The sequence below is a fragment of the Stutzerimonas stutzeri genome (assembly GCF_013522825.1).
Classification (GTDB): Bacteria; Pseudomonadota; Gammaproteobacteria; order Pseudomonadales; family Pseudomonadaceae; genus Stutzerimonas; species Stutzerimonas stutzeri_AK.
Window position 1 is genome coordinate 1 of the sequence record NZ_JAAMQZ010000026.1, and the last position, 57671, is coordinate 57671.

55 protein-coding genes (1 of these 55 running past the window's edge) are annotated in these 57671 nt (G+C 55.0%); 6 read left to right on the forward strand and 49 right to left on the reverse strand.

From position 1 onward, the window contains the following. From G7020_RS15850 to G7020_RS15875, 6 genes are all read right to left on the reverse strand, one after another. On the reverse strand, positions 1 to 1034 hold a 1034-nt coding region (locus G7020_RS15850), incomplete at its 3' end, for a conjugal transfer protein TraG N-terminal domain-containing protein (protein WP_181086186.1). An 11-nt stretch (positions 1035 to 1045) separates the two neighbouring features. Further along, positions 1046 to 2446: a conjugal transfer protein TraH gene (locus tag G7020_RS15855; protein ID WP_047297003.1), complete on the reverse strand. Its 1401-nt coding sequence runs from the start codon at positions 2444 to 2446 to the stop codon at positions 1046 to 1048. Further along, complete coding sequence (locus G7020_RS15860; RefSeq protein ID WP_102685523.1) at positions 2443 to 3468, reverse strand: thioredoxin family protein; 1026 nt, start codon at positions 3466 to 3468, stop codon at positions 2443 to 2445. Before G7020_RS15860 ends, G7020_RS15855 begins: the two co-directional genes overlap by 4 nt. Before the next feature lie 118 nt (positions 3469 to 3586). Then, complete coding sequence (locus tag G7020_RS15865) at positions 3587 to 4702, reverse strand: DUF7146 domain-containing protein (RefSeq protein WP_102685522.1); 1116 nt, start codon at positions 4700 to 4702, stop codon at positions 3587 to 3589. A gap of 51 nt (positions 4703 to 4753) precedes the next feature. Further along, positions 4754 to 5371: a DNA primase gene (locus G7020_RS15870; protein ID WP_102685521.1), complete on the reverse strand. Its 618-nt coding sequence runs from the start codon at positions 5369 to 5371 to the stop codon at positions 4754 to 4756. Further along, entirely contained in the window at positions 5368 to 5685 is a 318-nt protein-coding gene (locus G7020_RS15875; protein ID WP_181086188.1) for a hypothetical protein, read from the reverse strand. Before G7020_RS15875 ends, G7020_RS15870 begins: the two co-directional genes overlap by 4 nt. A 409-nt stretch (positions 5686 to 6094) precedes the next feature. Between G7020_RS15875 and G7020_RS15880 the strand changes: the two genes are divergently transcribed. Beyond that, positions 6095 to 6781, forward strand: a complete 687-nt coding sequence (locus G7020_RS15880; protein WP_181086190.1) for a hypothetical protein — start codon at positions 6095 to 6097, stop codon at positions 6779 to 6781. Positions 6782 to 7013: 232 nt separating this feature from the next. Here G7020_RS15880 and G7020_RS15885 read toward each other — a convergent pair whose 3' ends face one another. From G7020_RS15885 to G7020_RS16010, 26 genes are all read right to left on the reverse strand, one after another. Further along, positions 7014 to 7733, reverse strand: coding sequence for a nuclease-related domain-containing protein (locus G7020_RS15885; RefSeq protein WP_234451858.1), 720 nt, complete (start codon positions 7731 to 7733; stop codon positions 7014 to 7016). A gap of 52 nt (positions 7734 to 7785) precedes the next feature. After that, positions 7786 to 9126: an RNA-guided endonuclease IscB gene (gene iscB / locus G7020_RS15890; protein ID WP_181086194.1), complete on the reverse strand. Its 1341-nt coding sequence runs from the start codon at positions 9124 to 9126 to the stop codon at positions 7786 to 7788. A gap of 322 nt (positions 9127 to 9448) precedes the next feature. Then, positions 9449 to 10453 (reverse strand): TraU family protein, encoded by a 1005-nt coding sequence (locus tag G7020_RS15895; RefSeq protein WP_033050424.1) that lies wholly within the window; start codon positions 10451 to 10453, stop codon positions 9449 to 9451. Between the two features lie 34 nt (positions 10454 to 10487). Next, positions 10488 to 11729, reverse strand: a complete 1242-nt coding sequence (locus tag G7020_RS15900; RefSeq protein ID WP_181086196.1) for a TrbC family F-type conjugative pilus assembly protein — start codon at positions 11727 to 11729, stop codon at positions 10488 to 10490. After that, positions 11723 to 12295 carry a S26 family signal peptidase gene (locus tag G7020_RS15905; RefSeq protein ID WP_102685515.1) on the reverse strand — a complete coding sequence of 191 codons (573 nt, stop codon included), beginning with the start codon at positions 12293 to 12295 and terminating at the stop codon, positions 11723 to 11725. The genes G7020_RS15900 and G7020_RS15905 overlap by 7 nt, the downstream gene beginning before the upstream one ends. Continuing rightward, positions 12295 to 14760, reverse strand: coding sequence for a type IV secretion system protein TraC (gene traC / locus G7020_RS15910; protein WP_013100910.1), 2466 nt, complete (start codon positions 14758 to 14760; stop codon positions 12295 to 12297). The genes G7020_RS15905 and traC overlap by 1 nt, the downstream gene beginning before the upstream one ends. An 11-nt stretch (positions 14761 to 14771) precedes the next feature. Next, entirely contained in the window at positions 14772 to 15485 is a 714-nt protein-coding gene (locus G7020_RS15915) for a DsbC family protein (protein ID WP_013100909.1), read from the reverse strand. Positions 15486 to 15603: 118 nt separating this feature from the next. Then, a complete protein-coding gene (gene traA / locus G7020_RS15920) occupies positions 15604 to 15948 on the reverse strand; it encodes a TraA family conjugative transfer protein (RefSeq protein ID WP_013100908.1) in 345 nt (114 codons plus the stop codon). Positions 15949 to 16088: 140 nt separating this feature from the next. Beyond that, positions 16089 to 23483 carry a DUF4165 domain-containing protein gene (locus G7020_RS15925; protein WP_181086199.1) on the reverse strand — a complete coding sequence of 2465 codons (7395 nt, stop codon included), beginning with the start codon at positions 23481 to 23483 and terminating at the stop codon, positions 16089 to 16091. Positions 23484 to 23613: 130 nt separating this feature from the next. Then, positions 23614 to 24114 (reverse strand): type IV conjugative transfer system lipoprotein TraV, encoded by a 501-nt coding sequence (traV, locus tag G7020_RS15930; RefSeq protein ID WP_181086201.1) that lies wholly within the window; start codon positions 24112 to 24114, stop codon positions 23614 to 23616. Between the two features lie 10 nt (positions 24115 to 24124). Beyond that, positions 24125 to 25441 (reverse strand): TraB/VirB10 family protein, encoded by a 1317-nt coding sequence (locus tag G7020_RS15935; protein ID WP_147811271.1) that lies wholly within the window; start codon positions 25439 to 25441, stop codon positions 24125 to 24127. Positions 25442 to 25453: 12 nt separating this feature from the next. Further along, positions 25454 to 26494, reverse strand: coding sequence for a type-F conjugative transfer system secretin TraK (locus G7020_RS15940; RefSeq protein WP_147811270.1), 1041 nt, complete (start codon positions 26492 to 26494; stop codon positions 25454 to 25456). A gap of 177 nt (positions 26495 to 26671) precedes the next feature. Further along, a complete protein-coding gene (locus G7020_RS15945) occupies positions 26672 to 27313 on the reverse strand; it encodes a TraE/TraK family type IV conjugative transfer system protein (RefSeq protein WP_013100902.1) in 642 nt (213 codons plus the stop codon). After that, positions 27313 to 27600 carry a type IV conjugative transfer system protein TraL gene (gene traL, locus G7020_RS15950; protein WP_013100901.1) on the reverse strand — a complete coding sequence of 96 codons (288 nt, stop codon included), beginning with the start codon at positions 27598 to 27600 and terminating at the stop codon, positions 27313 to 27315. The genes G7020_RS15945 and traL overlap by 1 nt, the downstream gene beginning before the upstream one ends. After that, positions 27597 to 28382: a DsbA family protein gene (locus G7020_RS15955; RefSeq protein ID WP_102685507.1), complete on the reverse strand. Its 786-nt coding sequence runs from the start codon at positions 28380 to 28382 to the stop codon at positions 27597 to 27599. Before G7020_RS15955 ends, traL begins: the two co-directional genes overlap by 4 nt. A gap of 87 nt (positions 28383 to 28469) precedes the next feature. Beyond that, positions 28470 to 29117 (reverse strand): DUF4400 domain-containing protein, encoded by a 648-nt coding sequence (locus G7020_RS15960; protein ID WP_102685506.1) that lies wholly within the window; start codon positions 29115 to 29117, stop codon positions 28470 to 28472. Further along, positions 29110 to 29466, reverse strand: a complete 357-nt coding sequence (locus G7020_RS15965) for a hypothetical protein (protein ID WP_013100898.1) — start codon at positions 29464 to 29466, stop codon at positions 29110 to 29112. The genes G7020_RS15960 and G7020_RS15965 overlap by 8 nt, the downstream gene beginning before the upstream one ends. A gap of 14 nt (positions 29467 to 29480) precedes the next feature. Next, positions 29481 to 31310: a conjugative transfer system coupling protein TraD gene (gene traD / locus G7020_RS15970; protein WP_147811269.1), complete on the reverse strand. Its 1830-nt coding sequence runs from the start codon at positions 31308 to 31310 to the stop codon at positions 29481 to 29483. Next, positions 31307 to 33859, reverse strand: a complete 2553-nt coding sequence (mobH, locus tag G7020_RS15975) for a MobH family relaxase (RefSeq protein ID WP_181086209.1) — start codon at positions 33857 to 33859, stop codon at positions 31307 to 31309. The genes traD and mobH overlap by 4 nt, the downstream gene beginning before the upstream one ends. Before the next feature lie 100 nt (positions 33860 to 33959). Then, positions 33960 to 35003 (reverse strand): YqaJ viral recombinase family protein, encoded by a 1044-nt coding sequence (locus G7020_RS15980; RefSeq protein ID WP_013100895.1) that lies wholly within the window; start codon positions 35001 to 35003, stop codon positions 33960 to 33962. Next, positions 34990 to 35598 carry a hypothetical protein gene (locus G7020_RS15985; protein ID WP_013100894.1) on the reverse strand — a complete coding sequence of 203 codons (609 nt, stop codon included), beginning with the start codon at positions 35596 to 35598 and terminating at the stop codon, positions 34990 to 34992. Before G7020_RS15985 ends, G7020_RS15980 begins: the two co-directional genes overlap by 14 nt. Positions 35599 to 35729: 131 nt before the next feature. Beyond that, positions 35730 to 36236: a hypothetical protein gene (locus tag G7020_RS15990; RefSeq protein WP_181086211.1), complete on the reverse strand. Its 507-nt coding sequence runs from the start codon at positions 36234 to 36236 to the stop codon at positions 35730 to 35732. Continuing rightward, positions 36217 to 36396 carry a hypothetical protein gene (locus G7020_RS15995; protein WP_033040792.1) on the reverse strand — a complete coding sequence of 60 codons (180 nt, stop codon included), beginning with the start codon at positions 36394 to 36396 and terminating at the stop codon, positions 36217 to 36219. The genes G7020_RS15990 and G7020_RS15995 overlap by 20 nt, the downstream gene beginning before the upstream one ends. An 82-nt stretch (positions 36397 to 36478) precedes the next feature. Beyond that, positions 36479 to 37105 (reverse strand): hypothetical protein, encoded by a 627-nt coding sequence (locus tag G7020_RS16000; protein ID WP_013100892.1) that lies wholly within the window; start codon positions 37103 to 37105, stop codon positions 36479 to 36481. Between the two features lie 241 nt (positions 37106 to 37346). After that, entirely contained in the window at positions 37347 to 38438 is a 1092-nt protein-coding gene (locus G7020_RS16005) for a RecT family recombinase (RefSeq protein WP_013100891.1), read from the reverse strand. Between the two features lie 67 nt (positions 38439 to 38505). Beyond that, entirely contained in the window at positions 38506 to 39021 is a 516-nt protein-coding gene (locus G7020_RS16010; protein WP_013100890.1) for a single-stranded DNA-binding protein, read from the reverse strand. Positions 39022 to 39444: 423 nt separating this feature from the next. Here G7020_RS16010 and G7020_RS16015 point away from each other — a divergent pair, with 423 nt between their 5' ends. The 5 genes from G7020_RS16015 to G7020_RS16035 all read left to right on the forward strand — a co-directional run bounded on the left by G7020_RS16015 (position 39445) and on the right by G7020_RS16035 (position 43276). Then, entirely contained in the window at positions 39445 to 40002 is a 558-nt protein-coding gene (locus G7020_RS16015; RefSeq protein ID WP_033041159.1) for a hypothetical protein, read from the forward strand. A 6-nt stretch (positions 40003 to 40008) separates the two neighbouring features. Beyond that, the gene (locus G7020_RS16020; protein WP_084342119.1) at positions 40009 to 40857 is read left to right on the forward strand and encodes a DsbA family protein; all 849 of its coding nucleotides are present in this window, start codon (positions 40009 to 40011) and stop codon (positions 40855 to 40857) included. A 408-nt stretch (positions 40858 to 41265) separates the two neighbouring features. Continuing rightward, entirely contained in the window at positions 41266 to 42174 is a 909-nt protein-coding gene (locus G7020_RS16025; protein WP_102685503.1) for a ParB/RepB/Spo0J family partition protein, read from the forward strand. 10 nt (positions 42175 to 42184) lie between these two features. After that, entirely contained in the window at positions 42185 to 42358 is a 174-nt protein-coding gene (gene csrA, locus G7020_RS16030) for a carbon storage regulator CsrA (RefSeq protein WP_102685502.1), read from the forward strand. Between the two features lie 81 nt (positions 42359 to 42439). After that, on the forward strand, positions 42440 to 43276 hold the full coding sequence (locus tag G7020_RS16035; protein ID WP_102685501.1) for a hypothetical protein: 837 nt from the start codon (positions 42440 to 42442) through the stop codon (positions 43274 to 43276). 49 nt (positions 43277 to 43325) lie between these two features. On the opposite strand, the gene traN is transcribed toward G7020_RS16035, so the two are convergent. The 17 genes from traN to G7020_RS16110 all read right to left on the reverse strand — a co-directional run. Beyond that, positions 43326 to 45944, reverse strand: coding sequence for a conjugal transfer mating pair stabilization protein TraN (gene traN / locus G7020_RS16040; protein WP_102685500.1), 2619 nt, complete (start codon positions 45942 to 45944; stop codon positions 43326 to 43328). A gap of 141 nt (positions 45945 to 46085) precedes the next feature. Further along, complete coding sequence (locus G7020_RS16045) at positions 46086 to 46283, reverse strand: hypothetical protein (protein ID WP_013100883.1); 198 nt, start codon at positions 46281 to 46283, stop codon at positions 46086 to 46088. Positions 46284 to 46425: 142 nt separating this feature from the next. Continuing rightward, positions 46426 to 46557, reverse strand: coding sequence for a hypothetical protein (locus tag G7020_RS24095; RefSeq protein WP_255311629.1), 132 nt, complete (start codon positions 46555 to 46557; stop codon positions 46426 to 46428). Between the two features lies 1 nt (position 46558). Further along, on the reverse strand, positions 46559 to 46765 hold the full coding sequence (locus G7020_RS16050; protein WP_011077965.1) for a hypothetical protein: 207 nt from the start codon (positions 46763 to 46765) through the stop codon (positions 46559 to 46561). Positions 46766 to 47036: 271 nt separating this feature from the next. Further along, positions 47037 to 47171, reverse strand: a complete 135-nt coding sequence (locus G7020_RS24100) for a hypothetical protein (protein ID WP_013100880.1) — start codon at positions 47169 to 47171, stop codon at positions 47037 to 47039. Positions 47172 to 47569: 398 nt separating this feature from the next. Continuing rightward, positions 47570 to 47815 carry a hypothetical protein gene (locus G7020_RS16055; RefSeq protein ID WP_013100879.1) on the reverse strand — a complete coding sequence of 82 codons (246 nt, stop codon included), beginning with the start codon at positions 47813 to 47815 and terminating at the stop codon, positions 47570 to 47572. A 67-nt stretch (positions 47816 to 47882) separates the two neighbouring features. Beyond that, positions 47883 to 48149 carry a hypothetical protein gene (locus G7020_RS16060; protein WP_181086213.1) on the reverse strand — a complete coding sequence of 89 codons (267 nt, stop codon included), beginning with the start codon at positions 48147 to 48149 and terminating at the stop codon, positions 47883 to 47885. Positions 48150 to 48179: 30 nt separating this feature from the next. Beyond that, the gene (locus G7020_RS16065) at positions 48180 to 48566 is read right to left on the reverse strand and encodes a hypothetical protein (protein WP_023049102.1); all 387 of its coding nucleotides are present in this window, start codon (positions 48564 to 48566) and stop codon (positions 48180 to 48182) included. A gap of 73 nt (positions 48567 to 48639) precedes the next feature. Next, on the reverse strand, positions 48640 to 49056 hold the full coding sequence (locus tag G7020_RS16070) for a hypothetical protein (RefSeq protein ID WP_013100876.1): 417 nt from the start codon (positions 49054 to 49056) through the stop codon (positions 48640 to 48642). A 69-nt stretch (positions 49057 to 49125) separates the two neighbouring features. Then, entirely contained in the window at positions 49126 to 50940 is a 1815-nt protein-coding gene (locus G7020_RS16075) for a nitric oxide reductase activation protein NorD (RefSeq protein WP_023049101.1), read from the reverse strand. A gap of 80 nt (positions 50941 to 51020) precedes the next feature. Beyond that, on the reverse strand, positions 51021 to 52220 hold the full coding sequence (locus G7020_RS16080; RefSeq protein WP_033962538.1) for a DUF3150 domain-containing protein: 1200 nt from the start codon (positions 52218 to 52220) through the stop codon (positions 51021 to 51023). A gap of 77 nt (positions 52221 to 52297) precedes the next feature. Continuing rightward, positions 52298 to 53266, reverse strand: coding sequence for an AAA family ATPase (locus G7020_RS16085; protein ID WP_060763787.1), 969 nt, complete (start codon positions 53264 to 53266; stop codon positions 52298 to 52300). Positions 53267 to 53360: 94 nt separating this feature from the next. Continuing rightward, entirely contained in the window at positions 53361 to 53720 is a 360-nt protein-coding gene (locus G7020_RS16090; RefSeq protein ID WP_060763788.1) for a hypothetical protein, read from the reverse strand. Between the two features lie 456 nt (positions 53721 to 54176). Continuing rightward, positions 54177 to 54905, reverse strand: coding sequence for a phospholipase D family protein (locus G7020_RS16095; protein WP_060763789.1), 729 nt, complete (start codon positions 54903 to 54905; stop codon positions 54177 to 54179). A gap of 66 nt (positions 54906 to 54971) precedes the next feature. After that, positions 54972 to 55775 (reverse strand): hypothetical protein, encoded by an 804-nt coding sequence (locus G7020_RS16100; RefSeq protein ID WP_060763790.1) that lies wholly within the window; start codon positions 55773 to 55775, stop codon positions 54972 to 54974. Beyond that, the gene (locus G7020_RS16105; protein WP_060763791.1) at positions 55772 to 57238 is read right to left on the reverse strand and encodes a 3'-5' exonuclease; all 1467 of its coding nucleotides are present in this window, start codon (positions 57236 to 57238) and stop codon (positions 55772 to 55774) included. The genes G7020_RS16100 and G7020_RS16105 overlap by 4 nt, the downstream gene beginning before the upstream one ends. Beyond that, a protein-coding gene (locus G7020_RS16110) for a hypothetical protein (RefSeq protein ID WP_124097838.1) crosses the window boundary here: on the reverse strand, positions 57235 to 57671 show its 3' portion. Its footprint extends 16 nt past the window's final position; 437 of the gene's 453 nt are visible here — the last part of the coding sequence; its start codon lies beyond the right edge, outside the window; its stop codon occupies positions 57235 to 57237. The genes G7020_RS16105 and G7020_RS16110 overlap by 4 nt, the downstream gene beginning before the upstream one ends.

Consider the following 57671-nt stretch of genomic DNA (forward strand, 5'->3'; position numbering starts at 1 on the left):
ATGCCACCCCTGCGTCGCTGCGCTCCGACTGCCCGGCCGGATGGCCGTGGAACAGGTGGCCAGATGGCCCTGGAATGCCTGGCCAGATGAGAGCGGACTGGGTGGCCGGATGGCGTGGAATCCGCAGCATCGACACGGGAATCGTTGAAAATCGGCGCAATTAGCGAAGTCAAAACGTAGTCCTGAGCCGACTTGCTACTCAGTGCGAGGCTCTGAATAGCTTGGTCAGTAGCGGCTTGAACCTGGATACCGCTGGTCATGCGGTTGGTCTTGGCCTCTTCGCTGAACCCTTTCTGGAGAATGTCCTCTAGCACGTCTGTATAGACGTTCTGCAAATGGGCGTTGAGAAACGACCGCGCCTCTGCACAGCTTTTCATGGTGCCGGCGGTACCGTCATAGACGTAGATGAACATCGATGAGTTCTGGTTTGACAGCACCTCCGCCCAGCCAGGCGATCGGTACAGGTCGGTCAAGGTCTTATCCGTTCTCAGCGCCACGGGGTTCAGTGAACAGAATGTCATGTACTCGTTCACCGATCGGGGCAGATCCCACCCGTCCGCTTTTCGGTAGTTTTGGAAGCCGTCCAGTGCCATCGGGTTCCGAAGAGCGTCGCGCACTTTCGACAATGTGCTCAGACTCGAGAACAGCCCGTAGTCGGTCATGCTTGGAGTAGAAAATGCCTGCTCCGCGGTTTTTGTAATGCCGTAGGCCACCGTTGAGATGACTGAGCCGACAAAGGCAGGGCCAAGAGGCACGTTGTCCACCACCCGCACCTGCGACGACACCGTATCCTCGATAACAGTGGTGGCTGTAGGGCCGTAGAACATCATGTAAAGGACGAGCACAAGGCCCGCCTTTCCGAAGGTAATGGCCTGGTTATTGAAAACAGCTTGGAACGCCAACAGAAATAAGCCTATCAGCGCGCCAATACGGGCAAGGTCTTCTGCGTCACCGCTGCCTGTGATCATTGCGCAGGCATTGAGCATGATCTCAAGGAACTCGGCGCTGCCTGTCGTGTAGATAGTGAAGTCCATGGATATCTCCGTTACGCGCCTGCGTTATCGTTGATGGTTCCCTGTGGCAGGGTTCCATTATCAAACACAGGGGCCATCTGGAGCATTTTCTCGGCTTGGCCATCGGCATCTTTGCCTTGCATTGCTTCCTCGATGTACGAGCGGTATTCATCCATGAGCTCACCCTTGGTAGCCCGCAGGTCCTCAATCACCTTCCCTGCATCCGCCATATTCAGGCTGGTCAGGCCTTTCTCTGTATGCCCAAGCAGCTGATAAATCAGGCTCATCGAAGCATCAGCAGCAATTTTCTTGGCGAACTGGTTCAGATAGTCATAACCGGATTGAGCCCCTGCCTTCTGGGTGATCTTCATCAAATTCACCCCTACTCGGCTTGATGCGAGGTATGCAATCCGGTTTCCGTCAGCAGCGGTTGCAGTGCCGTTCGCAAAACGCTCAAGGATTCCGTTGTTTTGAAGATCCTCTAGGATTCGAGTCTCGAGGCCCTTGAAGCTGGTGAGAGTTCGGATGTTCGGGTCTGAGCAGTCCGGGTCATCCTGGTCGCACTGGTAGACCTTGACATCAAGGTTGGCCGAGCCCTCAACAAGAATCTTCAGACCTTCGCCGGTGATCAGCTTCGGCATGGGATGCGCAGCGAAGTTTTTCCCCCCGCTGGCGTCGTTGGTGAGCGACACGTTGTAGCTGCCGACCATCGACATGATGAATTCCGCGTTTTCGTCGCTGCCGAATAGGATCTGCGACTGGAGGCCAGACTTCATCATGGCGCACCACAGAACATTCCCTGTGTTCTCACATTGAACGGCCTTACCAGAGGCAGCAATCCGGTTGGCTGGTGAGTCTTCTTTGGTGGATTTCGCGGTAAAGAAGTCAGATGAGACGTTCGACCCGAAGGCCGTCATCGCGGATTTGAAGTCGGTGCTTTCTTCGTATGCCTTTTTGGCATTCGTAACCAACCCACTCGCCAGCTGGCAGCTGTTGGAAAACATTTGATTGAGCGCCTGGATCTTGTTGGCCAGGTTGCGGATCACACCACCTGTCTGAGCGTCCATCGCATCGAGGGCCAACTCAAAGGCAAAGCCCGAAACAATGCCAGCCGCGTTCGACGCCACATTCCTCATGAGCGCTACAAACTCTTCGCCGTTGATAAAGGAGAACGAGCCGCTGTAAAGGTTGATCCCCCCGCATCCACCCTTTGCGCTTGGCGGGGTAATGCTGATGAGGTTGGCGGTGGATATCCGATTCCGAAGGACAACGGACCCGCCGGTAATAACGCCGCGTGTGGCTGTTTTATATGCCCCTGGACTGGTGACGTTGATCATGCCGCTGAACATTTCATTGACCTGCTGTTGAATGTTCGCGTGAGCCCCGAAGGGCACCATCAGCGCTACAGCAAGGGCGATCGGTTTGATTTTCACTGGGCACCTCCGTTGTCTTTTTGAAAGGCACGACGAGCTTCATCGCGCATCCGATTCACGAATTCGTTAGGGTTTTTGGTTGCATCGGGCGGGGCGTCAGCCAATTTTGTGGCGTCGATCAAACCCATGGTGTTAAGGCGGGATGTGGCGTTGTATTCCTGATCGGAAATAAGCCCCGCTTCATTCGCCGCCATTAGAATCCGAGTGGTTGCCGTCTCCATTGAAACGGTGCTGAAGCTGACGATCTTCACGTCATTCGGAGGGATGACCAGGGCCAGCGCCGGCGAGGTGATGATGCCAAGCTGCTCTGCGAGCCCAGTGTCGTACTGCGTGTTTGGGTATTTGCCGCCAGGAAGGGGTGCCCCATCCATAGAGACGGGCATGACAGTAAACCCGTACCTGAACTCGAGTGCAGAGACCGCTGCCAGGGCCTGTTCGCAAAGAATGCAGTCGTTACCGTTGTAGAAGAACATCAGCGCAGAGCTGCCAGCGATGAGCTTCAGCAGGGTTTCTTTCTGCTTGCCGGCCGCCGTCGCTAGAGCGTCGGAGGCGGCGTTGGAGGCGGGATAACGCATATCCTCGTCGAGGAAGGGGTCATTACGGATTACCTCGACGGAGTGACGCGAGAATCGCTCGGCCTTGTCGAGCATGATTCGCTGAGCCCAGAAGTACGCACTCACATTCTCCTTCGTGGGGTTATCCATGGCTGCATCACGCAGCTTCGGAAGCATTTCCCGAATCCACGCCACGCTGCCAGTCGGTGGCAACTCGGGCGCGGGCGGCTCGGAGGCTTCCGTTTCGGCAGGTGGTGGGGCCGCTGGAACCGGCGCGGGCTCAGTTTTCTGGGGTTCCTGTTCAGGAGGCGGATCTTCGTACCAGAACCAGCCGCGTTCTTTGTCCTGATAGAACGAAGAACCAGCAACCTGGGGCGTTTTTGACTCGGCGGGCTTGGTCTCTCCCGCAAGAGAAATGCTGCTTATAGCGGCAGCAAGCAACAAGATGGGGAATTTTAGGGGCGTCATGAGTCCGTCTGGCCAAGATGGGGATGCTCGAATTGTGAGCGTTGGCCAACAGGAGGGGGCGCGTTTTCAGGCGCTTTTACGGTCGGAAAAAGAGAGGAGAGTCGAGAAGGCCAGAGGCCTATCGCTGTGCGCGATAGACCTCGTGGCCGAGGAAGCCGAGAGAACCACGTTCACGAAGAACATCATTCCAATCGACACCTTTGGAGCCGTCAGGGATGGGCATGTCCGGCAACATTATTTGCGCCTTGATCCCCATTTCCCACAGACGTTTTTTTAAAGCGAATGCCGCTTTCTGGCCGCCCTCCTTGCGGTCCTTGTCAGCCCAGATTCGGACTGCTTTGGTGCAGGCTGGTGGTACGAAGCTCTCCAAAAGGTAGGAATTCACCAAGGGCCATACGGGTATACCCATGGCTGTTTCCACCGACAGAGCTGTTTCCAATCCTTCACATACATCCAAGACTTCTCCTGGATGCGATGTTGGCACCGCACAACCGGGAAGCTTGCGGTTGCTGGGGATTGGAAACATTTTTTTCGGCTCAGCGAGATCAGCTTTCTCACCCTTCATTGTCAGATAGTGACGGTTGATGGTCACAGCCTGGCCTTCAGGATCGATAAGCGTACACACTATCCCTGGATGCTTAGAACGCTTGCCGGCTTTGTCCTTGTAGGTCAATTCCGGATGAAAGCGAACGTAGCGGCTCAGCTCTGGTCGGTCCCAAGCAAGAATGCCTCGGGAGCGAAGATAGAGCCTTGCTGGTTCCGCTGATGGGTCTGTGAGAGGAACGGTTCCCTTCCACAGGTTGCGCATAGCTTCACGCAGCCAATCGTCTGAAACCTCTGGTTTTGCTGGGGCTCGCTCCTTACGGATTACAACGCTTGGGATAAATCCATCAGCGGTGCGTCCATACGGGTCTTTGACCCGGAGCAATGCTCCAACCTCCTGTAAAGCATGGTGAAAGCTCCAGCGGTTGACCCACATCAGCAAGGCTATGCCATCAGCCTTGACCCCGCAGGTACGGCAGATCCCGCCGCTCGACGAGCCTGCCGTCTTACGGAAAATCTTAAAACCGTCTTCCCCACCATGCACCGGACATGGAACCCCACGCCCTGCTTTTTTGTGAGCCGGCACCAATGAAGATGCGAGGCTTGCGTATATGTCATGCCAGCGGCCATCAGCGGCTACCAGCACATCTTGCTTCTCTGGGGCGTAATTGCCTTCTGAGTCTTTGGACATGGGTACCTCCGTTTGGTTGAGATGCGCCCCGAAGGGCGCATTTGCTGGCTATTACACGATCTTGATTTCCCAGGAGTTGCGGTAGGTATCAACCCAGTCCTGTTCTTTCTTGCCGTTGACATCGACCTCTTTGAGCACTTTCACGGGGGTTTTCCCGAGGAAGGTCAGCGAGATAACGTCACCTTGTTGCGCGCCGGACTGGCGGAGCTGAGCGCTAAGCTCAATCCCCCAAACCAGGTGCTCACCGATCCGAAGAAAGAACGAGTTTCCGTTCTTCTTGCGGAACCGATACGGCGCAAATCCAGACCCGCGGTATTCACCGGTCACGGACTTGCCAGCCACACCCTGAAAGTTGATCTCAGTAGCACGCGCGCCATGGTCATCACCGCCTTCGGCGGATTCGACTGCTGACGCTTTTTCTTGGCGCTCGGGTTGTGAATCGCGAGGGATGAACTCTCCCTTGATCTCGTCCGGCTGTTGATTCTCGATCGGTGCAACCTGTTTGCGATCTTGCGGCCGATACAGCTTGTTGATCACAACAGTTTCGAGAGGCTGCGTCGTTTCCTGATGCTCCGGCTCGGGCAGCTTGTGCGCGAGGCGGTCAGAGACAATGCAAAGGCCTTGTTGCAGTCGGAGGTAGCTAGGAACATCGAAGTCAACACGGATCATTGCTCTTCTCCCTGGCGACGCAGGTAGGAGGGAATGTAGTAGTTGTCATAATCGATGCTGTCACACCAACTGGCGTTGGCTGCGACTTGAGAGGTCTTAGTTGCCTGAGGGTACGAGGCCTTCAGGCAGCTGCGCAGATACCGAGAAACACCCAGCAGGATCTGCTCAGCGTTCAGAAGTACCACAGCGAGGAACACACAGAATGCGAAGGGCAAAATCTGCTTTGCAAACTGCGGTGCGTATACAGCTCCCAACATTGCAACGAGGAAGCCAAACGCGGTCAGCACTTTAACTTTGAGGGTTGTAGATGCCATTTTCAGTTCTCCATTTTTTTAGAACGGAGAACGCCCTAACGGGAGTTCCCCGTCAGGGTTTTTTTGACACAAAAAAAGGAAGCCAAATGGCTTCCTTTTTTGATCGGCGCTACGCGAACGTAGGCTTGGTTTTTAAGCTGATAAGCTCAGCTTGGCTTGCTCCCAGACGCATACACGTCTTGGGTACCAGTGGCAGCAGCATGCTGTCACTTAGGGTCAATGGCCTCCAGGAGGCAAATTCTTAATCGACCTTGGCCGATGAGTGCCGCAATTCTCGCCGCCATTTCACTCTGTCGTCAACCAGAAAAACGCACCTCAAATTCCGACGCTATTCGTGCGTGAAATCGAAATCCAGAGGCTCCGCAAGCTGGTGCAATAGTCCGGCCACCAACATCCGGAGAAACCGCTAATGGCGACCACTCAACCACAACCGACGAAATACCAATACTCCAAGCCATCCCTCAAAGGAAAGATGGTACTGAACACTGAGCAGGCGAAGTTCTTCGCCGGCAACCGTTTCGATAGCCTCATGACGGCTCTTTTTATCATCGACGTTACGTCCCGCAAGCTGGCCAAAAACCTCAAGACCTTTGATCACAAAGCGGTGGTTGATGCGGTCTCGAAGAAAATCGAGCGCATGGAAGTAGCCGTGCGTGACGAGTCTGAGCGGATGGACACGCTTTTGAAGAGTCTGGGAATCAAAGAGCTTGCAGGGTACAGCTCACCACTGACTCGCGAATTCGAAATCACCAGCCCAGAAATCAAGCGGATGAGCAGCCTGCTTCAGGCATTTGACCACCTGATTATCCAGGTCGATACCGCCTGGCTGCATGAGAAAATCGATAGCTCGGAAGCTGAGGAATTTCGTGCAAACAAGAGCAACCAAATGGCCCGGCTGATCCGCTCACTCGTTGGCCTCGGTCAGAGCGCGCGAGCAAAGGCATACGCCAGCAAAGTTGCAGAGCTCCAAGAAGATATCGAAAAGGCAGAAGCCAAAGTGAGCGCCGAGAAGGAGGAGCGCGAGGCTGCGGGTCACATTGAGCCTGAGGGCAATGTAGACGCACTCGATTCGCTTCCTGAAGAAGCGGTTGCCTGATAGCTCCAGTAATGAAAACGCCCCGCATTGCGGGGCGTTTTGCTTAGGAGGTTCATTATGCTTGATGATCTTACTGCCACACCGGCCAGATCCAGTAGAAGACGCAAACGAGCGCCGGATCAGCCTCCCCTACGCGAATCCACCCCACTGTGGACAGAAGAGCTGGCCACCGACGAATCACTTGAAGCGCCGCCAGAGGCAGTATTTTGGGATACGGTCGCGATCATCTCTGTCACTGCTGCTGTTCTTGTTGGGGTGGCGATAGGTGTTCCTCTCGGGGTCTATCTTCATGGCACGTTGTAGATCCATCCTCGCCTCGGCGCTTCAGCTTTTCGACATGTCGTCTTGCAGCCCAATACCCCCCCTTGATTCTGCGCTCGCTCAGCGCCCGGCAAATTGACACCACATGGCCCCGAGTAAAAACCGGGGCTTTGTAGGACTGGATTTTACGAATCACGCCCCAAATGCTGTAGACCCGCTCAGGCATTCCATACGTGAAGCTGGCCTGCCCTGCCATCACTCCGTAGCTGTGGATTTTCTGAGAGTGGACTCCGGTGACCTTCTGAACTGCCTTCACGTGTGCGTAGTTCTGCATCAGCGGGTTTTGCACGCGATATTTCCTTCGGCCGACGATCTGCAACCAGCTTTCAGGTGCTTCAGGGTAGGTAATGATCTTTCCCTTGAAGCACTTCGTTTCCAGGACAAAGATCCCGTAGCGCGACACGATGATGTGGTCAACCTGTGTCGACTCTTCCCTTGTCTTGCCTCGATAGATCGCGTTGGCGAACACCTTGTATTCGCCGCTAAGGCACAGGCGGAGCATGAAGTTCACCTTGTACTCCCCCCACCATCCTCGGTATGCAGGAAATTCAAGTAGTCGAACGTGGGCGATGCCCGCGAGAAGCCCCAGAATCAAAACAGGGGGCAGGTACAGCATTAGAAAGTCATTCATCAATTTTGCACGAGATATCCCGGCCCTCAGACCAAGGGATAGCGCGGCACGCTCAGCGTACCTCTGCTCTCGCTGCCTCCTTTTGGGATTGAGGGCTATCGGTTTGGATGTGGGAATAGGCGTAGCCATCGGCCCGCTGAATCAGGGTGCAGTGGCGGTGGTGGATGCCCTGCACCACGCCATCAGGCGTCTGGATGTTGAAGCTGCCGGTCTTGCGCACGGCGACGCGACCCTGGTGGGTGCCAGCCTTTTTGCCGGTCGGCACCTCGGCGCGCACCTGATCGCCGGTCTGGAAACCGAAATGGCGTTTCTGTCGGGTCAAATAGCCGCGTGGAAAACCGTGGGCGGTAAGGCGGGTGCGCTGGTACTCGCCGCGTCCGGTGGCCTTGATCGCCAGCGTGGGGCGTTGCCAGTGCTCGATGGCCCTGATCTCACCGACACTGGCTGCATCGAGCGCGTGGGTCTTCGGAAGGCCGAGGCATCGTCGGTTAAATTTGGTTTGCGCCCCGGTGCCCGTGGTGACCGACAGGCCGGTATCCAGCAGGGCACGGAACAGGGCATTGCGGGTGGCGTTGACGGCGGCGGCATCCCGAAGTGGGACTTTGGCTTTCGCCTTGATTCGCGCCAGCAGCTCTGACCTGGCCTTCAGGAACACCTCGACTGGCTGGTTGCCCTTGCGCTGATTACAGGGCCGGCAGGCCAGGGTCAGGTTGGGCACCCGGTCGCTGCCGCCGGCACTGCGCGGAACGATGTGCTCGATCTCCAGCGGCGTATTTTCAGCGTCGCAGTAGGCGCAGCAGCGGCCCCACTTCTCCAGCAGGTATTCGCGCACCTCGTAGCCGGCCAACTCGCCCTGCTGGTACTTGACGCCGCTGATCTCCGGGTTCTGCATGGCCTGCATGTCGAACTTGACCCGCTCGACTGCCAGATCGCTGATCGGAGCCCAGTTACGCATCCTCCCGACCCAGCCCAGCGTGGTGTCCAGCCGGTGGCGCAAGCTTGGCGGCAGCCAGCCTTCCGGCCGGGTGCGGTTGTCGAAGCGCGGTGTGCGGTGGCGCAGGTTCTGACCACGGCGGCGACGGCGAAACGCCGCCCGCTGCTGCATGGCCTGGCGAATCGCTGCGCCCCGATGGGCCAATTCCATCAGTGAGAGAACAGACACCCGCTGGCCCTTCTGGCGTACCAAGGCAATGCCAGTGAATTTGCTGCCCGGATCGAACTTGAGCGTCAGCGATTGCAGCGCGCTATCGGCCTGCCGCCGATCCACCAGACGGATCACGAACGGCACCTGCCGGTGTATGCGGGCGCGACCGCGCTCCAGCAACAATCGCGCTCGCTTCTCGCTGCATGGCATCAACGGCGTGCCTGTCTTATCCAACACATAGACCGCCACGGCGATCCTCCTTTGAACTATGCCCTTACGGGCCTGGTGACGGAGCCTTGCGGCTCGCTCCCCTCGGGAATGTCTGCACCCGGCTCCCGCTGTCGCGGCGGTCGGAATCTTCGGCGTTTTACCTTTCGCCAGCATGATCCCGACCTTCCAGTGCCCGGAACTGAGGAAGCATTCCGGGGTGGGTCGGTTCGACCTGGTGCAAACGGAGCGGGTTAATACCGCTTTCCCTGGTCAACCCAGCCTGCTTTCACAAGCTCCGACCTTCAGGCCGGGGTAGTTGACTCATACCATCGCAAATCCGCCCTTACGTGCGGATTCTCCATTAGAGCTTCGAGCAGCAATCTGTCCATCGCCAGAACATGTACATGGCATCGTTCCCAGTACCTGGAACATGCCGACTAGGCCCACCCTCCCAAGTCTGCGGCGGTTCTCCGAGCCACATTGCTCTGCTGTTCTGCGACTTTGGCCAGAACTGGGTCACTTTGTACTGGCTTTTCGGAATCGTCGGGTAGATACCCGCCTTGCACACGTTTTCATCACCCATAGTGCGTCGAGCGAGGCCCCTGCGGTGTTGCTGAGCGATCACTCGCGCAGCCAGCAATGCTGTCGTCCGGTTTGCATCTTGCGCCACGGTTACGCCGGCAAATGGGTAGATGCTCCCCCATGTACCGGTACACCACCAAAGCGACTCAAGAGGTTCCTTTCGAGCGGTAACCAGCGCGGATTCGGCAGCACAGGCCGCAATAGCGATTGGGTTTGCCACGGCCGCGGACTCGGGGTGCTGGAAGAAAGCCAACGTACCGTTGTTCCAGGTCGGGTCGATCTCAGTGAAAGAGATGATATCGAGGTCGAGATAACCGTCCGGGTTGCATTTGGTAGGCGTATAGAGATCGAGGATCTGAAGTAGCGGGAATGCATACAGATGCGCGTGGTAGAACGACCCGGCAGCCTGACCTGTCTGGGTGCTGTTGTCCTGCCGAAGTCGGCCATAGCTGCGCTTGTTGCCAAGCGGCAGCGTTACACCACCTAGGGTTGGCGAGCAGCCTGGCTTACGGACAGTTTCAACCATCCGTGCCGGCTCCCACATTGCAGTGATGATTCCGGGCTTGTAGATCGAGGATGAGCCTTCCTGGCAGATGCAGAAGACCATTTTTGTAGCCTTCGCGGGGGCTGTGCCGGGGGTTATTTGCACACCAGAAACACGAATTGGGAAGAGGCACGCCCAGCAGATGTCGGTGAACAACTTCGGACCAAAAAGGCCAGAGTCCTCACACATCACCTCTCCGGAAGAGGACGCCTCAGCCGCTATCCCTGGCAGGGAAAACATGCCTGCAATCACCAGAATTGCGGCGGTTATTACCTTATTGATGCTCATGATTGGCCTCCTCGAAGGCTGTTTGAGCAACCTCGCGGACGATAAAGTTTTTGGTGTCGGCTGTTACGACAGATGGGGCTCGAAAGATTTGGAAGCGCTCCGCCATGTCAGGCGGCAGCAGGTACAAGGGCGCATCCAGGCTGTCCTGAACGCTGTTGAACAGATCCCAACCAGAGGCAGTGGGAATCTGAGTCGCCATCACAGTGACGGTCAGATTTGCCCCATGGTCTGCATATTCACGCTTCGCCAGGGCAACCTGCCAAGGTTGCGTCGGATCAATCACGACCAGTTTCTGGTCAAACGGCATCATGTCGAGTGGATTGATCCTCCCCGCCTTCTGAACAACCCTTCCTTGGCTATCGAGAATGTCATTGGGAACGATGACAGATGCGTCGACGAGGCGTGTCGCACTCTCCGTTACCGGAGGCAATGGGTGCCCTTTGTGGTTATCCCAAAACCGAGCGATTGCTCGCTTCTTCATGGCGTCGGTGTCCAGCTCTGCGATGCGCTGTTTCGCAACCTCCATGAGGTCTGGCTCGATGATTTCCTGTGTAGAGCCAATAGTGCCTAGATCCCCACGCTTACCATCCTTAACCGCCCCCTCGATATAGCTAACGGAGGACGACCCAGCAGCTTTAGCGATCAAAGCATCATTCGGTGCTTCGAGAGCGACGGTGGGGACGGCTGAAACGCTATGACGCTGGAATGCGAGAGGATCGAGCAGAACACTCACAGTGCTTTGCGTCTCTTGCGTGAGGAGGTGCATTTTGGTCACAGCATCGCCCATCGACATACCATCAGGAATGCCTCGAAAAACGATGCCAACACCAGGCAGTCCGTCAAAGGACAGCAGTATGTCTTTGAGGGCAGTGGCTCCCATCGACCACGACACGAATATTAGAGTGCGGTTTCCATCGCCCAGGGGATGTTTTTTCTCGCGATCTGAGCCATCTGCGCTGGCGAGTGCTGACTCGTTCTGCAGGGACTCCTCATCACTGCCTTGAGCGATCGCCTTTTCGGCCATCTCACCCACCCAACTCATGTCATCGCGGCCGCTTACTTCATCGCGTGCCGCTTTCGCATTTCGGCTGATTTCCCTGACCTGCTCGAGGAGCGCCGGATCGAATTCATTGATGTCGTACTTGCGAATGCCAAGGTCATCGCCGGCGATGGCCATCGTGCAGCCGAAGGCCAGCCCAATGCACATGGCTAGTTGCTTTTTCACCATATTGGATACGCCTTCCCGATGATTTGGTCCGTCGACGCTGAGCCCCAGTAGCGGGAGTCGAAAGAATCTGGCGTGCGGCCGAAGAACCAGTAACGGCCCTCGCCTATTTCCCCTTCCCGAACGTATTTCTGGGGATCAATCCCGTGCTGGTTGGCTACCTGAAGCCCTTTGCCCACGGACACGCCATTGATGGTTGTCTCATCAAGCGTGACCTTGGCGCGATCGCCAGGCATCCCCTCGAGCACCTTCACGATGATCGTGCCGTCAGCAAAAATCGGACTCAGACCTTTGGAGTGAAAGGCATAGATTTCCCCTCGCACCAGGTCATCCTGCTTTTTATCGATGATCCATAGCCTGTAAGGGGGCAGGCATAGGGAGTCCTGGCTAGCGATAGCGATCGAATAACGGGATGCCAGCAGCACAACGCTGCCGGCAACCACTGCGGAAAAGAGTAGGCCTTTGCCGAGAAAGGCTGCCGAGAGTCGCTTTGGAGCTCGATCTCGCTCAACCTTCGCCATTGCCCTTCGCACCTTGGCCTCAATGCTGAAGGGGTTCGACAACGCCATTACGCGACTTCCGCCGGATTAGAGCTGTACTCGACACCTCGGTCACGGAGCACGCGCAGAATTGCCTCATCCTGCGGAACGCCAGTGAGCGTGTAATTTCGGATCGCCTGCACATCTTCAGGTGCGGTCGAGTAGAGGAGGATCGAATATGGGTCCACCGTGAGGCGCACGATACCGGCCCCGCGGGGGGTGAGCATGAAGATCTCGGAGTAATGCCCCTTGTACGACTTAACAGTCTTCAGGATTCGATAGCCACCCTCTCCCAGCGGCAGACGCTTGTTTTCCTGGATAGCATCAATAGCTTCGGCCTTTTGACCGAGTAGGAGGGTGAACGCGGAGTTTTCAGCAATGGCCTGTCCGACTTTGTTCTGATAGAGGTCGTTGACCCCCTGGGTAATGACGATGGCACTACCCCCATATTTCCGGAATCGCCGGTAACCGTGCTCAATGAATTCACCAACGTTGCCCTGGGAGAGCAGCGACCAGGCTTCATCGATGATCACAATTTTCGGGCGGTCACGCTCACCGAGGTACATGTCCTGCTGGATTTGGTAGATCAGCTGAAGGAGCACCACTTGCTGAAGGTGTTGGCGGCCCTTCAGTTCCTCAAGCTCGAGTACGGTGAAGGGATTCTTGAAGTTGAGATTGTTCTTCCCGTTAAAGAAACGGCCGTACTGCCCCTTCGAGGTGAATGCGAAGAGCTGATGGCCAATGTCTTGAATACGCGGATCTGGGTCGCCAAGTAGAGAATCGGCGATGTTGTCGACGATCATCGTCTTGCCCAGCTCTTCCCAGCATTGTGTGAGGTGCCTTTTTAGCCCGGCAGTTTGGAAGTCGATCAGGGGCACGGTTGGGGCAGCCATGGCAGAGAGCAGCCCAACCAGGACATCCTCCTCCTCGCTGTAGTCCTCAATCAGCTCGAAGGGGTTGAGACAGAGATTCGACTCCTGGTCAAAGCGTGCAAAGTCGCCCTTGTACGCCTCAGATAGCTTTAGGTAGGACAGGCCCACGTCGATGACCCACACCTTCGCTCCAATGCTCAGATACGACGTGATGAGATAGTTGGTCGCAAACGACTTACCGGAGCCCGACTGGGCCGCGATCATCGCGTTGTAATTGGTGTCGGAGTCAAAGAGGTTGAAGCTAACCGGCTGACCGTTTCGGGAAATGAACGGGGCCACCTGGGTTCCAGTGCCCTTCCAATCGCCATAGATCGGCAGCAAAGGTAATGCCTGGGTGAGGCTCAATGTCTTGAACCGGAACAGCTCCCTCATCGCATCCGGGTCGGCACACATAGGTAGGGAGTTCACGAACACGGGCAGCACACAAAACTTGTCCTCCATGAGGCTGAAGCCCTGCGTGGCAAAATGGCTCTTCGCATTCGACGCTGCCTGAATGAGGTCTTCCCGGTTCCGGCCGAATACCACGAGGGTCATTGTCGCCTGTACGTTGGGAAGCCCTTTGTCGAGATCTTCAAACAGCGTGTCATAGGCTTCCTTCGTCTTCCGTAGAACGGGTACGAAATGCACCATCGGGCCGAAGCTCTGGTTGATGGCCCATTGGCGGCGCTTCGACAGCTTGTCCTTTGTTTCCAGCTGGGGAGGGAAATACAGGGTCATGTTGATGATGCAGTTACCCCGGATTCCGCCGCGCTGGGACAGAATGTCAGCGAGGTACTGAGAGGCATCGCCCTGCCACATGACATCAGGGAAGCGCTTGGCCGACAGCGTTTTTACAAAGCAGTCATCTCCGATCTGAAGGTGGTCTTTCTTCACGTCGAGGCTGCGGTTGTAGTCGAGGATCTGCTCATTCAGGGGCTTGTCTGTGTCCGCCTTCATGTCCGGATCTTCGCGCCACGACGCCGATGGCCCTTGGTTCAGGATGGAGGAGAAAATTTCCCGGTAGGAGTCGTTGGTGAGCGGCACGGCTGCCAGGTTGCAGCTGTCCAGCGAGGTTCGCAGTCCGTCGAAAAGCTCCTTCGCCGCGTTCGCTTCTGTCTGGGTAGGCAACGCATTGGCGATCGGAATTGTTACGGATACGACCAGGCTCTGTTCACGAATGCGTACACCTGAGATTGAATCAACTGGGCGCATGGTTCGGTCACTGAAATACTCGGCCCGCGCGTTCGTCACTTTCTCCAGCAAGGCTTGGGTTTCCACGGGAAGGTCAGTGCGGCCGGATTCACGGAAGGCCCGACGCAGACGAAGGAATCCCGTCTTCATCTCATTGATATTTTCAGTGCAAATCAGGCTGAACTGAATCGTTGTCTTCTCAGGCCAGTCGACCGTCAAACCAGCTTTCAGGCGGTCGCCTTCATCCCCGTTTGAGCCTGAGAGCGGGGAACACAGGAATGCGAATCCTAGGCGGTTCCCTTCCAGCTGGAACAGGTAAAGATTCGGCTCGTAGGCGAGGCCGTTGATCAGCTTCGAGAGCCGAGGTGTTGAGCGGATAAGCGCTTTGAGCATTTCTGAATTCCTTAGAGGGTGCGATTCGATTCAATCCAGGCGCGCAGGCCTTCTTCAGGCTTGCCTTCTCGGGTCAAACCGTCATCACGAATGAGGAAAGGGACATTTCGAGCTCCAAGAAACTGAGCTGTCATCCGGCGCTTCGAGATCACATCGAGATCACACTGCGCGGTTGGGAGCTGTTCGAGAGGAGTTTTCATGTCGCCGGAAGCGCCAGCTTTCCACGCAGCAACCTTGTCTTTCGCGCAGAGGAGTTCTTTGGTGCGCACCGCGCTCTCTTGGCTGAGCAGCGGCAACATCAGCACGTCGAGTCGATACCCCTCGGGAAGGGATGAGCGGGCTTGTTGAATGATCTCTTTGCAGAAACCACAAGCAGGGTCGGAGAACATGGTGATTGCTTTCTCACCGTTGCCGACTGTGAGGGGGGCGAGATCCTTGAAACCGAGGTTGGTCTTATCCACTGGGATGTAGTGGGCGGCGATCCGAGCATCCTCGATGGTTTTTAACTCTTTCTTCGCCCACACGTCATAAACCGTTCCCTGGATGATGAATCGGCCGGTATCGCTGATGATGGCGAATTTGCCGTTCTTCTCGATCGCCAGCATTGCAGACGCAGGAAGCATCACTACCTTGTCTGCGTTCTTGTCCGCAGGGCTCGCTGCTACTGCGGTGCCAGCCAATGCAAGCAGCGTCATCGCAAGAATGGTTCGGGTTGGTTTGAACATGGGCTTACCTCCTGAGTCGATTCACCCAGAGTATTTGGCCCGGAAAAGAAAAGGCCTCTTTTTCAGGACGTTTTAGCGTCGGAAAAAGAGGCCTTTCAGAGAGGCGTTCTGACTGAGATCAGAAGCCTACAGGCAGGGCTTGGAGAGCGTTGGTGACTACAGCTGCTGCTGGGATAGTTGCCGACATTACCGACTCGATAACATCCGGCGCAGCATAGAGGCCAACACCGCCGCCAACGCCAGTAACGAACGGCATAAGCGATTGGCGGAGAACGCCCGCGCCGATGCCGGTGAGGATCATCAGACCGATCAGAATGCGGCCGAGGGTACCTTGCATCCACTCAGTCAAGGTAATCCACACGCTATCGAACGTATCGCCGCCGGTACCCGCGAGCGCGGTACCGGCGACCACCATTGCCGCTGCGATGGCCATCGTTTGGAGGGTTGCTTTGTTGACGTGCATTGGTCTTGCTCCTAGAGGTTGACATGCGCAGGGGCTGCGCTCAGGAGACATTTTTCGTGCTTTCCGTAAGCCTGTGTTTCGCTTTCAGGCGCATTTGTCGACGGAAATTAAAAAGGGCCGCTTTATGCGGCCCTTCTCTTTTACTTGTTGGAGACTGGAGGCGATTCCGCGCCGGAGTTATCGATACCTACCAGCGTAATTACCGGCTCGCCATCTGGATAACGCCACATTGGCACAGAGATGCTGTTTGAGCTGAGAGCCTGCTGCTCACCATTGATGAACCAAAGGTTTTTGGCCATGCGGCCATCTTCATCAGTACAAACGGCTTTTGCCAGCCAGGAGGTTCGACCTACCACAAGCTCCAGCTTGCAGACCGGGGGCTTATTCCTTGCCACCGAGATATCAACCTGGCCTGTTGCTGTGTGCCCCATTGCGCTGGCAACATCCAGTTTCACCGTATACACGCCCTCCTCTTCAAGGGTCGCTCGCCCATAGTCCCCTGAGCTTGATAGCGTCTCCCCGTTGAGACTGAACGTTTTGCTGAGTATCTGGTCCTTGGGATGCCCGCCGGTGATTGATGGTCGGATCAGAACGCCCAGCGGGGCACGATTCGCGTCGTTATCCCCACTCCAGGACAATTTCACATCCCACGGAATTGGCTCCAAAAACTCCATCTCTGTTTCGGCATAGCTGTAGTTGCCCCGCGAGTCGGTGATATGAGCACCGAATGTGTAGATCCCCGGCTCAGTCAGTCGAACGATGCGACTGGTCTGGCTGGAGTCCTTGATCATTTCGAGGCCGGCGTAAGGTGGGATATCCCACTCGATGGTCAAGCCCTCGAACTCTCGGAACAAGCCAAGAGAGCGAGCCGTCATGGTCAAGTCTGCCGGCGCATACTTGGCTGAGTATTTGGTGTTGATCTTCCACTCAGGCCAGTCGTACGACCAGAAAATAAGACGGTGCTGAGTTAGGCCCAAACCGCCTCGATCCTCATACCCATTGATCCAAGATCGGACGCTGATGTAGCTCTCTTCTTTCTCCATGTCCTCCCGAGTTGGGGTGTACTTCACCTCAGTGGAGTCGACGACTGTGCCGTCAGGCAGGATGAACTCACCATCCATTGTCATATCCATTTTCGGGTACGGCATCATCAAGTTGGCGACCCAGGTAGCTTCCTTTCCTACCTCAGGACGGCGCGGCCCGATGATCTGGACACGAGGCGGCCGGACAGGTCTAAACGCAACGCCTGCACGGAGGGTTTTGTAGACGCGCTTATCCTCTGGTGAGTCTGAGTATTTCAGCCTGGCCGTGAGGTACACACGATCAGCAGAGTTGCGGCTCAGTCGGTAGGAGCCTTCCCCTGCGGCCCAGGTTTTACCGCGATCCTCCGACCATTCCACAACCATTCCGGTCGTATCGAGCGCATTACCTTTGAGGTCAGTGAGCGTGAACGTACCGCTATCGCCAATAAACACGTTTGCTGGGCCTTTAAGGCGGGCAACGGGGACGACATAGGCAATAACTTCAACGGTAGGGGTCATGGATTTCGCGCCGCTATGGCGGTTCGTCAACTCTGCCCTCAGAAGATATGTACCCCGCTGAAAGACCATGCTGAGCCGTTGCGGCAGCTTCGCATTGGCCTCAACGTCCTCCCACGTCACACCGCCGTCCTTGCTCATTTCCCAGCGCACGCCACCAAGGTCTCCTGACTGGTAGCGATCGTTGGTGACGGCGTAGAAGCTGCTGCGAAGAGGAGCTGGGCCGATAACCCGCAATGCCTGGATTGAACCATCGAGAGATTCGCCGTTGAGAACGGAAAGCACCATTGGCGAGCCCGACTCCCGAATCAGCTCGTATTCCGGCACAGGAGAGCGAACACGCGCTTCAGCAATAATGCGAACCGCCTTGTTCGTCAGCGATTGCAGATCGATCTCAAACTCAACTTCACCGTTCTCGTCGATGGGCTCCCAATTTGTCATCGGCTCATAGTTCACTCCGGCGGTTGTCGAAAGCAGGCGAATATCCCAGTCGCCCATGCTGCTCAGCCGATATGCATCCTCCATGTAACGGGTGTCTTTGATGGCCACGCGGATTGGAAGGCTGACCGTATCCAGGACAGTTCTTTCGTCGTTGAGAATGACAGGGAGAATTTTGTCGTGAGGCACCGCCAGGAGTGACGCGGTTTTGGTCGTCCTCATCTCTGGCAACGCGGTGTATCCAACGTCAACGGAGTAAGGCGTTACGCTCCACAGGGGAGCCTCGGCTCCCTCGATGTAGCGCGTAAACCGCTGGGCACGACCGTAACTCGGAATCGTAGACCGTTCGATCACTGCATCTGCCCTGTTGATCGCCACGTCCAAGGAGGCTGCGATTGCAGTAACTGATGCGCTCCCAACATAGCCGCCGAGTTGTGAGACTGAATACAGCCCCTCTTTCACCAGGTTGCTTGCCGGCATATCGATTTCGATCGCCGGCGGCTCGATCACGTTTACGGTGTGCTCCCCGTAGCCAATATCGATTTCCTGACCACTCGGCGTAAACATGGATGCCTTCCAGGAGATGTTGTTCGCTCCAAGCAGGGTCATTGTTCCTTCCGCGAGTGGCGTGACGGTGTTGCGCTGCTGGGCCATGCCTTCTGGCATCTGCATCCAACGGATAAGGCACGATGGGCGGCTCGACCATTGCTGAGCCGTCTTTTTCGCAACGCCTTCATTCGCCGTTGCATCACACACAGGGCCATCGGTGTGACGGAGCAACAAGGAAAGTTGCTGCACCTTCTGATAGGCCTCTGCCGGTGCAGGCTTCAGGCCAAAGCGGATCTGATCTGCAACCGGAAGGATCTTCAGGTCACGAGCGAAGCTCGCAACCTTGTGCTTCACGCCGCTAGGGTCAAACACATACGCGGTAGCCTCGATAGCCTGGTTACCCAACGAACTCCCGCCGGCATCCATCATCAGGTTGGCCAAGCTACTAGCGTTGCGCCATTCATCGGGCGTTTTCGTCCAAGTGACGTAGCAAGCACGATCCTGAAGTGCATTTTTCGGCTTCGCGACAGTTTCGCTGGTCAAGATGCTGCATGCCCCATTGCTCGGGCTGAAGCTGATTTGAGCCCGGCCGGACGCTTGCAGAATCTCCCATGTATCAGCCGTCAGTACGCCCTCCGGAGCCCATACGGTTACCGGCACGGAATAGACAGGGCCGGCCATATCGGCGCGACTTAGATAGACCAGCGCCTGGCCATCGACCCCAACATCCAGGCCACCTAAACGGGCCTCCAGCAGATCGGCAGTCATTTTCGTAGGTACCAGACGCATACCGGTGCCTTGAGAAAGCTCACGATGCTCCAGTGTCACCCCAACCTTCGAATCAGGCGTGACGATGGCGATGATCTCGCCGCCGAGAGCCTGAATCACTTCCTGGTCGGGAATTCGGAGCGCATAGCCACCCAAGCGGGTTGTCATTTGGTGCTTCACGGCCGGGATGCTCGGGGCCACTGAGGTAGGCTGAACTTCGCGGTCTTTGAACATCTCCCACGCCGGCAAAAGCTTCAGCACAACATCTTGATCGACATAGAGGCCATCCTGGTCAATGGCACGAATCTGTACTGAGGTTTCAGCCTGGCCATCGGTCTTATAGGTGATGCTCATTCCCTCCACCGTCACGTGGCCATGTGCTGGCTGTTTGACGACTTGCAAGGTGTGCGATCCCCAGTTGTTCGGATCGATCACTTTCAGATCGGCCGTTCCACCGATTCCTGCATACATCTTCACTGTCGAGGGGGTGATACCTGTTGGTGCAAAATTGAACTGAGTAACAGTGACCTTCCCCTCTCCCTCCACGCTGAGCCCTTCCTGGTCCGTGGCGCTGAAAGTGAACGAATCTTCCCCATAGAAACCCGGATTAGGGGTGTACTCCATACGGCCATAGAACACACGGACAGTCCCGTGCGTCGGGTTCGTGAGGATCTTGAACGTATGGCTGTCCCATAGATTGATGTCATGCACCTCAGGATCAACTTGGTCACTCACTTGACCTTCGCGAGCCTGAATGGTTACTCCCGTCCAGGTAGGGGCGTAATTGAACTTCGCGACATTCACAACCGCGGTCGCTTCAGCCCTCATCCCTGACACGTCCTGCACGCGGTACCTGAACTCATCGGGGCCAACGTATCCAGTGTTCGGGGTGTAGGTGAAGCCGGTAGGGGTCGCGACTACAGCGCCCTGGGACGGGCTCGACAGAACTGAATAGGTTTTCTTCTCCCACGCCGCAGGGAAATCCTCTACCGGAGTTGCGTCCACCGATGAGCTTTCGTTGACGCTGACCGTCAGTTTCGTTGTTACAGGCGGCTCTATTACCTGAATGAGCGATTGTCCCTCTTCGAGGGTGATCTTTTTCCCGGTGGTGTCGTAGACGCTAGCCGTCCAGCGGATCGGATACTTCCCGGAACGAGTGAAAACGCCGGTCAACTCAAGAGGATCGAGCGCTTTGATGCTCAGGTCTTTCGGGATGACCGAGAACTCAATCAAGCACTTCAAGGCACCGCCGCTCATGCCAGCACTCTTTGCCGCTGCGTCATCACCAGTGATCGAACACGTTGGGCCCGAGCGCTGCGTCATGGTGACGGATGCAGTCTCAATCGCACGAGTAACACTTTTCTCATGCAGCGATTGGATGAAGGTTGTTGAGCCGGTCGCAGCTTTGACGCTCAGTATTTCCTCACCGCTGCTCAGCAGTACCTTTTCCGTACCCTTGTTGAATACATAGAGGGAATAAGCGACCTTCTGCTGGCCTGCGTCGAGGACTCGCCCTGTCAGCTGAGTGACCGGGTGCGGTGCACCAGAAACCTCTACTTGCTGAAGGCCTCGGGGAATGCTCGTCCACTCAAGCAAGCAGATGGGCGACTTGATGGGATCGGCAGACCTTGCCACCGCGGAAGATGTCGTTAGAGGGCAAATGCTGCTAGCCGAAGCGGACAACTTTACCGTGGTGTCAGTCATTGCCTGTACAGGATTTTTATTGTTGATGCCAAGCGTGACCTTGGGCATCCAGGTATTGATATCGGCGTACACCACAGGAGCATTCGGCGCGGAGGTAGAAATGATCACACCATTACTTCCGGTAGCTCCCTGAGTTACCGGAACAACAGGTAGCGATATCTTACCGCCGGTACTAGTGAAGTTGAGTTGGCTAATCGTTACTGTTGCCCCCGGATTGACGAGAACACCGCCAATCTTTAGGGGTGTTGCTGCGTCAGACCTGAGCGTTGCCAGCAGATCATAAACACCAGAAACTGGCGTACCGTCCGCAAGCTTTAGCTGTTCGCTGTTTATCACCACAGAGCCATCGTTACGATTGAACTCTTTTGGCACCGCAGGGATATTAACGAGACCATTTACATGACCAACGATCCCAGCCATCTTAGGGCTGTAGAGGAACGTGGTTGAGCCAACACCCTTGTTCTGTTGTGAGTCCTGCGCATTGACTCTGAGCGTATAACTCTCTCCAGCCGTTAAGGACGGGAATAGGATCGGGTACTCAAGGCCATAGGTAGTAGCATTGAGCTTGCGGAACGAAAGAGCAATAGATTCGTTAGCCGGCCCCCCAGTCAAGCTAATCGATGTAATCTTTGGTGCGGGGTCTTTATTGTCAGTTACCGTAAAGGTGATTTTGTCGAGTGTATCAATAGAATCACTCACACCCTTGCTTACCGTAACAACTGGCTTTGTCCGATCGCTCTGAAACTTGAAAAGTGGTAGCTTTGTTATTGCGCCTAGATTTTCGCTAGCAACACCAACCAGATCATGGGAGCCTTCAGGCAGGGTTTTCAGATCGAACTCGTATTCAAAATATTCACCAGATGACGATGTGAGTTTTTTGGTAACGCTCAGTGCTGTTCCGCTAGTGTTTTCAAGCCATGCCGTATTGTGACGAAGAGCGTCTTGATACGCGCCTTGCTGCGGTTGTCTGACTTTGAGAGTCAGTATCATCTCCGAAGAGTTATAGGTATAAGACAGGACTGGCAGATACAGGTCGTTCCACCAGACGTCCGCCCATTGGCCGGTTGCACTCAACGTGCCGTCTGCACTTCTCAGCACGCCTTGATCGTGAAGATATCCAGATGTGCCTTTGCTCAGCGGGACGTTGACTGCGATTTCGCATTGGGTCTGCCCGGCAGGAATAGTACAAGTGCCCATGTGAGTAGCCACTTGGTCAAAAGGTCGCGCCTCGACGGTATACCGAACTTTCGAGACGGTGACAGGTAACTCCTGAGGCGTGACTACCCTGGGCGAATATCTCATCCAGCCTTTGTCGCTAAAGTAATATTCGATACGGCTTATTACGGGCGTTTTAGGGGCAGACGGATGCAATACTAAATCGTAATGGATAGTTCCTCGCGTGCCCCACTCGCCAAAGTTATAGAACCTGATGTAGTTAACGTCTTCTGCTCGATATGGAAGCGACCCGACAAGGTAAACATAGGCCGAATCCTCGCCAACAATCTGGTTCTCTCCAAAACTGTTTGTGAAGCGTATACCCCCTTGTCGGTAGGTGTGCCAGTTGCTCTTTGGGATTCTCCATGCAAGCCGTATCGGATTAGTTTTGACATAAGATCCGGCGACATAGGGAACAAACCCCTTTAGGCCTGGCGCGAGAGTAGTTGATACACTTGGGTCATACACACCAAACGGCTCAGTTGGTGCGTTGGCAATGTTGTCAAACATTACCTTCTGACGCTTGGTTACCGTAGAGTTGCCAGCCTTGTCGGTGACAACAAACTCAAGCCCGAAAACCTCATCCAAGTCTGAGTCAGGGAAGAAGTCTGTCCTGTACTGAATCGAGGCTGTTTTGCTTTCCTCAGAAAACAGAACATTATGCTCTTTATACAGAGCACCAGACTCCCTATAGACTTTAGCGGTAACCTTGCTAATTCCCGACGGGTCAGAGAAACCGTCCAAGACGAAGCTCGAATATGTCAAAGCATCGATTGCTGCAAGGCCGAGCTTCCAAACTTCGCCAGTGAGAACGGGATCGCCCCATGTATATGGGCGCGGGGCAAATGTCCCAGCTATTGGGCCAGCGGTATCAATAACGAGGGGAACGTTTTCAGTTTGAACAACAGCCCCAGCGCTGGACAGAATTTCTGTTTTTACGGTGTAGCGTCCATCCGGTAGCTTCGGACTGACAAACTCCTCGGCATAGTAGTTCTCACCGTTGTAAGAAATAACGTCGCTAGCCCCAAGCACCTTGGTGCTTTCCTTTACGAAGACAGGTGTGGCGGCACCGTTAGCAGTCACCGCTATGCGCAGTTTTCGGTCAATACCACCGCTTACCATGAACGATATGCCAGTGGATGGGTTGATAAACCCTGTGCCTGGCTCCGTATTGGTTTGAACCCCTGCACTGTTCGTATAGCCGTATTTAACAAGATCGGCATACGCACCATTGATTGGCACAATTGCCAAAGCGATAGCGCCCAGAAGCGCACCACTCACTTTATTGAGGAACGATGGCCCTCGGGTCTTTGTCGTACCCATCGTGGAACTCCTTTAACTCGCGTTGGCAAGCGAAACCTTAGAGTATGTTTTGTTAGGTCTTGAAACGACCAAATGCGCCTGCTTTCGCAAGGCGCATTTCTGCTCAACCGCCGACATTTCGTTTAATGTTCTACTTGGCAGAATTAGCCTGTGGCGGTTGAACGATTGTGAGGGGACGCAAGGTTGGTGTTGCCTGGGGGGTTCGTGCACCGATCTCCCAACGACGCGCTTCTACCTCGGTATAAATGAAGCCTGGAACATACAAATCGCCTTTCTCATCCTCCCACGGATCAACTGCAATACGCATGACTACAGCCTGCGAGCGGATCGGAAGAGGATTTCTTGCTCTCATCGGCATTGGGGCGTTGTCCGACCCCTCAGCGATAAGCACGCGAGTTGAGCCGGTTCCTGTTGATTTACCACTGTCGGCCTCAACGCTTTCTTGCTCTTGCTTCAGTTGGGTTTTGTAGTCATCACCTTCAGTTGCCGAATAAACATCTTTCGCGGACATGCAAGTAACGCCATTTGGCATGCCTTTACAGGCGTACTCACTTGAGCCTACGTTAAGAAGATTCGTGCAGCCGGTAGTCAATGCAGTAATTGCGCATACAAGGATAAATTGCTTAATCATCACGATTCCCTTAATTGTTTACGTCATTAACTTTTAGAGTTGCTGCATTGAACTTAACGGTCATGCCTTTGTTGACGATAAAGTCAACATCGCGCATTGCATCGATTTCAATAACAGGGAAGATGCTTTCAGCCATTTCGAGATAGAAGTCGGCAATTCGCTCAAGAGCCGTGCCAGCCCCGCTGAAACCGGCCGACTGAAGTGCGTTGCTATCGAATGCCTGCTCGTAAACAGGAGCAACGGTGTCGCCGTTATCGCCAGCGCGAGTGACGTTGATTGTCGGTACCTTTTGAACGTTGAACGCGCTTGCGACCCCCTGCATGAAGCCAGCCATAAGGCTTCTTGCGAGGATTTGGCCCTGCTTGCTGACTAGACGGCCGCGGATGCCTGCCTTCCCATCCTCGCCTGTTGCGTAAGCCTCCAGGCTGGACTCCAGCACCGAACCATCATTGCGTACGCACGACAGGCGCTCCGCTCGCAAATAGGCTCTTTCCGAGCTGAGGTCACCCCAGCCGCCGGCGATCAGAAAGCATTCGCGAAAGTCAGCCCTGAAGCGGTTAGGAAGGATTGCTTCGTTCTTGATGCGGATCAGGCTCGGGAAGGGGTCGCGCTGTGCCTGCTTTCCAGTTGGCGCGTCCATACCTGTGACCAAAACGCCAGACAGGATCGATCCAGCGGGCAGGGTCACAGAAAGCTCCTCAGGCTTGTCGCTCTTCCCCTCGTCTTCCTTGCCCTTTATCACCCGGATCTTAGGCGTTTCCTTTTTCTCGCTTGATCGTGATTTGGGGTCTTCCGGTTGCTCAGGTGGAAGGTTCGAATAAACGTCAGTCAGATCTGCTGGCGAGCTCGTTGCTTTGTTGATGAATGCTGATTCACGAGGGGGGATAGGGGATCTCGCCTGGGTGGCTGTCGAACTACTCGACGAGGTATCACTACCCTCACCAGTGCCTTTCTTTTCGCGTCCAACCCGCGCCAGCTCCTGCTGAAGCAGCTGGAGTTCTTGCTCCAGACCGCTCACTTTTTCTTGCGTATTTTTGAGCTGAACGTCCTTTTCTTTCTGTCCCATCACTCGCTCAAGGCGGTTTTGCTGCGCCTGTAGCTGTCGCAATTGGCTGGCGATGGAGTCCAAGCCCAACGCACGTGGGTCTTCATCGGTGAGGATGGCCTCTACCTGTGGTTTTGCCGCTGCGCGCGCTTTGCGCTCGGGGCTCGCCGCGTTCATGGCGACGCCAACGATAGTACCGACGACCAGAACCGTCCCACCGATGGCAAGCATCAGCTTGCCTCTGGGCGTGAGTTTTTCGAGGAATTGCTGAATCGCTTTCACTGATGGTTCCCCTTACTGCAACAGGCTTGGACGAGTGGAGCTTTGCGGTACTTCAGTCGGAACCCGCGTGACTACAAACACTTCTGTTTTCTGACCAGGTTCAAGCACCTCATCTGGCCATGCGCTTACAGCTGCTCGGTGAGGGTGCGTGCAGGAGCCGTGATCGAACTCAACGGTTCTGGCCGACACGTTCTCGGCGGTGGCCACGAAGACTCGGAAGTCATGGCCCTCGATCAACTGCGACTTGCTGAAATCGAAGCTGAGGCTTGGCTGCGCACAGGCGGGGATCTTGTTGCCGCTGGTAAGCGCACCGAAGCTGTATCCACGCGGCAACTTGCCTAGCGCCATCTCGCGCATCAGGGAGCGAAGAGTGTCCATATAGGGCTGAGAGCGCTCCCACTTCCGCGCCTGGCCGCTGTAGTTCGTCGACGAGGTGATTGGCATTCCGCTCGCCAGCCCTTGTACGTTTTTTGCCAAGATCAGGTTCGCCTGGATGGGAGGCACGCCTTGAGGCAGCAACGTCAGGGAGATGGCGACAGACTCATCGTCCTCAGGGGTGACAAACATGGTCACCGGCTTCTCATCCTGAGTCGTGACGTAGATGACGTTTCCGCTTGTAGAAATTTCAGCCTCACTTACCGTCTGGATATGAGGGTTATCGAACGGCGTAACCAGACGGTTGATTTGGCCTCTGCTGATCGGAATCAGGGTGTTTGTGCCGCTTGCAACGACCACATCCTGACGAGACTCGACGGGCTGAACAGGTGTGGGCTTCTTCACAACGCTGGCAGGCACGCTGGGGTTTTCAGCAGAGCCGGGAGTAATGGCAACCAAACGTGGTTTCTTTTCCTCCTGAGGATCTTCCTGTCGTTCAGGAACGCTCTCAGGAGAAGGTGTAGGCTTGGCAACCGCTTGAGGCTGCGTGCTGGCTGCAACTGGCATGTTCATGCCTGGAATCTGGATCTGCTCCTGCGCAATAGCAGGCATTACGGCAGCCATAGCCATTACGAGCGCAGCTGGCTTGAAGAAATGGAGGGAAACTGGAAGTGACATCGAGACGACCTCTGCTCTGAGATGTCGTCAATTCTGGAGGCCATTCAGCCGCTTGAGTTGCGTTTTCAAGCAGCTTTTGCGTCTGAAAACGGAGGGGTATTTTTTGTAGCCGCGGACTCGCGATACCAACAAAAAACCCATGCCAAAGACATTGACATGGGCTTCTTTCGCCTCAGCTTAGCGCTGCTGATTCTTTCTCTTCTCGCGCTCTGCTTGTTTCTCAGCCTTGCTGTTCTCGCGATCAACCACATCCTGGGTTCGAGCATCCCCAGAGTTCGTACTAACCCAACTCAGTACAGGCTTGTAGTCTTTGATCATAAGCTCGAACTCATAGGTTCGGTTGCTACGCTTTTTGTCGCCCGCCGGCCCTTCGCTTACGGAGCGACCAGTAACGTAGAACTTGTTCTCGTTGAGGTTATCGCGGAGCACTTTCTGCGGCTCGAAGCTCAGGGTCACTCGATCCTGGCGGATCTGATGAATCTGAGTATCGAGAACCTTCATCGTATCTTGATAGATCGACTTGTCGAGGATAGGCCCCAGGGCGTCTTTTACGACAGAGGCATTATGCGGGGTAACGTTGCCTAGCATCATTGCGATGTAAAGAGCCCATGCGTCGGCGTACTCCCCGGAACTTTGCGTTTTACTGACCCAGGCGGTCTCAGTCAGGGTAGGCGGTATCACAGTGACCACTTCATCCTTGTTGAGAGCAGAGCAAGACACCAGCAGATTGCTCAATACAAGGCCTGCAACGGCAATGCGCAAGAACTGATTTTCTCCCCGCATGCCATCGAACGAATTGCTAAGCGACTTAAAAAGCATCAGACGAACTCTCTCTCGTAGGAATTGGGCATGGATCGCACACTCTTCCGGCCAATAGCTCCCCAGTGCCAGTAAATAGCGTGAAGCAGATAGCCGTCAGGGCGGTTGTCGCAGAAGCGCCGATAGAAGCGGGCGAGCAGAAGACCTACCACTGTGCAAAGAATCAGCTGTGCCAGAAGAACGCCTGCAACCAAACCGATCCCTATCGGCATGACCTCATCCAAACGCCAAAACATCACGTGCGGCGGCTGGTCGATGTATGCCGGGATTTTGATTGGCTCACTCACTTGCCACCCCCTGCTTTGCTGAGGCTGGCTATCGCTTTGAGGATGCCTTCATGACTAGCGTTAGCACCTTGGAGGACCATCGACATACCTGTCTGGTTGTCCAGGAGCAGAGTCGAAGGGGTCTGTTGGATGCCAAGCTTAATGGCTTGATCGAGATCGCCAGTTACTCGCTCGATGGCCTGCTTCGAGTCTGTGCAGGCTGCAAAGCGCTTCCCATCCAGGCCAAGATCGGTCGCAAGAGACACGAGCGATTCCGAAACTCCCTTGCCGTTGCCACCGGTTTTATCGAACACCGTCTGGGTGTACTTCCAGGCAGCATCTGAGCCACCTTGCTCACCAGCACACTCGATGGCCAGGGCTTGTCGCCGGGAGGCCTCTCCAAGGGCTGGGACATGGAGAATCGCGGCATTGATTTGTCCAGCCGAAGACTCGATAAGCGCTTTCAGCAGGGGGAAGTGATCGCGGCAGTAAGGGCATTCCGTATCCGTCATCTCGACGAGCGTGTACCGAGCAGATGAAGAGCCATAGATCCAGTTGTCCGGAGCTGCGGGGATATCATCTTCTGGAAGCTGTTTGAGGTTATCGACAATCTCTTGGATCGCGGCGGGGTCAACTGCCTGTGCTTTCGCAACAGACAATTCACCCTCGAGGCTTTTGACTTGGCCTTGTAGCTGGCTCATGGTGGTGAAGTGGTAGTACGAGCCAACTACCAGAGCGGTGGCAAGGGCTGTGATAGCAATAGCAAAAGGGATCGTTTTCGAGGGTGTTGTTTTCGTTGCCATAAGGGTCAGCCTGTCGTGGTGTTAGGGGCATTCTGCGGATAAACGCAGCCTGAAAGTTCCGTTTTCAGGCGGTTTTATGGTCAGAATTCAAATGCGCTTTGGCAGGTTGCTGATCAGCACGGACAGCACGACAGGCAGCATGATGACGATGAAGGTTGAGATAACGAGCGGCGGTAAAGGTAGAGGCATCAACACGCTGAGCACGATGAGCATTCCGCCCCATGACAGGACGATCGCGGCGTTGTTATTCAAGAACGGTGATGAGTAGTCGAATCCATGCCGCTTGGCATTCCAGCGCATCCAGCCGGCGTAAATGGCCGGCACCAGAACCGCGATCAGCAGTGGCAGCCAGTAAAGCGTTAAAACGATCCGGTAAACCATCTGGTAGATGATTTTCTGGACGGCCTCACCTCGGGACTCAAGATACCGAAACCACCAATCCACGTTCTTTTCGAAGGCATCCACGGTGCCGCCTCGAGGCATCAGCATGTCGGAGACAACCTTTTTTGCCCCGGAGTCGATGACAAGTGCCGAGTAGTAGCGATTGGTCTTTTCAAGCACCTTATCCATGTCGGAATCGCCAAGCAGTTCGATGCCCCATTTCCGCTCTTTCAGCATTACCGTATCCACCAGCTTGTTCGGCGCAACGGTTGCCAGCATCAGGATCAGGACGAAGAAGAACGCTATAGAGGCCATAACGCCCTTTGGCCACTTTTCTTCAAGCATCTCAGCCATTGATCAGGAACTCCCGGATAGGTTGCGGGACATTGGTTGTTTCGCACCACAAGACAACATCATCCGGTGCAGGGGCGTTGCCGTAGCTCGTGAGGATCTGGAGGATGTGGCCGAGCACCACCCGGAGCCGAATGAAGTCGCTGATGCCCTCCCGACACATACGCTGGTAGGCCACCAGCACATCAATCAGGGCCGCACCAATTACCTCGGGTTTATGGCCCGCCTCAAGCATCTTGAAGATGAATTGCGTGCCACAACGCCATTCCAGGTCAAACGTGCGCAGTCGAGTTGTTGAGGCCTCATCCAGGCCAGTGAGCCTCTGAATTTCTAGTGGAATCGAGACAGTCATTTTTTGCTCCGGAATCAGTTGGCAGTCGGGCCGGTGAGGATGGGCAGTCGCCCCTTGCGGATATCGCCGCCCGCAAACACTGCGAGATATTCGAGGTCTGGTAGCTCGCCGAGGAGCGCTGTTGGGAAGCGCTCGCCCTCCTCTTGCATAAGGCGCTCACCAACATTCCCGCCCTGCACCACCCCGCCTTCACCTGCCGAGTTGCCCTGAGTACGCATGACGTATTTGTAGCGAGTTGGCGTCATCTTTTTCGCCACGAACTCCTGCGTATCGGTATCAAGGATGCGGAGGCAGATGATGTTGTTCGCGTTCCCCAGAACCTGCATGGCCTTGGCTTCGTCACCCATGCGGGCCTTGAAGTCGGCGATGGTCTGGGTTGCGATGTAGAGATTTATTCCTGCGCCGCGGCCCTTGTTCAGCAGCTGGATGAGCTGGTCATTGATCACCTCAGCAGCCTCGTCGACAAAGATGTTCACCGGCTTGGGCAACCTGTGGTTGTAGATCTCGCCTGCGGTCGATGCCAGATCGGCCAGCGCCAGCGAGCCGATGGTTGAGCCCACCATTGAGTCAGCAAGCGAGTCGAGGCCCAGGTAAAGAACCTGGTCGGCGTTGATGACAGAGTTCAAGTCACTGATTCGGCGCGGGTCTTCATCGTCGGTGTGCGGGGAAAGCAGCGGCCCCATTTCACCGGAGGTAAGCATCACCAGGATTGGAAGAAGGCCAGCAATCATCTTGCTGAAGTGCGATCGCTCGTGCTCGAGCATGGTGAGCAGGCCTTCCAGATCGGTATTGGCTTCCACTTTCGCGATGTCGTTGTAGTAGACCTTCCGCAATACCTTCGCCTTTTCTTCGATGTTCCGAACCTTGGCTGAAAGAATTGCTGATTCGGCCATTCTCGCGAATTCATCTTCACCGAAGACCTTTGAACCGAAGGCCATGACCACCTTGATTGTCAGCCCAGGAACATCCCCCTCAAGGGTTCTCCTGAGGCCGACAAGGGTGGGCAGGATGTTGCAGATCAACATGGCTTGAATCACGCTGTTCAAGGACATCTGCGCAAAGGCTTGGAACGGATCGCCGGCTTCGCTTTTCATCAGCACTGCGACACGGGAGGCAACTTCAGTTGCGCGGCCGTAGTTCTTGGTCAAAGACAAACGAACCGACTTGTCAGGATGCGCAGGGTGGAAATATTTGAACAGGCTGGCCTTCCCCATCGCCTTGCATGTCCGCTCACATGTTTCGGCTAGCCCTTTATCGCCTTTCGGATCGATCACGATCACCGGTTCACCACGAGCGATACACTGGGATATGGCCAGGTCGAACCAGCGGGTCTTACCGGCCCCTGTTGTGCCCAGTACGAGGTGGTGGATCGAACGCTGGTCTGCTGGCCGGAAACATGGCTCCTCCTCATCCATGCCGATCCCGTGTATCCATTTCGTACCCTTAACATCAGCGTTGCGGCGGCCACGCTTACCGATAATGGCCTCGATATCCATCGCCTGGAGCTCGAATGCGTACTGGCCGTGCCGCTGCCGCCAAGGGAAAGCCTCGCCGAAATAGAACTCGTGAGGGTGTCTCTTTACCAGCTCCATCACCTCCTCCAAGGTGATGAAGGAGAGATCTGCTCCAACGAGACATGCTTTTGCCCTATGAACGCGGAGTGCCCTTGGTATGGCCGCCAGGGCGAATCCAGCCTGCACGCCAAGCGTGATCAGGTATGGGGTTACCGGCATCTCCGTCATCAGTTGAACGGCGGTGCCGGCAAGCATGGACGAACCCCACGCAACAGCTTCCCGCGCCTCGTAGTTTTTCCGCCAGTAACTGGTGTAGTCCCATTCACTCATTTTTTGGGAAGCTCCTCGTAAAGGGGGCGAACGAAGATTTTTCTGCGCTTGGCAACCTTGACGGCATCGCGGAAGCAGAACACTGCGTTCTCTAGGGATGTTGATGTGATACCGAACTGCTCAGCGACATTCGTGAGCATGTAGGTTGTGAGGCTGAGCACAGGCGACCCGCCTATTTCCTCAAGTACGGCCTTCTCGATCAGCGACTTCACAGCTTGCTCGAGGCTTGGGATGTCGGCCTCGCGAAGCCGGGATATGTGAGGAATAGCCCAGTCCAGCTCCGCTAACTTGCAGTAGATGACGCTGTAGTCGGCGGTGAGCATGAAGCCTTCACGGGACTGTAGCGTGCGGGTCAGAGCAGGCCCTTCGACCGTAATGTCCTGCCACAACCAGCCCGCATGGACGAGCGGGTGGATGTCTTCAGCAAGGAACGAAGATTTTCCCAGTCGAACGAATACCTTGTTTCTTGCTAATGCCGCGTTCTCGGGGTCTTGAGTCGCGGTGATGAGCTTTTGGGCAAGCTCAGGTTGTTGTTCCAACAGGTAGCATTCGTGCGCTGTGAGCTTCGACACGACATCCGCTGGCAGGATACTGCCAGCGCCTGGGACCTCATTTGCCACAGGGCCGGCTTCTCCAACTTTCTGCTTCTTCGATTCCAACGGAGGCGTAGTTTTAGGCGTGCGTTTGCCTTGCCCCATGATGGAGTTGAGGGAAATCTTTTCCTGGCGAGGCAACAGTTCCTGCGCCCCTTGCTCTGATCCGACTTGGGCATCAGCGTCAGAGGGCTCGGTGCTACTTTCAGCCTCAGCGGCCGGGAGTGGTTCTTCTTGAGGGGGCTCAGCCGCCGGGGAATGGGGACTCAAGAAAAGCAGCATTTCCTCAAGGCTGGCAGGTGGCTCCTGAGGTGCTTCTTCCTCCTCCTCAGCATCCAAAGCTTCCTCTGGTTGGGAGGAAGCAATTGCAGCCGTATCGTCAGCTGCCGGCGCTGACTCCACACCAACTGGGGCCTCTTCGGCGGGATTCTGCGCTTGTTTGAGGCTAACCCCTGAAGAGGCGGTTGTTGGTACCGGAGCTGCTTGCCTTGGAGCCGCTTTTTTCTTTCTTGCTGGCTTCGACGATGCGGATTCTTTAGAAGGTGTAGGCAGCGAATCAGCGTCAGTATCCCCGCTCGAGTCCCCAGTCAGATCAGCCCCAAATAGGTCTTCCTGATGTTCACTCAGCGCGTTCGCTGCTGCGCCAGCCGTATCGTTAGGAGCAATGACATCCTTCTGCTTTCCCTCCTTCCCAAGGCTGATGGAAACTGGCGGCGGAATCGGTGTGGTTGGAAAAAGGATGTCCGGATTCACAAGCTTCATGCAGCGCAGCGCCGGGCCTTTGCCGTTCTTGCGCAGAAGGTGAGGCGTAACCAGCCAGTACAGGTCGCCGTTTGGGGCTCTCTCTGCTATCCCGTGCTCTACCAAGGTACCAATTAGCGTGTCAGGTGATCGCGGGATGGCCACAACCCCATCACCGACCAGCATGCTCACAATCTCCTCGGCACCCTGGTTCCAAGCGATGTAGACGCCATCAGTTGCAACCCATACGCGGCCGGCAGGCGTGTTGATCTTCCAGGTTCCGTCACTCAGCAACCGCAGCATTGCATCCGACACCAACCGCGGTACCGGGACACCTGTTGCATTGCCCCCGCCATTATTCGAGCCTCGATTGAGGTCACGCTTGGTGGATGCAGAGTCGGCCCACTTGACCAACTCGGTCAGAGGCGAGCTTCCGCTCCCGGAAATTGCATCGAGGAGCGCTTCATAGATGTCGTGGCCACCTTCAATCAGCCACGCCTGTACGGCTGGCGGAATGATCCGTGTTGCTTGCGCTACAGAGACCTGAACGTGATTCCCATGCCTATTGGAATTCCAATGCAGGAAATAGCGGGTCAACTTGTTGCGCACAGACCAGTCATGAAGCGTTTCCTGCGCGTAGATCCACTGGTTGTTGCCTTCAAAATCGGTGGCGCGAATATCCGTGAGAGGCTTCCCTGCGTCGTGTAGCAGCCCTGACGCGATGCCCGCGACGTACCACCGACGCAGGCGCATGCTTCGCCGTGCCGGGGTCTCGTTTGTATCAAAGGCTGTCGTAAGGCACCCATCCAGGGTGAGCGAGGCGACCTCAAGGCTATGTCGGAGCAACCCCCCTGGGCCGGAGTGATGGTGGTTCTCCGACGCCGGCAGCATGTGCGCCAATTCGGCGAAATTCACCAGGATCGGCTCAACGTAGAGCTTGAGGTCACTGGCAGGCATTCCGACTGAATGAATAATCCGATCGAACAGCTCGTGCTGATAATTGCGCATGAACCACTGCCCGCTAACCAGCCCTGGATAACCCTCTTGGTAAGGTGGGTACCGAAGGTTTCGCCAGTTATGGTTCTCCAGGTACCGCTTGATTTCAGGAGTAATCATCTGCTCGGCCGGGTGCGCGAAGCTGTCCGTAAGGGCACGCTCGCTTCGAGGCCACAGGCGTTTCAGGAATGAAAATGGAGGCATACGCTTCTCGGCCATGTTGTGTGCTGAGAATGATGCGTGAGGGATACCGCCTTGAGTTTCGTTTTCAGGCAGTTTTATGGTCGAAAAAAAGCCCGGCAAGTGCCGGGCTGAGGGGTTAGAACCAGAAGGTTCCGAAAAACTGTGACGGCTCTTCGACCGTCTCATTTATTGCGTCCACCTTTTGCCGTATGCGGGGCAACGGCTCAGGTTTGGCCTTACTTTCATCGTAGGAGGCATCCACAGAGACCCGCGTAGCCATTGACGAACCGGTCTGGTGTCTCGCGATCACATCGGGCGGAATAACCGCCTCCAGCTCGTGCGCAACACCTTTCCAATCCACAGTGCCAGCCACTTCGTAGCTCGTGACTTTCACACCCAGAGCATCGGCCCGGCGGAACTCCCCCAGCAACGGCAGGATCTCGGCCTCAAGGTCTTTTGCTTCCTTGGTGAGCACTTTCAACTGGGCCTTCAGCTCAGCAATCTTGCTCTCCTTCGCTCTCCTGGCATTTGCTAGCGGACGCCATGCAGCCAGGTCCAGCCTATCCAGCGGAATAACGTCCCGCTTTGGATCGGCCTCAGGCGGCACACCGCGCATCACCAGCCCCCAGAAGATTTCTTCTGCCTGAATGATTCGTCTCACCAGAAGGTCATCCCAGTCAACGATCAAACAGCAGGGTTCATGCTTCGGCGACCAAAACCACAGGTAACCGCGCCGTGCTCCACTGACGATCATCTGGTGCATCACTTGCCAGCGGTACAGCTTAAATGCCTTGCTATGCTCCCTGAGTTGCAGCACCTCCAGATGGTTGGTTTCGGAGAGATTCTTGATCTCTACCGGAGACTTGTCATCCAGAACCCCATCGAACGATGCCCGAATAAAAGGGTATGCGGTCGACTCTGCACAGAACGGCAAAGCCATCTTGCCGTACTTATCCTCAAAGGCTTGTAGCGCTAGCGGTTCGAATTTGACTCCCCTCCTAACCTGCGGGATTACCGACAAGTCAGCTGGCTCGACAATTCCAACCAATTCCTTCCACAGCTCCAGGGGCGTTTTATCAGGGTTTTCACCCATGATGACAGCGCAACTGGTTGCACTGATGCCTTCCCTTCGCCACTCGTGCCAATCAGGAGTCCGCTGCGCGATGTCAACGATTTTCATTGTCGACACCCTCATGGAACCCCAGCCTGGCCATTACCTCATACGCATGCAGAACACCGTTGTTACGGAACTCAGCACAGAGCTTCAGGTCGTGGAACAGCTCGGTTTTCTTCAACTTTGTGGTGCTGTAGAAGCCCTTCGCAAAGTTTGTTTCTGGATCAAGCACATCGACATAGCCGAGCCCGTCAAGCAGCGTCTTGCGTAGCAAGTCAGCATGGCTCAGCACATTCGCTATGCGCTCATCTAGTGGGCCTGATGTGAAGAAGTTGAACTGCAAGCCAATTTCTTCTCCGAGCAGCCGTAACGCCCTACAGACGGCGTTATACCGCTCCTTTCTCAGCTCTTCGGCCTTCGCATGGAAGTCCTGGAGCCGCTTACTGTAAACAACACCCCATTCGCGCAGCTGCTTTTCGTCTGCTTCCGTCAATCCCTGAAGGTCAGGGTTCTCAGGCCAGTTATCCAGATCCATGAACATGCTGAGTTTCCCCAACATGGTTTTTTCTTGGATCTCGACTCCTAACTCCGAATTGCGGTGAGCGACGATTGCGGCTTCTACGGCATGGAATGCCTTGCAGCATGACTCAAAGGTCTTCATTGATTTCTCCTTTTCTCAAGTTCACCACCCTGGCTCGAAAACCCAAGTGGCACCCCCGGAAAGGCGAAACCCCAGAGGGCTTTCGCCCCCTGGGGGATATTCTTTCTCTGGTGTTCCAGTGATGCTCACGATTACGCAACCTTCGCGTAGCGGGAGTAGATTTCTTCTCGCTTGCGCATGGCATCCTCGAAGCTCAACTGACCTGCATTGCAAGCCTGAATCACTGCGACGATCTCCATGCCGCGCTGCCATTCAGCGGTACCCGACAATCGATCAAGCGCCCCCATATCTAGAAGTGCGTATCCATCGTCAAGCATGTCGCCAATGCACAGCTCCGGCGTGTCATGCGTGCAATGGCCGGTGAAGCCATCACGTTGAAACGCCTGCCACCGAAAGCGCCCTTGCTGAGATGCGTCTGGGATAAGAACACCCCAGGCATCCCGGCTCCGATGCTTCAGCGTCAAGCCAAGTCCGTGGATAGTGAACTGACAAAGCAGGTACTCCAGGAGAATGAGCTTCACCTGAAATTGCTCGATCATTTCGTCAGCGTATTCCGCAGCGAACGCACCACCCTCTTCTTTCATCTCCCCCCAGCTAGCAAGGGAGTCCTTCAGCCCCTCAACGGTTGACGGTCGCATTGTTCTGCTCTCCTGGAAGGGAGTGGGTCAGAACGGCAAAAAAACCCGGATGGGCCTTCTCTGCTTTGTCGATCGCTTCGCCGAAGGTGGTTGCTTCACAACGGAAGGTAGCCTTCTGCTGTGTATGCAGGATGGTCATCGATAGGATGTAAGTCCGCATGGTGTATCTCCTTCTCAGATTTTTAGCCCTGAAAAAGAGGCACCTTCCCTGAGGGGCGGTGCCCCTCAGGGATAGCGATTACTCAGTTGATTCGCTGGTATTGCCCAGCTTCAACCAGCTGCTTTGCTTGGCCTGCAAGATGCTCTACTACGCCGTTAGAAAGCGGATCGCTGCCATAGAAACCCCAGCAGCTATCTGTCTCCTCGCCGTCTTCAATCACCTTGAAGCCCCACACATCGCCGGTTAGGTACTGGTCATAAACCTCGACCTCCCCAACCAGCATGGCGGTTACTTTTTCGGTGCGTGACTTGTTCAGCCGTTTCCAGCCCTGCTCAGCACACACTTTCGCCTTGCTCACGAAAATAAAGCCCACTTGCCCACTGTCCCAGGGGCAGGCGAACGGCTTGGTTCTCATCGTGATGCCGCTGTGATCGTAGAGATACAGCGGCAGAATGATCGCCTTGCCTGTCATTTTGAGAGCTTGTTGGATGTCAGGTACATGAGTTGAGTCGAAGCCCATCTCGTTGAGCTGCCTTTCGGACAGGTGCTCGTAGATCAGGTCAAGCGCCTCAGTAGCTCCATCCTCATCACCCAGAATGTAGCGGCGATGAGCGCAGACCATCATTGCAAGGTTGTCCCACTTGCGCGGGTTTTCTGCGTCGGTGTCATGCATGAGCTGTACGGTGACTTTCGGTTGTGCAGTTGCCATATCGTTTTCCTTTCTCAAAAAACGACGAGGGCAATGCGCCCCTGGGGGCGATATGCCCCGTCAGGGAGTTTTTTGCAGATGCCTTACGGCAGCAGCAGGGTCAGGATGAAGACGATCAAGTCAGCCATCTGATTGATTCCTTTTGAACTGACGGAGCACTCCCCTTACGGGAAAGCCCCGCAGGGTTGTGGTCAGTTCGAAGCGCCCTATGCAACAAGGCCCCCCAAAGCGTTTTTTTGCGTCACTCGCCTTGCGACTGAGCAACGTACTGCGCAGATTTCAACTGGGTTACAGCGTAATCCCGAGCGTCTACAGGCCACGTCGAAACGTACTCGAACGCCGGCTCCCAACTATTGGCATCACGAGCACGCCGAACAACTTCCGCAACCTTCTTGATCACCTTTGCAGGTAAATCAGCAGGTGGCGGAACTTGGCTTCCATCACGGACAACTTCACCTTCAATCACATCGTCTGCCGGGGCAGGATCTGCAACCTCTGGTTTAGCGGCCTGTTCGGGGTCTACGGTGGGTTCTGGCTGCTGATTAACCTGGTTAGAGGTCGGCAACGGCTCAGTTTCCACCACATCAGCAGCGCCCATATATCGCTCAACAACTTCAACTGGTACATCGTTGGAAGAGAACCCTTCCCCAGCGTCTGTATTGAGGTACTGAATCACTCCGTCCAGCTTTGAGCCGGTCTGAGGCCAGTATTTCCTTGCAATCTTGATGGCCGACTTCTTGCGCATGGAATCTTCGAAGTCGACCCAAGGGCCTTTCTTCTTGCGTTTCCACAGCTCTGAAGCATCGCGAGCAGCATTGATTTCATCAGCGGTAACCGCCTCAACGTGAACGCGGCCATCAGGCAGAAGAGCTTCGACGTAGCAACCTACAAACTCCCCACGATCAGCCTTCTTGTCGAAAGGGTTGAACGTGTGGGTCGGGCTTTGTCGCTTCCCTCTGTACTCGAATTTGTCTTTCGAGTAGACCAATTCAACGATGCAATCACGGATCGCACCGTCGTTCACAGCGACCTTGACCATGCCCCTCCAGGACACGTCCAAAACCACCTGCCCGTCTCGGGGCACCAAGTACGCGAGCTGTCGGGATTGATTAAGAGTCAATCCGTAAGCCGCAACCTGGCTAAAGGCATTTCTAAGGCTTAGCGGGTTAGTCGTAGCGCACTTGCACAGATAGTCGTTGTTCATCATGGCCTGCGATGCAAACAGCAGCTCATTTTTGAACATCACGTCAGTCTTCGACGACTCCACTAGCTTGATGAACTTTTCTTCTTGCTTCGCAATAATTGCAACTGCGTTTTGGAAGTTATCGCTCATTTCATTTTCCTTTCTAAAAAGAAAACGCACCCGAAGGTGCGTTAATTCTTGACTGACTTCTGCCTGATTAGATGATGTTTAGAAGCAAACGGCTAATTGGGGCAAAAGGGATGTCGTCGTCGAAGCTGTCATAATGCGGATCATGCTGTGGAGCAGGATCGCGTGGTGACTGACTAGGACGTTGTTGTTGCTGTTGCGGACGCTGCTCACGGGGTTGCCCTTGAGAGTTGTCGCGCTCTGGCCTACCACCCAGGAGCTGCATTCTGCCCTGCATGTCGACGATAATTTCGGTGGTGTACCGTTTGATACCGTCTTTTTCCCACTCTCGTGTTTGAAGCTTACCTTCGATGTATACCTGCGATCCTTTCCGCAGATACTCACCAGCGATTTCAGCGACTTTCCCAAACAAAGAAACACGGTGCCATTCGGTCTTTTCGACTTTCTGTCCCGTTTGCTTGTCAGTCCACTGCTCACTTGTTGCAAGGCTGAGATTGGTTACTGCATTACCGTTCGGTAAGTAGCGAGTTTCTGGATCTTGACCACAGGTGCCAACCAAGATCACTTTATTTACGCCGCGAGCCATAGTATTTCTCCATTTAGATAGAACTACGGGGCGGCATTACCCCAATACGGGGGCAATAGCAGCCCCGTTGGGGTTTGGTTTTTCATGGGTTTTTGGTTGTACTTTTGAGACGGCCAACAAGCCGACCATGCGACGAAGCGCATGACTAAATCAGTCCACACATGTGGGCTGACTTAATCTGGGAATTCATGATGGTTGAGATTCAACCATGAGGCGCTGGGCCTGCTAGATGGACTGCAAGGCATGCAATCCGGATTTATAACGCCGAGCTACTCGACGTGATAGGAAGTCTGCAACAAGCAGAATCCAATGGCAAGCGGGTTTTTTGTCGGCGTTTTTTCAGTCGCTTTTTCGTCCTGAAAACGGGCCATCTCCTTTTCTGTACAGAGGAAAATGATCCTTACCAGCCTCAGAGGATCAACCATGCACCACCTTAAATCTCTCCTGCCGCTAGGCCTGGCCATTGGCTTGGCGCTCACAGCGGGTTGTGCCAACAAGCCAGAACCACCTGCCTCAGGCACGCCATTCGAGGTAGCAAGCTACGAGCCCGACATGCGCGAATACCACACCAGTTGGGGGCATACGGGCCGAGGCGGTGCAGCATTGCGAAAACCCACCTATCAACCCGTTCTTGGCAGCCTCGATGTTCTCGAGACCCCGGCCGGGAAGCTTCACCCAGAGCTGCAAGCACGCCTTACAACGAACGATAGCGTTGCAGTCCCCTCATCCATGTTCCAGGCCAACTGTGCTGACTCTGCAAATGTGGCGCAGGCCTTTGCTCTTGGCCAACCCGCGGCAAGCGAGCGCATCGTCACCTTGGCCAACGCGGCCGGTTCGGTCGATGACTACATTGCCGTCCGGAACAAGCTCTGCAAAGGGGCTCAACGGTTGAGCTACGAGGAGTGGGTCATTCTCGTCGAAGGCACCCCGAAGGATGTCCCTCTTCACCTGAAACCGTCTTTTTCCCCCTCCTATAAGTGATCAGTCATGCCTAAATTCAATCCCACTCTCGCTACAGCCATTGGCGTTTCCATCGTGACCTCTGCCGTTGCTATCGGTGTCTCCGTCCACATGGGTCAGAGCTACACCGACATCGCGGTACAAAATGCCCTTGTGGAGCAGTTGCCAGGCGCGGTCGACAAAACCCTGAAGGATCGTGAAGTTGAGAAGATCAACGCAGCGAAAGCGAAAATCCTCTCGAAGTGGAGCGGCGCAGCTGACACCACCATTGAAGGTCGGCACATCTACGGCAGCAAGGACGCCCAGTTCACCTTGGTCGAGTTCGTTGACCTGGAATGCCCTTATTGCAAGCGCTTCCATGACACGCCAAAGCAGATGGCTGACAAGTCCGAAGGGCGCATTAACTGGGAATGGCAGCATTACCCCCTGGCCTTCCACAACCCCGCAGCGGAAGTGGCAGCTCACGCCTCTGAGTGCGTGGGCGAGGTTGCCGGCAACAAAGCCTTCTGGGCCTTTACTGGCGAATGGTTCGCTCGCACTCAACTCAATGGCCAAGGTGTCGAGGACGTAGAGCGTCTTGCGCAGGAGGTTGGTGCTCCCCTTGATGCCTATCGTCAGTGCATGGAAAGCGGCAAGTACCGGGCCTTGATCGAAGGCCAGGTGAAGAAAGGCACGAACATGGGTGTCACCGGCACGCCAGCAACGGTCGTAGTCGACAACCTGACAGGCAACAAACTGCTGGTGAAGGGTGCCCAAAGCACGCAGGTGCTACTCCAAACCATGCAGCAGCTGGTCAAAATGCGCGACGAGGCTCCCAACCAGGACAAGCTGGATACCCCTGCTGAGGGCGCGGCCAATGAGATCGGTGCTCAATAGGCTGGATGAATGGGCCGACCGGCTAGACGCCGGCGGCACTCGTGCGCTTTGGGGCGCTCGTGACGCCATGACCCAGCAGCTAGAAGGTCGGGTGGGCCTTTTCCGTGCGCTACGCAGGGCCAGTAGCTGGGATGAGGTTTTCGATCTCATCTCAGCCAACGGATACACCCTCATTCCAAACGGAGAGGATTTTATCGCCGCTGACATGAGCACAGGGCTGATGTTCTCTCTCTGGGATTGTGGTCATAGCCGGCTCGTATTTGAGGAGCGGCTTGGTCACTTCCCGGATTCACCTCCTACGAGTCGATGACTCCAACCCCGCTCCGGCGGGGTTTTTCTTGTGCTTGGGATATTCCAGAGCAGTGATGTACTGAGCACACCTCAATAAACGTATCAGGGAGATACGCCATGAACGATCTACCACGCATTGCATCGTTTCGCCAGTTGGACGAACACCTGAAGAAAACTGGTGTTCCACGCGACGAACAGATGATTCGCAACAACATCTACATTGCACCGCTTGACTGGTTTGCAATTGAAGAAGGCTTCAATCTGAGGCCCATCGATCCTGACCATGCCGAAGGCTTCGCCAAGTCTTATGAGCAGGGCCTGTATGTGCCTCCAGTCGTCGCAGAACTGAAGATCATCGACGGCAACCCTCGCCTCGTGATCCGAGAAGGCCACCATCGCCTCACTGGCGCTCGCATCGCAGATGGGCGCGGTGCAAATCTTCCAGGCCTGATGGTCAACGAGTTCAAAGGAAATCAGTCCGACGCTGTTGTGATGATGATCAAGACCAGCGAAGGCAAAGAGCTGCTGCCGCTGGAGCGAGGAGAAGGCTACAAGCGCCTGGCCGGGCAAAACTGGATTCCAGCCCAAATCGCCGATCGCATGAACAGGAGCGTCACTCATGTTGAGCGACTGCTGCTTCTCGCCAACGCCGAGGAGAACGTCAAACAGCTCGTTCGCGACGGCGCAATTAAAGCGTCGCCTGTCATTGATGTTCTGGTGGAGCTGCGAGGAACTGGGCAAGACCCATATCCAAAGCTGCTGGGGATGATCGAAGGAGCAAAGGCCTCCGGTCGTACCCGCGCAACGGGCTCAGACGCCAACAAGGCGCTTGGCAAGTTCAAGGTGACACCCAAGGAAGCCATGAGTGCGTTCAGCGCACTGAGCGGCCTTACAGGAAGCCTGCGCGATCAACTCAAGTCCGGGGGCGATGCGCAGCATGAGTTGCGGCTTGACTCGAAGGCGGCGGAATCGTTGCTGAAGATCCTGGAGAAGTATGAGGCCAGCCAGAACACGGCTGAAGCCTGAGGAGGCAGTAATGCTGCACATTGAGCGCAAGGTAGGGGAGTCGATTCGGCTCGGCAACGACATACAGGTGATCGTCACAAAGGCTGCGAACGGTACGGTCAGGTTGGCGTTTGAAGCGCCGAAAGAGGTGAAGATCTACCGCGAAGAGATCTACCAGCGCATCCAGAACGAAAAAACACCCTGATCACATAGTCGGTCGTTCGACTTCGCTTGGGATCGCCGCCGAAGACGGTAACCTATGGCTATCGAAAAAAGGAGTTTCACCATGAAGAACCGCAGTATAACGATTCGCACCGGGCTTCTCGCCGCAGCTATTGCTCTCCTGGTCGGGTGCTCTTCCTCGCCGAAGGCACCCACCGTACAACTGCCTGACCCGCAGAATGTGCCGAAGGAAAAATGGTCTGATGCGATGCACGTTCTGACTGCCATGAACATTTCTGGTCAGCGTGATGTTCCCCGAGAATTCGTTGTATCCGACCCGACCACGGCGACTCCTAGTACAGGAGGCTCGAGTGTGGCGGACGCTGCTGTTGCCGCAGGCGGCTATGCGTCGCCTCCTCCTGGTGTCAGCAGCAATGCAGCTCTTGGCCTAGGGGTAGGCCTCTTCCTCCTCGGCGGCTCGAGCGATCCAGCTCGCACCTACCAGACTGCCGCTTGGGTACCCAGCACGCTGGCAAAATCGCCCGAAGAAGCGTCTGCCCTGGTCTTGAAGCTAATTGAGGAGGCGCGAGTCAAAGCCTTTCCTCATAACCGCTCAAAACTCAAATCGCTGGTAGGTAAGTATCCGTCAGGTCACGGGAAGGCCTACGATAGTCCCGCAGCTTTCGTGAAAGAAACTCCCGTGCAATTTGCCGACAGAGCCACGCCCCCACCGAGCTTTATTAATGCCGCCGAGGCATATGGGCCAATCTTCATTCTCAATGAGCAGTACACAGTTGATGGAATAAAGAACGACATAACGACCTTGGAAGCCATGACTAAAATTTCCGAAATTCTGCCGGAGTGGTTCTACATGTATCACCCAGGCCAGAAGCTGCGAAAGAACTCTGTACCCGCGCGCATCATCAATAAAGGCCAGGCGATGTATTTCATTGGGAAATAGCAAACGCCGCCATTAATACAAGAAGCCCCGCACTTGGCGGGGCTTCTTTTTATCTCATATCTTCCTCAGCTTTTCTCTTCACCGCGTCAACATCGAAACCCTCTAGCCTCTGCAAGTTCCGGTCTAGCGTGTTGAGCCGCGTCTCACCCTGCGTTATCTGAAGTCTACTTCCACTTCCTGTCACGTCCTCAAGCGATACGGTGTTCGCGGTTGGCAGCCGCCCTGCAAGATTCAGCATACCGATCCACTCAGACAGATCCACACGGGACCAATCCATTTGCGCCATCTGAGCTGGCGTAATTCCTTCGCACGTAGGTGACTTCACGTCACCCCATCCCAAACCCAGTTGCTCACGGGCTGACTCTTGAATGATCCGGGCCACAACCGAGCCGAAGCAGCAATAGGCTTCTCGTTTTTCGACGCAAGAGCCAAGAGCTTCGGATGCGCAATAGCTGCCAACGAAGTGGCATTGCCGCGTTTCTTTTTTTGCACCCAGCTCGAATTCCTTCTGTTCGCATTCCCAGATGATGTTGATCAGCAGATCCACGATCACGTAAACCATGTACACCCAGCCGATGATGTTCACAACCATCGCAGCTTGCGACCCCAGACCGGTAACCGCGCCATCTGCTCCGGTGGCAAATACCGCGTCGGCCGCAGCCGTCGCCCCCATCTCAACCATCGCGTCATAAGCCTGCTGCATGAGCCATTGCTGAAGTTCGCTCATCAGGGTTTCCTGTACCGCGCCCTCAAAGCCCTTCTGGAACGCAGCAGTGGCGCTATCCACAATGGTGCCCCACTGGCCCTTGATAACCGAGGAGCCAACAGACATCGCCGCTTCAGTACCCGCAGCCCAGTACCCCGGAGCAAAGAGATTTCCTGTCCTGCTCAATGCCTCGAGCGAGCTGGTCATCTTCAGTGTATTCATCGTCAGATTCACATAGTCGAAGATGGACACGCTTTCTGGGGCTTCACAGCAGTCGACGTAGCCACCCAGCGCCTTCTTGCACTCCATAGCCTCGCCTTTGAACACCTTGCAGTCATTGGCCTGGTTGATATCGGTACCATCACCACCGCAGTCCAAGTCGTGCTCAGCAAACTGAGCAACCTGAAGCATGGCCACCGCATAGGCAAAATCGCCGCTTTTCGTGTTCGACGAGTCGAAACACTCACTGCCCATACAGCGCGCCCCACCAGGGCATTCGATTTGTGCCCCAGTGTTCACGATGGTTTCGTAGCTGGTGTCATAACCGCAGTCCCAGACCTCCTCGAAGGCATAGCACGAGCCTGTCTCGCCTTTTGCGCCATCAATACAGCCTTGAGAGATAAAACCACAGCTGGGATTCTGCTCGTATTGGGTGCAGGTATTCAGGTTACCGCCATCATTTGAGGGGCACCGCTGCACACCCTGGGCGTCCGTGTAGCAATCCATATTCCCCTTGTAGTAGGAGCACTCGGCGCTTACCTGGGCCTTCTTGCAAAGAGGATCAATGCTCGGGTGCGGGGATGGTGGCATGTCAGAACGGCAGATCTGAACGCCATTGGTTTCGGTACACCCGTTAGCATCAACTGCCGGCATAGAGGTGCACGACATCTGTGCGTTGGTGCAGAACCCATCCTTGATCATGTCGAACATTGGCAGGCGCTCTTCTGGGCCCCAGCCTTTATCAACGAACGCCTTTGCCGGGTCATAGATGATCTTGATGCGGGCGTAACCCTCACCACCACCGGTAACCGAGGTGCGGGTTTTGAACGTGATCACGTCATCATCGCTGCCGAACTTGTCAGTGATCACCTTGTTCGGAGCTACGTTCCAGCTTGTTCCGCGTTCGCAGCTTCCAGCTGTTTCCGGCGGGAAGACACCAGGTGTGTGCGTCCAAAGCATTTCGTCATTGAAAAGGATTTGGAAATAATCGTCGAAAACAGCTCTGTCGACGGTAGCTGAAATAATGGCGTCCTTGGCTATCACGCGGAATCGGGTGTACTCCTCATAGATTTTGCAGTTCCCGCTCCAGTAGTTGTCTCCTACCGTGCCGACCCAGATGTACAAGCAACCTGGTCCGCACGACTGAAAGTTTGGCTGCCCGGAAACGTATTCGATTACACCTACCTTGTAGTCATGCAGGAACTCAACGTTTCCGCCTTGATCCACGACGCGCTCACATGTTTTGTAATTGGCAACATGGGCGTTTTTCGTCACGTTCTCAAAAACTTCGGTAGAGGTGCAGTCCGCGAAGTTCTGCTTAAACCCATCCATGAAGTCAGGGGAACGAACTTGATCAGCCTGATTGAGCATAGGGTCGTTGGAGAGATCTACCGACATGCGGTTGCCGCTGTCGATCAGGGTTCGGTATGCCTCTCCCTCAGAGGACGATTCCGATTGGAGGCGGGTATTTGCTCGCAACCCGAGATCGATCGTCTTCACATCGTCGCCGTAGACGTTCTCGAGCGAGGCAGTGTCTCCAGTTTCAGGGAAAAGATCCTGAAGCGTGACGGAGGCGTCCCCACCATCGAATACCTGAAGTGCCTGCTGGCCTACCGATTGACCGGCCGCAGATCCTGCTGTCACAGCGTCGGCCCAGGCTGTGAAGGTCATGCTGTTGAGATACAGGCCGATCACGGTCACGTTGACCAGCCGTCTCAGCGTTGTTTTGAGTGGTTGTCGCATCGATCGCATGTCCAAAAATGGGGATGCTTCGATGCTAGGGGAAGGGTGAGAAATGATGGCGCGGTTTCAGGCAACAAAATCGCCTGAAAAAGCAAAGCCCCGGCTGGTGGGGTCACCGGCCGGGGCTCGCTGTGTTTTTGATCATGCCTCAGGCACTACTAAGACCTGGCCATCACTCGGGATCAAGCGATGAATCACCGCCCATGATTTAACGAACCGGGTATCCGGATCGGAGGACGAAACAGTTCTGGCGATCTGCTCGGGGACTTTGAACACCCGTCCAGACTCGACCATCAGTTCTTTGAGTTCTTGGCAGAATAGTGCGTTTGCTGCGGTCATGTTCAACTCTCCAGGTGTGGGTGATCCCCAGAGCCCTTCACACGGAAGGGCTCTGGTGGATCACCCACGGAGGGTGACCACGCAGCGGTCTAGCCGAAGCTAGACTTGAATCCGTTCACTGGGCCAACCCCTGAGGGAAGGCTCAGTGGGCCTTGATGTTCGTGCCGTGCTTCTTGTCGAGACGGTCAGCGACCACATAACCGATCACGCCGGTTAGGGCCAAAGCACCGACAACGCCTACGATTGCGTAAACAAGCATCTGCATCGAGTCCATTTCATTCTCCTTTCGGATTGCTCATCGCTGTAATCAAGGATACCACCAAATCGGCGATCATCATTACCACGCCAAGCACCAGACAGAACGATACGACAAGCGGATGCGTTCCTGGTGTAACGATGGAAACAAAAGCGGCTGCCAACAAGCTACAGCCAACGCCCATAAGTGAAGCCTTAATCCAGTCGAATAGTATTTTCTTGTACATCTTTTTTACTCCTCAAAAAGACGAGGAGTCCCAACGGGATTCCCCGTCAGGGTTTAATTATTTCCAACTCCGAGCCGTTCGGCTGAGTTAGAAGAACAACAATAAAGCCATTTGCCTGCGAATAAATCGCATAGGCAAAGTTCGATTTTTCTGCCAACGATGATGCGCTGCGAACAGCGTCAATTGCGTTTACATGAAACATCGGGACGACCTCTTACGAAGCAAAGACTTCCAGTAAAACCGAAAGCTTTTTGCCAAGAGCCTTATTGAATCAAAGCGCGTGACGTGCCTTGATCATTTCTGCGGTGTGAGACTGCTGAGCAGTTTCAACGCCTGCATCGAACGCCTTGAAGCCAAGTTGAATGCCACCAACAACAAGAGCGGTAAGGACGATGAGAGTTTTCATGGTGTTCTCCGTTAGCAAAAGATGCAGACGGAGAACCACCCTGGCGGGAAGTAATCTCCCCGCTGCGGGTTTTTTATGCACGCAGAAAAACCAATATCCAGTTGCCTGGATGTCGATAATTTGAGTGCTATTTTTAAGCCGGTTTGAAAGCGTGGCTCTGCTTTTTGTGACTCATCACATACATGATGAGAACACTGCCTGAACGCATACACGTTTCAGGCCTTGGCGGACATGCTCATGCATGGCGCTAAGTTCTAAGCACAGAGGGCTCTGTGCTGGAGGGGTTCTTGAGAGCTCGACCTGAGGCCCGCTCTATGCCTGCGATGATACCAAACCGATGCCCTTTAACAAGATGGCGAACCAAAAAAAAGGGTGACCCGAAGGCCACCCTTTCACACTCATAGCCCATTAGGTGAGAACACCTTGTGGCCGCATTTATTCCGGAAACGGTCAACAACCATCTCCATTGGCTCCTCCAGCTTTATCGGCTGGAAAAAACCTTCTCCCCGCGAGTGCTTCAGGAGGATGACGCCCCCTGATGACAGCTCCCATAGGTGAACCTTTGTGCCCCCTTTGGTTACCCAAGCCTTACGGCTTATCGAGGCCTGGCCTTGCAAACGAGCAGCTTCGAGGATCGCGTTCATCGACTTCTCCATACATCCATGCAGGGAGAAGCCCCGCGGGGGATTTCTCCCCCTTGGGTTGTGTTTTTTAGAGTCCTGAATATCTGCTTTCGAGCTTCAATTTATCCGGTGATACCGGGAACCAGTAGCAATCCCAGTCCAGAAAAATGAAAGCTTCGGGACGAAACTCAGGATCGATCTCTCGGACGAATCCCAGGATTTTCTTTCCCTGGATTTCGACTCCGTATCCATTTGTCACCGTCACGGTATCGCCAAGGATGAAGTCGCATGGAACAGGCGCGACTTTTGCCATCTTTTCTTCAACAAACCGGTGCATTTTCATCTCCATTTTCATGGAGAACCCCGCCGGGGTTCCCCGGTAGGGTTATTTGCAGATTGCGTTGGCCAGCTCTTCAGCGTGCAGCAGAGCGTACGCTCTTCGCTCCTGGCTCATGTATGGCCAGCAAGAGCCAACTGCGTCCGAATAGCTCCCGAATGCGTCAATCCAGTCCCAGTAAATGTTCGTGCTGTCCACACGTCGCATCTGGTCAGCAGCTGGACGAACAAGGCTGAAAACCTTGTACAGCTCGCCACGCTCAACCGCCTGCTTTACAACCTGAAGCTCGCCTTCCGTCATAGCCTTGCGGCAAACCTTCTCGACGAGAACGCCGGCAGCGCGTTTCAGCAGCCTTTCAACTAGCTTGACCACCTGATCGTTACGAGTAACGAACGTCCTGGCTTCGCCGGCCTGGGCATCCTTATAAGCATTCATCTGATTCTCCATTTCTACGAAACGCAGAAAGGGAGAAAGCCCGTAGGGGCTTTCCCCCCTATCGGGCTTCTATTTACTTAAACAGTTCTTTGGCTGCGATTTTCAATGTGGTAGCGCGAACATCTTCGAAGTCGCACATCATTGCTTCACAACAGACTCGGAAGCTAAACGGATGAACTTCGTCCGAAAGTACCCAATCCATTGCTTCGCGCCAATTCTGCTCACTGACCTGAGGATGAATGATCTGCCTCAGAGTGATTTTCAGCAGGTATTCCCGCATCCACTCAACGTAATCATCGGTGATTTCGTCTCGTGTCCGCAGGGCTTCCAACTCAGCGTCTGACATTTCCAGAATGTCGAGAAATCCAAGTTGAAAGACTCGCGCATGGCTTGCCTTTCTCCGTGGTCTCCGCTCAAACGAGCGGCGCTGAATAATTACTTGTTCCCCAAACAGATCCAGCAAGGGCAACGCAGTCGCAGTATTTTCCATTTCAGACCTCCTCAAACCGACAGAGGCCTCCCACTAGGGAAAGCCCCTAGTGGGTTGAATGGTTATTTGTCAGGCGGCTAATGCTTCGCGAACAAGCTCAAAGAGCGAGTTCTTGAGATTCGCAACCTCCCCAACAGCACGGTATTGGCTGAACAATGCTTTCAGGATGTGCTCATTGGCACTTCCGAAACCAAGTCCAATCACTTCGATACCGCTGACCTCACACCGCTGAATAAACTCTTTCGCTGCATGAGTAGTACCTGCGTTCGGTTCCCCATCCGTTATGACGAAAAGAATCTTCTTCTCGCCCTTCGCACGAAGAACTTCAACAGCAGCCGGCCACAGTGCTTGCGCAAGAGGCGTACCGCCCTCCGACATCGCACCAAAGCCACCTTCGCTTACCGCCCTGATCAATCGCTCTTTCGGGCTCTTGATCAGTGCGCAGCGCTCAACGCCATCGTTCGCCTTGTTGGGAAACGACATCGCGCCGGTTGTCACCAGCGGAAGTCCCTCCAGCGCGCTTAGAACCGCATAGACTGCGGCTTCGGCCTGATCCATCGCAGATTTCATACTCCCCGACTTGTCGAGAAGAATCTGGATCGATGCAGACTGACGCTCTGCTCGAGACTTACTTCTAAACACCCTCGTTTCGCCGCCCTTCATCATGGCGATACGGCCAGTGTCGATCCGCTTGCCCTGCCGCTTCAGCCGAACACGGCAATCAACCTGCGCCTGTAACAGCCCATTAAGGCACTGTCGCAGACCGGCCGATTGCTCGATGCCCAATTGCACACGGCGGACGCTCGCTTGATCGGATCGGTTCCTCCCCCTCCCATCCAGAGAGAATGGTCGGAGCGGATTACCGTCGCGCACTGCCTTACGGCCTAGCAACTCACCCGCCTTGTCGCCAACTTCCGAGATCAACCCTTTCAGGTCGGCTTCGGTTGCATCCTTGGCCTGCTCGCGCAGGTTGCTGGCTTCTGGGGAAGGTTTGCCGCTGCCATTGCTGGACTGCGAGGTTTCTTGGCCATCGTCGCCGGCATTGCTGCCGCTACTTGGTTGGGATTGGTCTTGCGGCTCGGAGCCGGACTGGCCTCCATCAGATGTTTCCTGCTTGGATTCGGGTTGCCCCTCCTCTTTGCCTTCATCACCTGCACCCGCACCACCGTCTTGCTTCTGCTCCTGCTGCTGATCGCCTCCACCCGACTCTTGCGAGTCCTGAGGAGCACCCTCCGAGCCTTGCTCGGGCTGCGGTTGCTCATCTTCCTGCTCATCCTCTTGCGAAGGCAGCAGGTCGATAATCGCGTCCACCAGAGCGAGAACATCTGTTGTGCTCTCGCACGTCAGGGTGTTCTTCACCAGGGTCAGGATCTGATCCGTAAGGTCAGCCCCAAGAAGGGTCTCCATACGGGCCAGGTAGGCTTTTGCTGGAACCTCAAGCTGCGGTTCCTGGAGTAGCCAGTAACCGCCGTAGAGAATTCCGTTGTGAATCACATGAAGCGCCGGGCAGTCATCCACCTGCTCAGGCCGGAACGGCTCAAGCAGAACCTTGCGGTTCAGGTAGCGGATGTCCGACTCAGTACCTGGGTACTGATCCATGCTCAATCGTTCAATGCGGATGTCCTCAAGAATGTTCAGCAGATTCTTGCGGAAGGGTGTCGGGCTTGAGTCGCGAAAGCAGCCCATGTCTGTGTTGCGGACATGGGAGCATTCATGTGCGATGTACCCGAAGGACAGCGGCAGATCGTCCTCGGTGAAGGGGACAAATACGTTTTTTCCATCTGTCTTAGCCTGGATACCCTCAACATGCACTTTGACGCCAGTTAGCTCGGCAAGGTGCTGTGCATAGATCGGAAGAGTGCCGACCAGGGATTGATTGCTCATCGTTTATCTCCTTTCTCGCCACCGCGAAAAGGAGTAACCCCGCGAGGAGGGTTACTCCCACGCGGGGTTTGTTTGTGATGTCAGAACCAGAAGGTGCCGAAGGGCATATCGGGTTCGGACGGATTGATTACGAGGGGTTCTTCAGACTGCTCCACTGGAACGGATTCAGCTGGTTCAACAACCTCGGGTTTTGCTGGTACTTCGTTGATGCTGTCGTGACAACTCGGATTAGCTACGCTTGCGCTCAGCTCTTCCTCGACCATCGTTACGGCATCCGCGGGTACTTCAGCATCAGGTACAGCAACAGCAGTGACAGTCTCGGCCGTAGCCTCGATCTCAACTGCTGTAGGAGCCTCTGTTTCAACACTGGCCGGGGCCTCGGTTTCAACTGAAGGCAATGCTGGAACGAAGGCCATCGATGCATCTTCATGACCGTTAGCTATGTTCAGGTTTTTGATCAGCCGCTTGATCGAGTCCTCATCAGAGAGGGCCGACACAAGGGCTACAACACTGTTGTACTGAGAGCCATTAACCACCCCGGACTTGGGGAGAGCCGCAAGGACTTCCTCAATGTGTTCGGTTAGGGCTTTGACCTCACTGGACAGGAACATCAGGCCGCGAAGCTTGGCGTTGATCTTCCGAACAGTGTTCAGCGTCGTTTGTGTGACATGGCCACGAGTGGCCAAGCCTGTTTCAAGCAAGCGCTCGGCTGTATCTGCCGTCTCAGCGTACAGCTGATCTGACAAACCACGGACCTGCGTACCCAGCGTGTTAGAGAGGTGCTTGTCGCCATCAGGGGAAACACGGCATGCCGCGTACCCAAAATGCATCCCTGCATCTACCTGCGCCTTCGGTGTCACCGAGGTGCGGATAGCATCACGCCATTCTTGCTTCTCCCAGCCCTTGTCGATCCACTCAGTGATCCAGCGTTCGTAGTTAGGGAGAAAGTTGTTTTTCAAGTCGTAGAATTGCGATTTGAGCGCTTCCAGTCGGTCAACAACCTCTTGGATCTTGTCCTGGGAAACTGCATAGCCACCCAGGAACCGCACACCACACTCTTCCACCACCTTTGTAGCCTGCCGCTTGATCTTCTCAAACGGTTTCAGCTTCTCCGGGTCGATTACACGCATCGATCCGAGTGAAGCCAAAATAGCAGGAGGAATCTTCCCCTCCAGCATTTCAGGTTTAAGCTTTTTCCGAGCAGTCCACAGATGGATACCGGAAAGATCGACCAGCAGTAGTTGGTCTAGGATTTTAATTTCATTCTGTTGAATGGACATTTCACGATTCTCCTTTCTCACATGCATGAAAAAGGGGGAATCGCACCCGTGGGGGGAGATTCCCCCTTTAGGGTTTTTTACACAGCAACCTTCCAATCGCCACCAAAGACACTCTGGGCGATCTTACGAATTGCTGTTTTCTGAACTAAATCGCAGCGATTGAGCAGTGATTCATCCAGCGAAAGCTGAAGCGGATTAGCTGCGCCTTGGTGAGTGTATCCACAAGAGATACGCCCCCAACGAAGCAATGTCCGAGTGGACATCGTAACGCTTAGGTAATTACCACCTAACCCTTGATGTTGATTACGAATGGAGTTCGCAACCTTCACCATATTTTTCGCCATCTCTTCCGGAAGCATTGGCAAAGCAGATATCAAAGTTGCTACTTCGTTATCAGCCTCGAGGTATGGAACCTCAAACACACGGAAGCGATCCAGCGATGCCAGGTTCTGCTGCATGGTGCCAGCATGTACTCCCGATGCATCGCCCTGTCCCGCCGTATTGCCGCAAGCGACAAACCGGAAGTTGACATGAGGCTTCACAACCTCACCATTGTTTTCCGCAATCACTAAGGGTCTCCCCTCCATGACAGCGTGCAGACCTACAGTTACTGCCGGATCAAGTGTGTCGTACTCATCGAGCACGAACACAAACCCATTGCGCATTGCTTGGGTCAGCGGCCCATCCACAAACTTCGTGTTCAGGTCGCCACTCACCGGATCAGTGACAGGCAGGTTGTAACCAGTAAGCTCCGGCATTTCCATCCGGCTGTGTGCCGAAACGGTGATGCAGGGCCAATTAAGATGGGCAGTGACTTGCTCTACGAGCGAAGACTTACCCGATCCAGTTGGGCCGAGGAGCATGCAGCTATCCCCAAACGGAGCGTAGAGCCAGCTCATGAACGGCTTGACCAGCATCTCGCGGAAGAAATACTTCTTCTTCGGCGCGACGTGATGCATCCACTGGTGTCCTTCTGCAAAACCAGGCGCTTTCGCGTTGGTATTGAAGCCGAACTCTTTCATCTCAACTTGTGCATTGAATTGCATTTTAAATTCTCCGTTCTCGAAAGCAGTTGCCCAAGAAAAGGAGAATCCCCATAGGGGAAGACTCCCCCAGTGGGCGGTTTTTTTTGTGCGGGTTTTACGCAGCAACTACCAGATCAATTACAGACAGGCTGTCTTCACTGGTTTTTTTGGTGAAGCTTACGACTGGTGTGAGCCCGTGATAAACCAGCTCGGCACACAGCGAGTGCATCATCCATGGCGGGCAGCTGACCAGAACGGTAGTTGCGCCAGATTTCTTTGCTTCAGCAAGGGCAATTTCGCCAAGACGCTCAACGCGCTTTGCAACACTTTCCTTCGTTGGCAACACCGGGAAGAAAAGGAGACTACGAATCTCCTGAAATTCCTTCCAACTCGTAAGATCACGAACCCCGAAGGCTTCGAGTTCACGGGTAGTTTTAAACTTGGTCAGGTTAACGACTTCGTTGGTATTGCTCATATTCTCAACTCCAGTTTTCAGAGCGGAGAAAGCCCATACGGGTTTCCCCGCATGGGTAGGTTTTTAAGCTGATTAGAGTCGCAGCTAACGACCCGTGCCAGGCACGGACAAACATCTACGCTCATGCGCGGATGGTTGATTCTGGGAGGTAGCATAAGTCAGATGGACTTATGCTTACTTGAACAGCCCCGATCGGAGCTGTGAGGGTTCTTGAGCTGCAATAGCGCGCAGCTTACGCACCTTTCGGTAGGGCCATGATGCCTATTTACAGGGATGCCTGCAACCCTCTGGGATCACGCAAATTTGCGGTCAAGCAGGCCCGGAGGAGAAAGAAAAGCCGCCCTTAGTCAGCCTTGGGCGGCTCGCTTATCGTGTTTCTGGGCCGGCTCACATCAGGTGAGGAATTCCATGGCATCCAGGCTTGCTTTCCGTGCCGGTCGGGCCTCGACACAAGCGTCAAAAATCAAAATCAAACGGCCATAAAAAGTAAAAACCGCCAGGCCCCTTCCGGAACTCGCCACCTGCGGATTTACCAAGTTCTGTCAGGTAATGCATGGTATCTCGAAGCTCGAGGTATCCCCCCGCAACAAGCCGATCCATCAGGTCTTTCGTCTTGATGCCCATTTTTGCAGCCAACTTTGCAGAGGTGAGCTTGGCCATAGCGCCTGAACCGCCATCAGCCGCATCGGTCGATGCCGATGCTGCCTGAGCAGCAGCGCCACCGCCTTCGACCTTGACGACCATTTCCATTGCAATACGCACCTCATCGCTTACACGGACAATACGCTGAGCCTCGTCGTAGGCATCGCGGTAGCACTCCGAGTCAGCCTCCCGGGTCAGCAGGATGCCCATCTCGTTGTTATTGACCTGGCTGAACTCGTAGAGGTTGAGGCTCGTGATGATGGCCACTTCTTCGTTGAGGTAGCACTTGGCATGCAAATTCTTGCAGAAGCTCGTGCGAACGAAGGTCAGGCCCTTGAGCCAGTTAATTTCCTGAGGGTTGAGCTCGCTCTTGCCGTAGACGATCCGCACGTCAATCTTCATACGGTTTTTGTCTTCCAGCAGCTCGCGGATGCGATCATTGATTTTGAGGAACGGGCTGATCAGGATCAGCCGCTCTTTCGCGTTCTTGATCAGCTCCTCCAGGTAGTAATTGGTAGCGCTGGTGTTAAGAAACTTGGGCATATAATTTCCTTGACTTCGTGAATTGCTCGGGCCTAATGCACCCGCGATTGCATGCACCATAAGTGCTCAAACATGGCCACGGGCTCCATCCCAGAAGGATTTGAGATGGAAGAAAAACGCTGGGAGCAGGATCAGCACTACGCTCGCGACTACAGATAGGGTCACCACCGTTACTGCGCCGTTGAGCGCATGCCACATCCCGATCTCGAGATAACGCGCCACAAAATCCGCGGCCTTGATGATGAACGCCATTGCAACACCTTCTCCCTGGAATGGAATCATCTGGAGCAAGAAGACTAAGCCGCCGAAAGCGACCGCAATGATGGCAAAGCCCTTGAGACCCAGGGCGATATCGGCAGTGCTTGGAATGGCGTGCATCGAGATAACTAGGACGAGCAACGCCAGAGCAAACCCCTGCAATGAGCCAGTACCCAAGTCGACGATCGCGGTAACAGAACCGGTGGCCACAGCGCCGATCCAGACAACCAAAGGCACCATGCCCTGGTCGGGAAGGCTCTGTTCGGATGATGTGCCGAGGGAGAGAACGGCGATTGCGCCCCCGGCCAACAAGGGCGCAATGCCCTGAACAAGAAGACCAATCGAGTTGCGCAAAGAAAACGGGCTATAGGAAAACTCGACGTAGCCCAACTGCCCAGTGATTGCATCCGGTGCGAATAGCGCAAGCTTCCTGATTCGCAGGCCGAAGAGCAGGCATGCAATCGCGTGCGCCAGCTCATGTACGGGCCCGCCGATGATTCCAGTGTTCCGATAGATAATCCACGTCTTTGCCGAAAACTGTGACACCAGCCTACCCCAGACAAAAATCGCTCCGGCCGGCACAAGTAAAAGCGCAAGGTAGAGGTAGATCATGCGCGCTGCCCCGCTGCCGCTTCCATCTCCCGCTTGGCCTCGGCGTGACTTTTCTGGATCACGACCTGGGTGATGCTGTTGATCACCAGTACCTTCTTTGCCCTTGTGGCTGCGACATAGAGCAAATTCAGCTCATCAATCCGCTGATCTGGGGTGATTTTCTCTTCGTCGAAGATGTCCGGGAAATCTTCTTCCAAGACCACCACATCCCATTCCAGCCCCTTTGATCGGTGGCATGTGCTCACAATCACATCGGCATCGAGAGGATCATCTGTTGAGTTACGGCGTAGAGCTGCGATCAATTTCGGGATGTCGTTGTGCTCCTTGAGTATCCTGAGCATCCGATTCATCTCGGCATCCTTCGACTCCTCTGCCGCTTCGGCAAACCCTCCAAAGTCGCTGAACTGCCCAAAAAGGCGCTTGTTGCGGATCTCATCCTTGCGGCCGACCTTCAGATGGTAAACATCCTCGAGGTCGGAGATCTGGTATGCCTCAATCCCCCCGTTCCAGTAGACAACTTGGCCATCAGATACAGCATCAATGGCCGTCATGATCACGCCAATCACCGTGCGGTTGAGCACGGTGTAGTGGTTACATCCAGAGGGAAGCGATGTCGTCACTTTGTCGCGCGCACCGTACCCGACCAGGGGACGTGTTTCCCCTTGCTGTTTGAGGATCGCATTGGCTACGCCGGCAATCATCGGCCCGAACCGGAATGAGTTGGTCAAGAACATCGACGCCGCGCCCTGCACAATCTGCGTATCAAGTGCGTTCTCAGCCCCTCGCCAACGGTAGATCTGCTGCCATTTGTCGCCGACAAATATCTTCCTCGCCTTCTGACCAGCGACCAGGGAGGCAGTTACGGGGTTACTGTCCTGCGCCTCATCGAAAAGGATCACGTCATACGGCAGCTGGGGATTACTGAGCTGGAAGAGCTTCAGGTATGCGTCATGCTGGCAGGGGAATTTGCTCTCTGTATCGATCATCTCGTCCCAGAGTTTCTGGGCAGAATTTATCGTCCGGTCGAGGTGATCGGCTCCGTGCTCCGCTGCCTCTTCCTCGCTGAGCGCAGCAAAATAATGCGCCTCACTGATTTCTTCGTCAGCGCTCGAAAGGTAGGCATTGAGCACAGCGATAGCGTCTCGAACATCTCCCCAGTTCCGTGTTTTGAGGAGCCCGGCAGCATCCGTCAGACGGATATTCCCGAGCTTGTGCTGATAGTGTCGGCCAAACTGCGGCCAGGCCAACTGGTGGGATGTCTTGCACACTACGTTTTTCGGAAACTTCTCCGCGCCTTCATCCCGGATAGCGCGGTTGTACGCCAGATAGAGCATGCGCAAGTGGCTGTGATGGTTGGCATAGGCAACAAGCGTTGTCGTCTTGCCGCACCCGGCATAGGCCTTCACCACCAGATGGTCACCTTGGTATTCGATGATCGGAAGCTGTTCTGCGGTCGACTTCATTGAGGCGACTCCATTCTGTTTTTTGCGGACTTACCGCCGTAGACAGACAGCGCTGCTAAGCACCAGAACGAAAACACGGCATCAATCACGTCGCCCATTGGGAGATGGCGAATAACCAGGGCCACCGGCTCTGTAACCACCAGGAACGTCGCATACCCTGCAACGGCATGCATTCCGAAGGTGCGTAAGGCCGCTGCGATAAGGAGGGCAAATAATGCGCAAGACACCAAGCTATGCGTGGAACTGGAGCTCGGGGCGAAGTGGGTACAGGCGACGACCATGCCAACCGCTACTGCCATCAGGCCAGCAGTGTGACGACTGGATATCGAGCGCAGCTCTTCGCCGCTGTGCCTGAACGTCAGAATCATGACCGCGTGCGAGCCGATGCCTGCCAGGTAGTCAATGAGTGGTGATCGGCATATCGCCGGAAGAT

Coding starts and splice junctions, on each gene's coding strand:
- G7020_RS16060 (WP_181086213.1), bottom strand. CDS start 48,149: ATGAAAATGGAGATGAAAATGCACCGGTTTGTTGAAGAAAAGATGGCA.
- G7020_RS16020 (WP_084342119.1), top strand. CDS start 40,009: ATGCCTAAATTCAATCCCACTCTCGCTACAGCCATTGGCGTTTCCATC.
- traN (WP_102685500.1), bottom strand. CDS start 45,944: ATGCGACAACCACTCAAAACAACGCTGAGACGGCTGGTCAACGTGACC.
- G7020_RS15980 (WP_013100895.1), bottom strand. CDS start 35,003: ATGAAAATCGTTGACATCGCGCAGCGGACTCCTGATTGGCACGAGTGG.
- G7020_RS15865 (WP_102685522.1), bottom strand. CDS start 4,702: ATGTCCAAAGACTCAGAAGGCAATTACGCCCCAGAGAAGCAAGATGTG.
- G7020_RS15945 (WP_013100902.1), bottom strand. CDS start 27,313: ATGCTTTTTAAGTCGCTTAGCAATTCGTTCGATGGCATGCGGGGAGAA.
- G7020_RS16095 (WP_060763789.1), bottom strand. CDS start 54,905: ATGCCCAAGTTTCTTAACACCAGCGCTACCAATTACTACCTGGAGGAG.
- G7020_RS15925 (WP_181086199.1), bottom strand. CDS start 23,483: ATGGGTACGACAAAGACCCGAGGGCCATCGTTCCTCAATAAAGTGAGT.
- G7020_RS16100 (WP_060763790.1), bottom strand. CDS start 55,775: ATGATCTACCTCTACCTTGCGCTTTTACTTGTGCCGGCCGGAGCGATT.
- G7020_RS15985 (WP_013100894.1), bottom strand. CDS start 35,598: ATGAAGACCTTTGAGTCATGCTGCAAGGCATTCCATGCCGTAGAAGCC.
- G7020_RS16035 (WP_102685501.1), top strand. CDS start 42,440: ATGAAGAACCGCAGTATAACGATTCGCACCGGGCTTCTCGCCGCAGCT.
- G7020_RS15940 (WP_147811270.1), bottom strand. CDS start 26,494: ATGTCACTTCCAGTTTCCCTCCATTTCTTCAAGCCAGCTGCGCTCGTA.
- G7020_RS16085 (WP_060763787.1), bottom strand. CDS start 53,266: ATGCAATTCAATGCACAAGTTGAGATGAAAGAGTTCGGCTTCAATACC.
- G7020_RS16015 (WP_033041159.1), top strand. CDS start 39,445: ATGCACCACCTTAAATCTCTCCTGCCGCTAGGCCTGGCCATTGGCTTG.
- G7020_RS15880 (WP_181086190.1), top strand. CDS start 6,095: ATGGCGACCACTCAACCACAACCGACGAAATACCAATACTCCAAGCCA.
- G7020_RS16005 (WP_013100891.1), bottom strand. CDS start 38,438: ATGAGCGATAACTTCCAAAACGCAGTTGCAATTATTGCGAAGCAAGAA.
- G7020_RS15905 (WP_102685515.1), bottom strand. CDS start 12,295: ATGGCGTTGTCGAACCCCTTCAGCATTGAGGCCAAGGTGCGAAGGGCA.
- G7020_RS16090 (WP_060763788.1), bottom strand. CDS start 53,720: ATGAGCAATACCAACGAAGTCGTTAACCTGACCAAGTTTAAAACTACC.
- G7020_RS24100 (WP_013100880.1), bottom strand. CDS start 47,171: ATGAAAACTCTCATCGTCCTTACCGCTCTTGTTGTTGGTGGCATTCAA.
- G7020_RS16080 (WP_033962538.1), bottom strand. CDS start 52,220: ATGTCCATTCAACAGAATGAAATTAAAATCCTAGACCAACTACTGCTG.
- G7020_RS16065 (WP_023049102.1), bottom strand. CDS start 48,566: ATGAATGCTTATAAGGATGCCCAGGCCGGCGAAGCCAGGACGTTCGTT.
- G7020_RS15965 (WP_013100898.1), bottom strand. CDS start 29,466: ATGACTGTCTCGATTCCACTAGAAATTCAGAGGCTCACTGGCCTGGAT.
- G7020_RS16050 (WP_011077965.1), bottom strand. CDS start 46,765: ATGTACAAGAAAATACTATTCGACTGGATTAAGGCTTCACTTATGGGC.
- G7020_RS15990 (WP_181086211.1), bottom strand. CDS start 36,236: ATGCGACCGTCAACCGTTGAGGGGCTGAAGGACTCCCTTGCTAGCTGG.
- G7020_RS16070 (WP_013100876.1), bottom strand. CDS start 49,056: ATGGAAAATACTGCGACTGCGTTGCCCTTGCTGGATCTGTTTGGGGAA.
- G7020_RS15875 (WP_181086188.1), bottom strand. CDS start 5,685: ATGGCATCTACAACCCTCAAAGTTAAAGTGCTGACCGCGTTTGGCTTC.
- G7020_RS15895 (WP_033050424.1), bottom strand. CDS start 10,453: ATGTTTTCCCTGCCAGGGATAGCGGCTGAGGCGTCCTCTTCCGGAGAG.
- G7020_RS16000 (WP_013100892.1), bottom strand. CDS start 37,105: ATGGCAACTGCACAACCGAAAGTCACCGTACAGCTCATGCATGACACC.
- G7020_RS24095 (WP_255311629.1), bottom strand. CDS start 46,557: ATGGACTCGATGCAGATGCTTGTTTACGCAATCGTAGGCGTTGTCGGT.
- traA (WP_013100908.1), bottom strand. CDS start 15,948: ATGCACGTCAACAAAGCAACCCTCCAAACGATGGCCATCGCAGCGGCA.
- traC (WP_013100910.1), bottom strand. CDS start 14,760: ATGCTCAAAGCGCTTATCCGCTCAACACCTCGGCTCTCGAAGCTGATC.
- G7020_RS15885 (WP_234451858.1), bottom strand. CDS start 7,733: ATGAATGACTTTCTAATGCTGTACCTGCCCCCTGTTTTGATTCTGGGG.
- G7020_RS15900 (WP_181086196.1), bottom strand. CDS start 11,729: ATGGTGAAAAAGCAACTAGCCATGTGCATTGGGCTGGCCTTCGGCTGC.
- G7020_RS15870 (WP_102685521.1), bottom strand. CDS start 5,371: ATGATCCGTGTTGACTTCGATGTTCCTAGCTACCTCCGACTGCAACAA.
- G7020_RS16055 (WP_013100879.1), bottom strand. CDS start 47,815: ATGAACGCGATCCTCGAAGCTGCTCGTTTGCAAGGCCAGGCCTCGATA.
- G7020_RS16105 (WP_060763791.1), bottom strand. CDS start 57,238: ATGAAGTCGACCGCAGAACAGCTTCCGATCATCGAATACCAAGGTGAC.
- G7020_RS15955 (WP_102685507.1), bottom strand. CDS start 28,382: ATGGCAACGAAAACAACACCCTCGAAAACGATCCCTTTTGCTATTGCT.
- G7020_RS16075 (WP_023049101.1), bottom strand. CDS start 50,940: ATGAGCAATCAATCCCTGGTCGGCACTCTTCCGATCTATGCACAGCAC.
- traV (WP_181086201.1), bottom strand. CDS start 24,114: ATGATTAAGCAATTTATCCTTGTATGCGCAATTACTGCATTGACTACC.
- G7020_RS15915 (WP_013100909.1), bottom strand. CDS start 15,485: ATGTTCAAACCAACCCGAACCATTCTTGCGATGACGCTGCTTGCATTG.
- G7020_RS15960 (WP_102685506.1), bottom strand. CDS start 29,117: ATGGCTGAGATGCTTGAAGAAAAGTGGCCAAAGGGCGTTATGGCCTCT.
- traD (WP_147811269.1), bottom strand. CDS start 31,310: ATGAGTGAATGGGACTACACCAGTTACTGGCGGAAAAACTACGAGGCG.
- G7020_RS16025 (WP_102685503.1), top strand. CDS start 41,266: ATGAACGATCTACCACGCATTGCATCGTTTCGCCAGTTGGACGAACAC.
- G7020_RS15995 (WP_033040792.1), bottom strand. CDS start 36,396: ATGCGGACTTACATCCTATCGATGACCATCCTGCATACACAGCAGAAG.
- csrA (WP_102685502.1), top strand. CDS start 42,185: ATGCTGCACATTGAGCGCAAGGTAGGGGAGTCGATTCGGCTCGGCAAC.
- G7020_RS15860 (WP_102685523.1), bottom strand. CDS start 3,468: ATGACGCCCCTAAAATTCCCCATCTTGTTGCTTGCTGCCGCTATAAGC.
- mobH (WP_181086209.1), bottom strand. CDS start 33,859: ATGGCCGAGAAGCGTATGCCTCCATTTTCATTCCTGAAACGCCTGTGG.
- G7020_RS16010 (WP_013100890.1), bottom strand. CDS start 39,021: ATGGCTCGCGGCGTAAATAAAGTGATCTTGGTTGGCACCTGTGGTCAA.
- G7020_RS16045 (WP_013100883.1), bottom strand. CDS start 46,283: ATGACCGCAGCAAACGCACTATTCTGCCAAGAACTCAAAGAACTGATG.